This window comes from Taklimakanibacter deserti, assembly GCA_003574785.1.
Map to the genome: position 1 here is coordinate 54,625 of QORU01000011.1, position 56,343 is coordinate 110,967.

53 protein-coding genes, 1 pseudogene and 1 riboswitch (2 of these 55 cut by a window edge) are annotated in these 56,343 nt (G+C 64.3%); of the genes and pseudogenes, 21 read left to right on the forward strand and 33 right to left on the reverse strand.

Annotation, left to right across the window (positions count from 1 at the left end):
* The 4 genes from DS839_RS22640 to DS839_RS22655 all read right to left on the reverse strand — a co-directional run.
* A protein-coding gene (locus DS839_RS22640) for a sensor histidine kinase (RefSeq protein ID WP_119272764.1) crosses the window boundary here: on the reverse strand, window positions 1–720 show its start. It extends 1,470 nt beyond the left edge of the window; 720 of the gene's 2,190 nt are visible here — the first part of the coding sequence; its start codon is at window positions 718–720; its stop codon lies off the left edge, out of view.
* 332 nt (window positions 721–1,052) lie between these two features.
* A complete protein-coding gene (locus DS839_RS22645) occupies window positions 1,053–2,027 on the reverse strand; it encodes an HAD family hydrolase (RefSeq protein ID WP_368911842.1) in 975 nt (324 codons plus the stop codon).
* A 72-nt stretch (window positions 2,028–2,099) separates the two neighbouring features.
* Complete coding sequence (locus DS839_RS22650) at window positions 2,100–3,065, reverse strand: formylglycine-generating enzyme family protein (protein WP_368911843.1); 966 nt, start codon at window positions 3,063–3,065, stop codon at window positions 2,100–2,102.
* Window positions 3,066–3,079: 14 nt separating this feature from the next.
* Window positions 3,080–3,493 carry a response regulator transcription factor gene (locus DS839_RS22655; RefSeq protein ID WP_119272766.1) on the reverse strand — a complete coding sequence of 138 codons (414 nt, stop codon included), beginning with the start codon at window positions 3,491–3,493 and terminating at the stop codon, window positions 3,080–3,082.
* A gap of 153 nt (window positions 3,494–3,646) precedes the next feature.
* Between DS839_RS22655 and DS839_RS22660 the strand changes: the two genes are divergently transcribed.
* A complete protein-coding gene (locus tag DS839_RS22660) occupies window positions 3,647–4,804 on the forward strand; it encodes a hypothetical protein (RefSeq protein WP_368911844.1) in 1,158 nt (385 codons plus the stop codon).
* A 391-nt stretch (window positions 4,805–5,195) separates the two neighbouring features.
* Complete coding sequence (locus tag DS839_RS22665) at window positions 5,196–6,434, forward strand: Rid family hydrolase (protein WP_162918734.1); 1,239 nt, start codon at window positions 5,196–5,198, stop codon at window positions 6,432–6,434.
* A 68-nt stretch (window positions 6,435–6,502) separates the two neighbouring features.
* On the opposite strand, the gene DS839_RS22670 is transcribed toward DS839_RS22665, so the two are convergent.
* Together DS839_RS22670 and DS839_RS22675 are read right to left on the reverse strand one after the other, a co-directional pair.
* Window positions 6,503–12,079 carry a DUF11 domain-containing protein gene (locus tag DS839_RS22670; RefSeq protein WP_119272768.1) on the reverse strand — a complete coding sequence of 1,859 codons (5,577 nt, stop codon included), beginning with the start codon at window positions 12,077–12,079 and terminating at the stop codon, window positions 6,503–6,505.
* Window positions 12,080–12,168: 89 nt separating this feature from the next.
* Window positions 12,169–13,056: a LysR family transcriptional regulator gene (locus tag DS839_RS22675; protein WP_119272769.1), complete on the reverse strand. Its 888-nt coding sequence runs from the start codon at window positions 13,054–13,056 to the stop codon at window positions 12,169–12,171.
* A 103-nt stretch (window positions 13,057–13,159) separates the two neighbouring features.
* On the opposite strand from DS839_RS22675, the gene DS839_RS22680 reads away from it, so the two are divergent.
* A complete protein-coding gene (locus DS839_RS22680; protein ID WP_119272770.1) occupies window positions 13,160–14,659 on the forward strand; it encodes a CoA-acylating methylmalonate-semialdehyde dehydrogenase in 1,500 nt (499 codons plus the stop codon).
* Here DS839_RS22680 and DS839_RS22685 read toward each other — a convergent pair.
* Window positions 14,640–16,862 (reverse strand): penicillin acylase family protein, encoded by a 2,223-nt coding sequence (locus tag DS839_RS22685; protein ID WP_119272771.1) that lies wholly within the window; start codon window positions 16,860–16,862, stop codon window positions 14,640–14,642. The genes DS839_RS22680 and DS839_RS22685 overlap by 20 nt on opposite strands.
* Window positions 16,863–16,926: 64 nt before the next feature.
* Here DS839_RS22685 and DS839_RS22690 point away from each other — a divergent pair, with 64 nt between their 5' ends.
* Window positions 16,927–18,552 (forward strand): N,N-dimethylformamidase beta subunit family domain-containing protein, encoded by a 1,626-nt coding sequence (locus DS839_RS22690; RefSeq protein WP_119272772.1) that lies wholly within the window; start codon window positions 16,927–16,929, stop codon window positions 18,550–18,552.
* Here the strand turns inward: DS839_RS22690 and DS839_RS22695 are convergent.
* Genes DS839_RS22695 through DS839_RS22725 form a run of 7 tightly spaced genes read right to left on the reverse strand, consistent with a single transcriptional unit; the run spans window position 18,549 to window position 25,417 of the window.
* Window positions 18,549–19,619 (reverse strand): ABC transporter ATP-binding protein, encoded by a 1,071-nt coding sequence (locus DS839_RS22695; RefSeq protein ID WP_119272773.1) that lies wholly within the window; start codon window positions 19,617–19,619, stop codon window positions 18,549–18,551. The genes DS839_RS22690 and DS839_RS22695 overlap by 4 nt on opposite strands.
* A 35-nt stretch (window positions 19,620–19,654) precedes the next feature.
* Window positions 19,655–20,491: a BtpA/SgcQ family protein gene (locus DS839_RS22700; protein ID WP_119272774.1), complete on the reverse strand. Its 837-nt coding sequence runs from the start codon at window positions 20,489–20,491 to the stop codon at window positions 19,655–19,657.
* A gap of 33 nt (window positions 20,492–20,524) precedes the next feature.
* The gene (locus DS839_RS22705) at window positions 20,525–21,316 is read right to left on the reverse strand and encodes an amidohydrolase family protein (RefSeq protein WP_119272775.1); all 792 of its coding nucleotides are present in this window, start codon (window positions 21,314–21,316) and stop codon (window positions 20,525–20,527) included.
* Entirely contained in the window at window positions 21,313–22,257 is a 945-nt protein-coding gene (locus DS839_RS22710; RefSeq protein ID WP_162918735.1) for a carbohydrate kinase family protein, read from the reverse strand. Before DS839_RS22710 ends, DS839_RS22705 begins: the two co-directional genes overlap by 4 nt.
* Entirely contained in the window at window positions 22,254–23,120 is an 867-nt protein-coding gene (locus DS839_RS22715) for a carbohydrate ABC transporter permease (protein ID WP_119272777.1), read from the reverse strand. Before DS839_RS22715 ends, DS839_RS22710 begins: the two co-directional genes overlap by 4 nt.
* Window positions 23,110–24,033, reverse strand: coding sequence for a carbohydrate ABC transporter permease (locus tag DS839_RS22720; protein WP_162918736.1), 924 nt, complete (start codon window positions 24,031–24,033; stop codon window positions 23,110–23,112). Before DS839_RS22720 ends, DS839_RS22715 begins: the two co-directional genes overlap by 11 nt.
* 19 nt (window positions 24,034–24,052) lie before the next feature.
* Window positions 24,053–25,417, reverse strand: a complete 1,365-nt coding sequence (locus DS839_RS22725) for an ABC transporter substrate-binding protein (RefSeq protein ID WP_162918737.1) — start codon at window positions 25,415–25,417, stop codon at window positions 24,053–24,055.
* 173 nt (window positions 25,418–25,590) lie between these two features.
* Between DS839_RS22725 and DS839_RS22730 the strand changes: the two genes are divergently transcribed.
* From DS839_RS22730 to nadC, 5 genes are all read left to right on the forward strand, one after another.
* The gene (locus tag DS839_RS22730; RefSeq protein ID WP_119272780.1) at window positions 25,591–26,559 is read left to right on the forward strand and encodes a sugar-binding transcriptional regulator; all 969 of its coding nucleotides are present in this window, start codon (window positions 25,591–25,593) and stop codon (window positions 26,557–26,559) included.
* A gap of 66 nt (window positions 26,560–26,625) precedes the next feature.
* Window positions 26,626–27,561 (forward strand): NUDIX hydrolase, encoded by a 936-nt coding sequence (locus DS839_RS22735; protein WP_119272781.1) that lies wholly within the window; start codon window positions 26,626–26,628, stop codon window positions 27,559–27,561.
* 58 nt (window positions 27,562–27,619) lie between these two features.
* Entirely contained in the window at window positions 27,620–28,600 is a 981-nt protein-coding gene (gene nadA, locus DS839_RS22740; RefSeq protein ID WP_119272782.1) for a quinolinate synthase NadA, read from the forward strand.
* The gene (locus DS839_RS22745) at window positions 28,597–30,147 is read left to right on the forward strand and encodes an L-aspartate oxidase (RefSeq protein WP_119272783.1); all 1,551 of its coding nucleotides are present in this window, start codon (window positions 28,597–28,599) and stop codon (window positions 30,145–30,147) included. Before nadA ends, DS839_RS22745 begins: the two co-directional genes overlap by 4 nt.
* Entirely contained in the window at window positions 30,141–30,989 is an 849-nt protein-coding gene (gene nadC, locus DS839_RS22750) for a carboxylating nicotinate-nucleotide diphosphorylase (protein WP_368911871.1), read from the forward strand. The genes DS839_RS22745 and nadC overlap by 7 nt, the downstream gene beginning before the upstream one ends.
* 15 nt (window positions 30,990–31,004) lie before the next feature.
* Here the strand turns inward: nadC and DS839_RS36620 are convergent, their stop codons facing one another.
* From DS839_RS36620 to nanR, 3 genes are all read right to left on the reverse strand, one after another.
* Entirely contained in the window at window positions 31,005–31,181 is a 177-nt protein-coding gene (locus DS839_RS36620) for a hypothetical protein (protein WP_162918738.1), read from the reverse strand.
* 243 nt (window positions 31,182–31,424) lie between these two features.
* Window positions 31,425–32,522, reverse strand: a complete 1,098-nt coding sequence (locus DS839_RS22755) for an Ldh family oxidoreductase (protein WP_162918739.1) — start codon at window positions 32,520–32,522, stop codon at window positions 31,425–31,427.
* Window positions 32,515–33,261, reverse strand: a complete 747-nt coding sequence (gene nanR, locus DS839_RS22760) for a transcriptional regulator NanR (RefSeq protein WP_119272786.1) — start codon at window positions 33,259–33,261, stop codon at window positions 32,515–32,517. The genes DS839_RS22755 and nanR overlap by 8 nt, the downstream gene beginning before the upstream one ends.
* A 101-nt stretch (window positions 33,262–33,362) precedes the next feature.
* Here nanR and DS839_RS22765 point away from each other — a divergent pair, with 101 nt between their 5' ends.
* The 7 genes from DS839_RS22765 to DS839_RS22795 all read left to right on the forward strand — a co-directional run bounded on the left by DS839_RS22765 (window position 33,363) and on the right by DS839_RS22795 (window position 40,649).
* A complete protein-coding gene (locus tag DS839_RS22765; RefSeq protein WP_119272787.1) occupies window positions 33,363–34,466 on the forward strand; it encodes a substrate-binding domain-containing protein in 1,104 nt (367 codons plus the stop codon).
* Window positions 34,467–34,687: 221 nt separating this feature from the next.
* Complete coding sequence (locus DS839_RS22770; RefSeq protein ID WP_119272967.1) at window positions 34,688–36,199, forward strand: sugar ABC transporter ATP-binding protein; 1,512 nt, start codon at window positions 34,688–34,690, stop codon at window positions 36,197–36,199.
* On the forward strand, window positions 36,196–37,203 hold the full coding sequence (locus DS839_RS22775; protein WP_119272788.1) for an ABC transporter permease: 1,008 nt from the start codon (window positions 36,196–36,198) through the stop codon (window positions 37,201–37,203). The genes DS839_RS22770 and DS839_RS22775 overlap by 4 nt, the downstream gene beginning before the upstream one ends.
* A gap of 1 nt (window position 37,204) precedes the next feature.
* Window positions 37,205–37,933, forward strand: coding sequence for an SDR family NAD(P)-dependent oxidoreductase (locus DS839_RS22780; protein ID WP_119272789.1), 729 nt, complete (start codon window positions 37,205–37,207; stop codon window positions 37,931–37,933).
* 15 nt (window positions 37,934–37,948) lie between these two features.
* Entirely contained in the window at window positions 37,949–38,812 is an 864-nt protein-coding gene (locus DS839_RS22785) for an amidohydrolase family protein (protein WP_119272790.1), read from the forward strand.
* Window positions 38,809–39,963, forward strand: a complete 1,155-nt coding sequence (locus DS839_RS22790) for an alpha-hydroxy acid oxidase (protein WP_119272791.1) — start codon at window positions 38,809–38,811, stop codon at window positions 39,961–39,963. Before DS839_RS22785 ends, DS839_RS22790 begins: the two co-directional genes overlap by 4 nt.
* A complete protein-coding gene (locus DS839_RS22795) occupies window positions 39,960–40,649 on the forward strand; it encodes an RraA family protein (protein ID WP_119272792.1) in 690 nt (229 codons plus the stop codon). Before DS839_RS22790 ends, DS839_RS22795 begins: the two co-directional genes overlap by 4 nt.
* On the opposite strand, the gene DS839_RS22800 is transcribed toward DS839_RS22795, so the two are convergent.
* Entirely contained in the window at window positions 40,646–41,122 is a 477-nt protein-coding gene (locus tag DS839_RS22800) for a nuclear transport factor 2 family protein (protein ID WP_119272793.1), read from the reverse strand. The genes DS839_RS22795 and DS839_RS22800 overlap by 4 nt on opposite strands.
* Before the next feature lie 120 nt (window positions 41,123–41,242).
* On the reverse strand, window positions 41,243–41,590 hold the full coding sequence (locus tag DS839_RS22805; protein ID WP_119272794.1) for a winged helix-turn-helix transcriptional regulator: 348 nt from the start codon (window positions 41,588–41,590) through the stop codon (window positions 41,243–41,245).
* Window positions 41,591–41,708: 118 nt separating this feature from the next.
* On the opposite strand from DS839_RS22805, the gene DS839_RS22810 reads away from it, so the two are divergent.
* Genes DS839_RS22810 through DS839_RS22820 form a run of 3 tightly spaced genes read left to right on the forward strand, consistent with a single transcriptional unit; the run spans window position 41,709 to window position 45,301 of the window.
* Window positions 41,709–42,203, forward strand: coding sequence for a (2Fe-2S)-binding protein (locus tag DS839_RS22810; protein WP_119272795.1), 495 nt, complete (start codon window positions 41,709–41,711; stop codon window positions 42,201–42,203).
* Between the two features lie 3 nt (window positions 42,204–42,206).
* The gene (locus DS839_RS22815) at window positions 42,207–43,181 is read left to right on the forward strand and encodes an FAD binding domain-containing protein (protein WP_119272796.1); all 975 of its coding nucleotides are present in this window, start codon (window positions 42,207–42,209) and stop codon (window positions 43,179–43,181) included.
* Window positions 43,178–45,301, forward strand: coding sequence for a xanthine dehydrogenase family protein molybdopterin-binding subunit (locus DS839_RS22820; RefSeq protein WP_119272797.1), 2,124 nt, complete (start codon window positions 43,178–43,180; stop codon window positions 45,299–45,301). Before DS839_RS22815 ends, DS839_RS22820 begins: the two co-directional genes overlap by 4 nt.
* A gap of 2 nt (window positions 45,302–45,303) precedes the next feature.
* Here DS839_RS22820 and DS839_RS36995 read toward each other — a convergent pair whose 3' ends face one another.
* From DS839_RS36995 to DS839_RS22835, 4 genes and pseudogenes are all read right to left on the reverse strand, one after another.
* Window positions 45,304–45,450 (reverse strand): DUF417 family protein, encoded by a 147-nt coding sequence (locus DS839_RS36995; protein ID WP_368911872.1) that lies wholly within the window; start codon window positions 45,448–45,450, stop codon window positions 45,304–45,306.
* Between the two features lie 73 nt (window positions 45,451–45,523).
* Window positions 45,524–45,802: pseudogene (locus DS839_RS37000) on the reverse strand (DUF417 family protein); the annotation flags it as partial.
* Window positions 45,803–45,876: 74 nt separating this feature from the next.
* Window positions 45,877–46,404, reverse strand: coding sequence for a MarR family winged helix-turn-helix transcriptional regulator (locus DS839_RS22830; protein ID WP_119272798.1), 528 nt, complete (start codon window positions 46,402–46,404; stop codon window positions 45,877–45,879).
* A 44-nt stretch (window positions 46,405–46,448) separates the two neighbouring features.
* A complete protein-coding gene (locus DS839_RS22835) occupies window positions 46,449–47,411 on the reverse strand; it encodes a LysR substrate-binding domain-containing protein (protein ID WP_119272799.1) in 963 nt (320 codons plus the stop codon).
* A gap of 107 nt (window positions 47,412–47,518) precedes the next feature.
* On the opposite strand from DS839_RS22835, the gene DS839_RS22840 reads away from it, so the two are divergent.
* Window positions 47,519–48,163, forward strand: a complete 645-nt coding sequence (locus tag DS839_RS22840; protein ID WP_368911845.1) for a flavodoxin family protein — start codon at window positions 47,519–47,521, stop codon at window positions 48,161–48,163.
* On the opposite strand, the gene DS839_RS22845 is transcribed toward DS839_RS22840, so the two are convergent.
* Window positions 48,123–48,476 (reverse strand): hypothetical protein, encoded by a 354-nt coding sequence (locus DS839_RS22845; protein WP_119272800.1) that lies wholly within the window; start codon window positions 48,474–48,476, stop codon window positions 48,123–48,125. The two genes, DS839_RS22840 and DS839_RS22845, sit on opposite strands and share 41 nt — an antisense overlap.
* A gap of 136 nt (window positions 48,477–48,612) precedes the next feature.
* On the opposite strand from DS839_RS22845, the gene DS839_RS22850 reads away from it, so the two are divergent.
* On the forward strand, window positions 48,613–48,810 hold the full coding sequence (locus DS839_RS22850; RefSeq protein WP_119272801.1) for a hypothetical protein: 198 nt from the start codon (window positions 48,613–48,615) through the stop codon (window positions 48,808–48,810).
* On the opposite strand, the gene DS839_RS22855 is transcribed toward DS839_RS22850, so the two are convergent.
* The 9 genes from DS839_RS22855 to DS839_RS22895 all read right to left on the reverse strand — a co-directional run.
* Window positions 48,807–49,373 carry an alpha-ketoglutarate-dependent dioxygenase AlkB gene (locus DS839_RS22855; protein WP_119272969.1) on the reverse strand — a complete coding sequence of 189 codons (567 nt, stop codon included), beginning with the start codon at window positions 49,371–49,373 and terminating at the stop codon, window positions 48,807–48,809. The two genes, DS839_RS22850 and DS839_RS22855, sit on opposite strands and share 4 nt — an antisense overlap.
* A 66-nt stretch (window positions 49,374–49,439) precedes the next feature.
* Window positions 49,440–49,898, reverse strand: coding sequence for a RidA family protein (locus tag DS839_RS22860; RefSeq protein WP_119272802.1), 459 nt, complete (start codon window positions 49,896–49,898; stop codon window positions 49,440–49,442).
* A 65-nt stretch (window positions 49,899–49,963) separates the two neighbouring features.
* The gene (locus DS839_RS22865) at window positions 49,964–50,698 is read right to left on the reverse strand and encodes an energy-coupling factor transporter transmembrane component T family protein (RefSeq protein ID WP_119272803.1); all 735 of its coding nucleotides are present in this window, start codon (window positions 50,696–50,698) and stop codon (window positions 49,964–49,966) included.
* On the reverse strand, window positions 50,692–52,293 hold the full coding sequence (locus tag DS839_RS22870) for an ABC transporter ATP-binding protein (RefSeq protein ID WP_162918740.1): 1,602 nt from the start codon (window positions 52,291–52,293) through the stop codon (window positions 50,692–50,694). The genes DS839_RS22865 and DS839_RS22870 overlap by 7 nt, the downstream gene beginning before the upstream one ends.
* Before the next feature lie 25 nt (window positions 52,294–52,318).
* Entirely contained in the window at window positions 52,319–52,903 is a 585-nt protein-coding gene (locus DS839_RS22875) for an ECF transporter S component (RefSeq protein ID WP_119272805.1), read from the reverse strand.
* 8 nt (window positions 52,904–52,911) lie between these two features.
* Entirely contained in the window at window positions 52,912–53,523 is a 612-nt protein-coding gene (locus DS839_RS22880) for a YkoF family thiamine/hydroxymethylpyrimidine-binding protein (RefSeq protein ID WP_119272806.1), read from the reverse strand.
* Window positions 53,514–53,625, reverse strand: a riboswitch (TPP riboswitch). It overlaps the preceding gene by 10 nt.
* A gap of 48 nt (window positions 53,626–53,673) precedes the next feature.
* Window positions 53,674–54,810, reverse strand: coding sequence for a Gfo/Idh/MocA family protein (locus DS839_RS22885; protein ID WP_119272807.1), 1,137 nt, complete (start codon window positions 54,808–54,810; stop codon window positions 53,674–53,676).
* Entirely contained in the window at window positions 54,807–55,883 is a 1,077-nt protein-coding gene (locus tag DS839_RS22890) for a Gfo/Idh/MocA family protein (RefSeq protein ID WP_119272808.1), read from the reverse strand. The genes DS839_RS22885 and DS839_RS22890 overlap by 4 nt, the downstream gene beginning before the upstream one ends.
* Window positions 55,884–55,927: 44 nt before the next feature.
* Window positions 55,928–56,343, reverse strand: partial view of a 3-methyl-2-oxobutanoate hydroxymethyltransferase gene (locus DS839_RS22895; RefSeq protein ID WP_119272809.1) — the 3' portion only. It continues 394 nt past the right edge of the window; only the last 416 of its 810 coding nucleotides appear in the window; the start codon falls outside the window, past its right edge — the gene reads right to left on this strand; it ends in the stop codon at window positions 55,928–55,930.

The following is a 56,343-nucleotide window of genomic DNA, read 5'->3' on the forward strand; positions in this document are numbered from 1 at the left end:
GCGTCCGATCAGCGTGTCATAGACGCTGTAGACGGGCGCCTTGGTGACGCCGAAGATCTTGTCCGCGACATCGCGCGGCAGGTAGCGCACACCTTCACCATCCTCGAAAACAGTCAGATACAGGACGGCCGTGTCTTCGGGCAGTGTTGCAATGCGGTTCAAGAGCTCGGCCATCGGCAGGCCGGCGAGATAGGAAAAACGGTATTTGCTGGAAAAGCCGTAGAATTTCGCCCGCGCCGTCATTTCCCACTGCTTGTCGAATGGCGAGGCGCCGGTGACGACCACGACATGCTTGAGAGAGGGCTGAAGTCTCTCCATCAGTTCGAGGGTCTTCACGATGTCGAAGTAGCTGACGACCCCGCTTATGCTGCTGTTGGTGAGGACGCGTTCCTCGCTGATGCCACCAAAGACGACATTGCTCGGCGAAACCAGGTAGGGTTCGCGGTCGATGAGGAAGGAAAGCGCCTCCGGGCCGATCGCGATCGCGGCATGAAAATGCGTCCTGGCGAATTTGGCGCGCAGATGTTGTTCGTCCTGCTGCCGATAGGCCTCGCCCGGAAAGCGCATGGCATCGAGGAATTCATAATAGACACGGACACTCGGATCCGTCCTCAGGACGCTTTCGAGCCCTATGACCAGCGCCTGGCTTGCCGGAAGCTCAGGCTGGGTCGATGAAAGGACGAGGACATTGCGCACATGCTCGGCCGCCTGCCCCGGCACTGATGCCGTTTGCCCATGGGCCAGAAATAAAAAACAGAATATCGCGATTGCGCCCGACAACCGGCGCCTCCACTTGGAACGGTCTGGCGTCAACCCCAACTTTGACCTCGAAACCGCTGTCGGCGTTCCGCGACTTGCCCGCTCTCACCCGTCCCAAGTGATACGAAAAGCGCTGGTCGGCGCCCCCGTAGCGCAGTCAAAACGGCAGTAACATACCGAATTTATTTGCGGTTCGGAGAATAGGCCAAATATTGATGCATGATCAAGTGTACCAATACTGGATAAATTTCAACTAAATCGGAAGTTGCGCAGTCGATACGGGAGCTCATGAATCAGGGTTCGAAAGCGAAAACACGCCCCCAGTCGCGCTTCATATCGACGACCGTCCAGCCCTTGGACTGGGCTTCGTCCAGCGCCTTGTCGAGCTTGCCGATATGGGATTGCCGGTCATAGGCCCATTCCCGCTCGGCATCCGTATGATGGACGAGCCCCATGAAGCGCGGGCCCTCTTCCGCCGCGGTCCATTCGAGCATCTGCTGGTCGCCGTCGGAATTGCCGAAAGCGAAGATCGGACGCCGGCCGATGAAGCGGTTGATTCCGACCGGCTTGCCGGGCCCGTCGTCGATGAATTCGACCTTCGCCTCTTTCATGAGCACGGGCTTGCCGTCAGGTCCCATCTCGAATTTCACCACGCCAGACGAGCCGACCACTTGCTCGGGCGGGATGCCATAGGTTTTCTCGGTCCAAGGCCGCATGAACTCGATGCCGCCGCCCGACACGATGAAGGTCTTGAAGCCCTTGGACCGCAGAAAGCCGAGAAGCTCGAGCATCGGCTTGTAGACGAGGTCCGTATAGGCCTTGTCGAAACGCGGATGCCGGGCCGTCGCGATCCAATCCGTGACCGTCTTGGTGAATTCCTCCGTCGTCATGCCGGTATGCGTTGCCGCCATGATCTCGAGCACCCCTTTTTCGCCCGAGGCCATGACCGCTTTGATATCTCCCTCGATTATACCCTTGAATGGCTGCTTGTCCTTCCATTCGGGATGCCCGGGCGCCAGCGCCTTCACCTGGTCGATGGCGAAGGCGACCTGGAAATAGATCGGCTGCTCCGCCCACAGCGTCCCGTCATTGTCGAAAGTGGCGATGCGCCGATCGGGTGGGACGAAATCCGCTCCTCCCTCCTTGGTGACGCGGTCCACGAAATCGACGATCGATTGCTTGACCGGGCCGGCATTCCAGGAGGGCAACGGCTCCGCCTGGGCGACGGCACCTTGGCTCGCCATGCCGCCGAGCACAGCGGCGCTCATTCCCAAAACGATGCTTCGCCTGGTCAATCCGTATTGCGGGCTCATGGAAAACCTCCGCTCGCGTCACTCATCTCAGTCTCCGCCGTTGGCGCGCAGAATGCAGCGAAAGCCGACATGACAGGTCGATGTATCTGTGGGCTGCGCCATGCGGGCTGCCGGGCGATAGCGGTGGCAATAATTCGGCGCGCAGAGATAGGAGCCGCCCTTCATCACTCGGCGGGGGATCCGGATGGCATCTTCCGCGCTGTGGCTCTCTTCGCGCTCGCCGCCGCGCGGATTGTGCATCGTGCAGCAGGGGCTGTCGATGCGGCCATGCTCCTGATACCAGTCCGAGGTCCATTCCCAAACATTGCCGGCCATGTCATGGAGACCATAGCCATTGGCGGGAAAGGAGCCGACGGGTGCCGTCCATTCATACCCGTCCTCGATCTTGTTCTGGATGGGAAACTCGCCCTGCCAGCTATTGGCCATGAATTGCCCGCCCGGCGCGAAATCGTCGCCCCATGTATATTCGGCGCCGTCGAGCCCGCCACGCGCGGCATATTCCCATTCGGCCTCGCTCGGCAGCGCCTTGCCCACCCAGCGCGCATAGGCCTCGGCGTCCTCATAGGCGACATGGACCACGGGGTGATCCTCGAGGCCCTTGATCGTGCTGGCGGGGCCACGCGGATGGCGCCAATTGGCGCCCCGCACATAAATCCACCAGTTGTAGCGGTTTTTGAGATCGACACGCTGCTTGGGCTTGTGGAACATGACCGAGGACGGCGCCAGGAGCTCAGGCTTGGCGCCGGGATAATCGGCCGGGTTAGCCGGCTTTTCCGCCAGCGTGACATGGCCGGTCTCCGCCACGAAACGGCTGAAGTCACGGTTGGTGACGGCATATTGATCGATCCAGAAACCATCGACGCTGACCTTGTGCGCGGGGGCTTCTTCCGGATAGTGCCGGTCCGAGCCCATCAGGAAGGTGCCGCCCGGAATCCATTTCATGCCTTCGCGTGCCGAAGCCTCATGGGCGGTGCGCTTTGTCCGGTTATCCATCTCATCGACTCCGTTCATCTGACGGCCCGCTCCCGCGCTTTTGCGATGCCCGCCCCCTTCACCTGGGCGATCCTGGCAATCGACGACATCAGCACCTGCTCGTCGACGGGCTTGGTCAGATAGGCGATGGCGCCGGCCGCCAGGCATTCGGCGCGGGCGTGAGGCGCGTCATGGCCGGTGATGATGATGACCGAAACCGACATGCCCTTGCTCGCCAGGTGCTGCTGCGCTTCGAGGCCGCTCATGCCCGGCATATGCAGGTCGACGATGGCGCAATGCGGCCGGAACGCGGGACAATCGGCGACGAACTCGCCGCCCGAGCCGTAGGCTTTCGCCTCGAACCGGGACGCACGCAGCAGCCGATAGAGGGCGCCACGGACGGAGGCGTCGTCATCCACGATTGCGATACGAGTGGGCGTCTTGGCCATCACTTGGCCCTTAACGCAATCACTTGTCCGGCAATAGTTGGACCTAGGACCTAGGCGTGTGGTTTTTCCACTCTTTCCGGACCTCTTCCTTAACGGATCGTCCCCTAAGTCCAATAGCTCGCCCTGAGATCAGGACATACCCTCGACCGCCATATGGACTTCCTGGCATTCCACGGCGGGCCGTTCTTCGAGCTGCAGCGGCGGTTGCGGCTGTTGCAAATCAATGCCTTGAGCGCCGGCAAGCGCGCCGTGATCTTCGTCCTTCTCGCCTGGCTCGTCCCGTGCCTGATTGCGCTCGCCGAGGGCCATGGCTGGGGCCCTGTCGAGCAGCGCCCGTTCCTGCGCGATCCGATGACCTGGGCCCGGTTCTTGATCGCGATCGCCATGTTCATCCTGGCGGAGAGAGCCGTCGAGCGGCAGCTGCGCACGATACTGAAACAGTTCTGGAACGCGCCGCTTCTCCTGCCGTCTTCATCCGACGATGCCGCCAAAGCCGTCACCAAAGCGCTGGCGGCGCGCGACTCTTTCTGGGCCGAGGTCGTGTGCGCGCTTCTGGCCGTCATCGCCGTCATCACCGCTTACACTCTTTTGAAACAAGCCGAAGCGCTCTCCTGGGCGGTCGTCGACGATGGGCAATCGCGCCGGCTGTCGCTCACCGCCTGGTGGTGCCTCTTGGTGAGCACGCCTTTGTTCTGGTTCCTGTTCCTGCGCGGTCTGTGGCGACACAATGTCTGGGCGCAACTGCTCAGGTCGCTGGCGCGGCTCGATCTGCGATTGACCGCGACCCATCCCGATGGCAAGGGCGGGCTTGCTTTCGTCGGCGATTATCCCAATGCCTTCGCCATGTTCGTCTTCGGCGTCAGCTGCGTCATTGGCGCTGTGCTGAGCCATCAGCTATTGCATGAGACGATCAGCATGACGGTCTATGGATCGATCATGACCGCGTGGCTCGTGATCGTGTTCGCGTTTTTCTCCTATCCGCTACTCGCCTTCACGCCGCCCCTCGCCCGGCTCAAGCAATCCGCTTTGCTCCTGGCGGCCACGCAGGCGACGAACTTTCACCGCTCGGCCGAGCACAAACTCCTGGGCCGGAACGTGGTCGCGGATGATCGGAAGGACGACGGCAAGGAGGAGATCCCGGATCCTTCCAAATTCTACGATGCGGCGAAGAAGATGTCCGCCTATTTACTGAACCGCTCGGCGCTCGTTCCCGCGGCGGCTGCGGCCGTGCTGCCGCTGGCGGCGGCCGGCGCCACCACGCTCCCCTACAAGGAGATATTCGCCCTGGTGAAGAAACTGCTGCTCCTCTGACATAATGGCGGGGGAGCGCCGACGCTGCCCGTGCCCTTGGTCCAACTTGGATTGGGTCGGCATTGATCGCAAGCTCCCCAAGGTCCAACTAGACCGTTTCTTCTTATATCCGCACTGTTTGCGCACAGGGGCGCCACCGCCGGTCGTACGGAACTAGCGCCGTGCGCCGCGGTTGTCGGCACGACGCAGGGCAGGCCTTGGCTCATATGTGATCGGCTCGCAGGCCCACTTTGCGAGCGATGGTCTCCCACTCGGATCCCGGAAGGCGTCCGGGTGGGAGCGCCGTTGCTCGGCGCTGGGCACCGCCATGCACTTTGGGATATGACGAAGCTTGCCTTGGCCGCAGGCTCGGGCTTCTTCTCTCACCACCACGTCATGAAAGGATCGCATCTTGGAGAAACAGCATGCTTGGCCGGAGGACCACTGGAGCTGGCCGGTTCACGTCAGCCATAAGCATGGCGTGCGCTGCGGACAGATGATCTGGGTCGGCGGGCAAGTCGACATCACCAGCAAAGGCGAGGTCAACAATCCTGACGACCTCCCCGTCCAGGTCGGAAACAGCATGCGAAACTTCGAGCGGGTCCTGCAGGAGCTCGGCTGCGAGCTGACCGATCTCGTCAAACTGCTGTGCTTCTATGTCAATGACGGCTCGCTCGATGAGCGCGAATTCCTCGCGATGGTGGCGAAGGCCCTGCCCGCCGACGCACGCCCCGCGATCACCGCCGTGCCGATTCCCTATCTCGCCTATCCCGGCATGATCGTCGAGATCGAGGGCTATGCGATGAAGGCAGCCGACGGTGCCAGCCTGCCGCGCGCCTTCGCCGAAGCGCCTGAGCTTTCGCCGCTGCCCGCAACCTTCGCGAAGGCCTTGCGCTGCGGGAAGATGATCTTCGTCAGCGCGCAGACGCCGGTCGGCGACAAGAGTGAGCTTGTCCACAAGGGCGACATCGTCGCCCAGACGAAGCAGGTGATGCGGCAGATCGGCATCGCGCTCAAAGATTTCGGAGCCGATTTCGACGATGTGGTCAAGCTGAACCGCTGGTATGTGGGCTCAGGCACGGTCGAGGATTTCGAGCCCGCGGCCCTGGCCTGTGCGGCTCATTTCAACGAGCCGGGCCCGGCCGCCACCGGCATACCGCTGCCGCGCCATGCGCAGAACGGGCAGCAGATCAAGATCGAGGTCGTCGCCATGCTCGGCGAGGACGGAAGCCGCCTGCCACGCCGCCATGTGTGGCCCGAGAGCCTGTGGGACTGGACCACGCATTTGCCCTACAAGCACGGTCTCAAATGCCACGACATGATCTTCCTCGGCGGCCAGGTGTCGCTCGACAAGCAGGGCAAGGCGGTCGAGCCCGGCAATCTGAAAGCCCAGACGCGCCAGGCGATGGTCCATATCGGCACCATTCTGAAGGAGCTTGGCGCCGATTATGCGGATGTCTGCAAGATCACGACCATGTATGAGGGCAAGAGCTCCTATGACGTGCTGCACGACAACCTGCTCATCCGCTCGTCCTTCTTCGAGGAACCCGGCCCGGCGACGACCGGCATCCCGCTGCCGGCCCTCGCCTATCCGAGCATGGTCATCGAGATCGACGCTTTCGCCATGACCGAGCCGGATCGCACGAGCTGAAGCATGATCCGGAAAATTAAAGCGTGATGGTTGGAACCATCACGCTTAAAGAGAGCACGCCGATCCGGCTACTGGGGAATGGTGCCGGCTCGCACGCAATTGGGCGGCGTGCCGCGGAAGCCCTGGGGACACAGCCGGCGCGGCGCATCGATGATGACCCGCACGCAATTGGGCGGCGTGCCGCGGAAGCCCTTCGGGCACGTCTTGGGCTCGATGACGATGCGCTTGCAATCGGGCGGCGTTCCGCGGAAGCCCTTCGGGCATTTCTTGGGCTCGATGATGATGCGCACGCAATTGGGCGGCGTGCCTCTGAAGCCCTTGGGACATTTCTTGGGCTCGATGACGATGCGCTCGCACTTGCCGGGCACGCCCTTCGTGCCGCGCTTGCAGCGGCAGTTCGGGAAATTGCCGACCGAGTCCGCCGGGCACTTCTTGGGCTCGACGATGCGCTGGCACTTGCCGGGCACACCCGTGGTGCCGCGCTTGCAGCGGCAGTTCGGGAAATTACCGACCGAGTCCGCCGGGCACTTCTTGGGCTCGATGACGATGCGCTCGCATTTGCCGGGCACACCCGTCGTGCCGCGCTTGCAGCGGCAGTTCGGATAGTTGCCGACGGAGTCCGCCGGGCAGACCTTGGGCGTATCGGCGACACAACGCTTGCCGTTCCATTTGAGCGGGTAGCGGCAGCGGCAGGCGCCGTCGATCCACTCCTGGTTGGCCGGGCAGTCGATCTTGCGGCAGTCGGGGAACTTGCCCCTGGTGCCCGGCGGGCAGACGATCGGCCGGCAGTTCGGCGGCGCGCCGGTGAAACCCTTGGCGCAGCGGCAATTCGGATAGGTGCCGACCTCGTTCACATCGCAGGTCTTCTCCGGCCCCGATGACGGTATGCGGCACTTGCCGTCGATGAAGCGCATCCCGCGCGGGCAGCGGCACTCGCCGTCGATCCGCTCCATGCCACCCGTGCATTTCTCGGGCACATCGATCTTGCGGCAATTGGGCGGCGTGCCCGTATAGCCAGACTTGCAGCGGCAATCGGGATAATCGCCGGCGGAATTCACCGGGCACTTCTCTTCGGGCGGCTTCACGTCGCGCTTGCAGCGCTCGCCATCCCAGCCCGAATTGGGCGGGCAGCATTTGCCCGGTATGGGTGTCCGCGACCAGCCTTGCGGACAGGCCTGTGACGCAGGCGGCGTCGTCAGGCCAAGGCCGCAGAATTCCGTGCCGTGCTTTTCGAACGGCTCGAACTTGGCTTCGACGAAGGCGGTGTCGTCGCCGGCATTGGTATTTTGCGGCGTGCCGCCGGCCGGCTCGAGAATCTCGATCTTGTTCTTGTAGCCGCACCTCACCTGCGATCCCGAGGGTGCCACAAAACTGTTCGGCGCTTCGATCTCGAGAGTGAGCACGACGCTCTCGCCCGGATCGAGCTGGACCGCCGGATGGGTGCAGATCCCCTGCTCCGGATGGCCGACCGCGGACTGGCCTTCGCAGACCCAGGGGAACGACCAGCTGCCGTTCGAAGGCTCGACGATCTGGCCGTCGAACAGCGTATCGCGCAGCTCGATCGGGCCGTTATGGACGCCTGGTCCGGCATTGGTAACGGTGATCGTGAACGGACAGTTCTGACCGCTCGCGGTGCCATCGCACGCGCCGACCGTCTTGGTGATGGTGAGGTTCCTGTCGCGGCCAGGGTCGCTCGTGAGGCCCGGCTCGCAGAACTTCTTGCCGTGCAGTTCGAACGGCGCAAATTTGACGTCGGCAAAGGCGACATCATCGCTCGCGTCGTTGTTCTTCGGGCTGCCGGGGGCAGGTCTCAGGATCTCGGCCTTGTTCTTGTAGCCGCATTTCACCTGCGACCCGGAGGGCGCGACAAAACTGTTCGGCGCCTCGATCTCGAGCTCGAGCACGACGCTTTCGCCCGGATCGAGCGCGATCTGCGGATGCTTGCAGATCCCCTGCTCGGGATGGCCGACCGCCGACTGGCCTTCGCAGACCCAAGGCGCCGACCAGCTTCCGTTGGACGGCTCGACGATCTGGCCGTCGAACAGCGTATCGCGGACCTCGATCGGCGCGTTGAACACGCCTGGCCCCTGGTTGGTGACAGTGATGGTGAATGTCGAACTCTGTCCGCTCGCCGTCACCTGGCTTGCAGAAGCCGTCTTGGTGATCGAGAGATTGCTCTCCTTCCCTTCGGGCGAGGTGAGCGGCGGCTCGGACTGGTCCATATTCGCCGCAAGGCAGATGCCCTGGCCTCCGCCCTGCGGGAATACCGGCGCGACTTGGGCTTGAGTCGAATCCGTGTCGTTGGGCTTAAAGAAATTATGCGCGGTCCCGCCCGGCGCCTTGACGATCGTCGCGGTGTTCGTGATCTGGCACTTCGCCTGGGGCGATACAGGAATCCTGACCGTCATCCCAATCTCGGCCTTTTCCTGATGCGCGAGATTGGGATTGTTGCTGCTGCATTGATACAGATTCGGGAATGTCGGTCCTCCGCAATTCCATCCGGCGGGCGGCTGGAACGCGACCGTGGCGCCGGCTTGCAGGCCCGGCAGGAAGTCGAGGAACTGGATCGGGCTCTTATAATCCTTGCCGAAATTTTGCACCGTGATCTTGAACTTGCACTCCCAGTCGTTGCCTTTGGGAGGGCACGGGCCGGCAGGTCCGGTTTTCGTGATCTTGAGGTCGGAAAGGCAGAGACCCTGCGCAACCGCGGCAGCGAGCTGCGCCTTGGCCGAGCTCTTGTCATCGCCGGCGAAGGAGTTGATCAGCGTGCCGCCTGGCGCCTTGATGATCTGCGCGGTGTTGGTGACCTCGCATTTCGGCACGGGCGCCACCGGAATCCTGACGGTCACCGGGATCTCGACCTTTTCCATATCCGCAAGGTCGGGATTATCGCTGTTGCACTGATAGAGATTGGGGAACAGTGCCGGGCCGCCGCAATTCCAGCCGGCGGGCGGCTGGAACGAGAGCGTGGCACCGGGAGGATTGTTCAACGGCACATAGTCAAGGAACTGGATGGGGCTTGTGTAAGGCTTGCCGAAATTCTGGACGGTGATCTTGAACTCGCACATCCAATTGCCGAACACGACGGGGCACTCGCCATTGGGCCCTTTCTTGGAGATCTTGAGGTTGCTCAATGCGGGCAAGCCTGGGCACTCGGCGAGCTCGCCCGGCAGGATCATCGTGGCGTCGGCTTCATCATCGGTCGGATCGGTGTTCTGGTCGGTTCCGCCCGCGGCCGCGACGATTTTCACCTCGTTCTTCGCCTGGCACTGCAAAGGCTGGGCAAGGTTTTTCGGGACCTTGACGACGGCGTTCAGATTCACCGCCTGGTTGGGCAAGAGAACCACCGGCCCTCTCTGGCAGGAATAGGTCGGCCCGGGGCCTGCACAGGCCCATGACGCCGGCGCGAAGGTCGCGGTGGCCCCCGCAGGGATGGTGTCGTCGACCTTGATGAGGCCGTTATAGACGCCGGCCCCGATGTTGCGGACCACGATGTTATACCGGCATTCGAAGTGGCCGATCTTGTCGATGCAGACATCGCCAATCTTGTGTTTCGAGATCTTGAGATTGGTCTTCTCGCCGTCAACCGGCGGGCAGTGAGGAGCCGGGATCGTGGCGACTGCCAGGTCGAAGTCATCCGCAGGATCGGCATCGCCGAAACCCAGCGGCCAGACAAGTCCGGCCTCGTTGTCGAGATGGCAGACGGGTGCCGCGACCGGGAGATCGACCTCGACGTGAAGGTCGATGCTTTCTCCGGGCAGGAGCCCTGCCGGGCCATAGGTGCATTGCTGCTCGGTCGGCGAGATGGCAAAGCAGACCCAGGGCGGAATATTGGCGAGCGTCATGACCGCGCCCGCCGGCGCTGCCGGCAGCTCGTCATTGACGACGATCGGACCAAAATAAGGGTCCGGACCCGTATTGGTGACGCGCACCACGTAATCGCACAGGAAGCCGAGCCCACCCGCCACGCAGGCGCCGGGCAGCGACCGCTTTTCAAGGCGCAGATTGTAGACCCCTTCCGGAAAACCGTCCGGCGGCACATCGCCCGGCGGCACGCCATCCGGCGGCACATCGCCCGGCGGTACATCGCCCGGCGGCACGCCGTCCTCAGGCGTCTCACCTGGCGGGAAATAGTCGGGCGGCACATCGGCGGACGGCACATAGGTGCCGAAGTCGGCCCCCGGCGCGCAAGGCTGCCAGATCTCGACATCGCCCACATGGCCGAGCTCACGCGGATCGCCCGTCACACCATCATAGTCGAGAAAATAGGATTTCGCCGGCGGCTCATTGTCCGGCCGCGTCAGCGCGCGGTCAGTCCCTTGCAAGCCATTCACGACCGGCGACTGCGGAGTGGCGGCCTCCTGCGTGGGCGATGCATTTGAGAGCAACGCATCGCCTGTCGCCCAAATGGTGATATCGCATGCGCCGGGCCGGATCGCTCCCGCCGCATCATAGCCGTAGCCGAGCGCCACGCCGCCCGATGTGTTGCGATAATCGGGCGGGTAGCCGATGGCATATTCATCAGGTATCGGCACCCAGATGCCGGGCGTGTCCGGATCGTCCGGTATCTCCCGGCCGAAGCGGAAGACCACCGACTGTTTCGAATCGGCGAAAACGGAATAGTCGTAGCTGCCCTTGATGCCGCCGCGCTGGGCCACATACATGTAATCTTGGGCATCGAAGGCGATATCCGAGATGGGATGATTGCCGGGCGTTCCCGAAACCTCGATTTCGCGACGGGGATCATTGCCGAAGGTGCCGTCGAGATTGATGGAGACGGACCAGATTTCCGGTCCCGCGGCGCCCACGAAGGGGGCGTAATAAAGGCGCCCGGCGCGCAGGCCGAGCCCCCAGACGCGCCGCTCGGGCTGGGTGAAGCCCCAGCTGCCTGAATCTTCGCTGTCGAAGGCCGGCGACTTGATGTCCATCGCCACGCCGTCATCCGCGACCGCGGGCAGGCCCGCCGCCGGCCGCCCCGTCTGGCCATGATCGAATGAGTCGATGAGCGTTCCGGTCGCGTCCAGGCGATGGATCAGTCCGTTGTCGAAATCGGAAACGAAGAACTGCCTTGTGGCGCTGTCATAGACGATGTCGCCGAGGCCCGGCCCGCTGTTGCCTTGTATGGTCGTGAAGAGCGACACGGCGCCGGTCTTGCCGTCGACCTTGTAGATCGAGCCGGGGCCGCCATTCCGGCCGAACTGCCCCGCCATCCACTGGGCTTGGGCGTCGCCCTTCTTCAGGCGTTCCGGCCGCCCGTCGCCATCTGAGTCGGGCGCCACGATCTGCAGCCCGAAAGCCGAGGTGGCGCCGAGATAAATGTTGGGCGTGTCCTGCGTATCGAGGCCGATGGCGAAAACCTGGCCGGCATCGCGGGCTTTGACCTGGAGAACGGAGGGGGCGGTGATGAGCTGCCCGGCGGGCGGCGCTCCCGGGGCGAGCCGCATGATCCGCGCCGACGCGCCATCGAGGTCGATGAAGGTTTCATCGATCGGATTGCCGCTGGCGGGGGGCGGATCGGCGGGTTTCGTGCCGGAGAAGCCCGTGACCACGGCGTCGCCGCGCGTAAAAACGGCATTGTCTTGGGCGTTCGCCTGGGATGTGGCGAATGCGATAAGCACAAGACCAAGCAAGCCAAGGTACCGCATTCACGATCTCCACGGTTGCAACATCCGCCACTAGATCATTACCCTTAGGTAATGTCGGCTGAACCGGGGATGAACAAAGCCGCGGCGCATCAGGAAATGACGAAGCTCGCCTTGGCCGCGGCGACGCTTTTCGAAACGAAGTCATAGACTTCCGCCACGCGGCGGGTGTGATGCGTGTCGGGATGCGACATCAGCCAATAGGTGCGCGTGAAGCGGGTTTGCGGCAGAACGCGCTTGAGCTCGGGGAATTGGCCGGCCGCATAGTCATGCAGGATGCCGATGCCGTGCCCTGCCCGCACCGCCTCCATCTGGGCGACGACGCTGCCGCATTCATAATGCCGGCTCATCAGCCGCCCGAGCTCGGCGGCGTAATCGAGCGCGCGGCTGTAGACGAAGTCCTCGACATGGGTGATGAACAGATGCCCGGCGAGATCTTCCGGCCGCAGGATACGTCCGGCGCGCACGAGATAGCTCTTCGCGGCATAGACGCTGAGCGTATAGTCGGTGAGCTTCTTGACGATGAGCCGTCCCTGCTTGGGCCGGTCGAGCGTGATGACGATATCGGCCTCGCGCCGGGTGAGCGAAAAGGTCCGCGGCAGCGGCACGAGCTGGATCGTCAATCCCGGATGCTGGGCGGCGAGCGCCCCCAGGGCGCGCGACAGAAAATAATTGCCGAGGCCGTCGGGCGCGCCGACCCGCACCGCGCCGGTGAGCGCCTCGGAGGCGCCGGAGAGCAGCGTTCCCGCCTGCAGCAATTCGGATTCGACCCGCTCGGCCGCCTTGAGCAGCACCTCGCCGGCGGGAGTCAACGTGCAGCCATGGGTCTGGCGCTCGACCAGCCGCGCATCGAGCTCGGTTTCGAGAGCCGTCAGCTGCCGCCCGACCGTGGCATGGTTCAATTTCAATTGCCGCGCCGCGCCCAGGATCTGGCCGGAACGGGCGACGGCGAGGAAAATGCGGATGCGATCCCAGTCCATGAGATGACTATAAAATATGCACAACAAAGCTGCAATTCTGTTTATTGCTGTGCATGATTTAACGCCGCATAACGGCCTCGTGATTTATCGAGGAGTGCCTCACATGGCGAAGACTATCCCGCATCATATCGGTGGCCGTAAGGTCGAGGGCCGCTCGGGCCGCAGTTCCCCGGTTTACAATCCGGCCACCGGCGATGAGACGGGTGCCTTGGCTTTGGCCTCGGTCGAGGAGGTGAACGAAGCCGTCGCCGTCGCGCGGAAGAGCTTTCCCGCCTGGGCGGCGACCACGCCGCTCCGCCGCGCCCGCATCCTCAACAAGTTCCTGCGCATCCTCGAAGAGCGAACCGACGCGCTTGCGGAAGTCATCACCGCCGAGCACGGCAAGGTGCTGTCGGATGCCGTAGGCGAGATCCAGCGCGGCATGGAGGTCGTCGAATTCGCGACCGGCGCACCGCAGCTTCTGAAAGGCGAGATCACCGAGAATGTCGGCACCCGCGTCGACAGCCACTCGCTGCGCCAGCCGCTCGGCGTCGTCGCCGGCATCACGCCCTTCAACTTTCCTGCCATGGTGCCGATGTGGATGTTCCCTGTGGCGCTCGCGGCCGGCAACTGCTTCATCCTGAAGCCCTCCGAGCGCGATCCTTCCGCCGCGCTGCTGCTCGCCCAATGGCTCGAGGAAGCGGGACTTCCCTCAGGCGTCTTCAATGTCGTCCACGGCGACAAGGTCGCGGTGGATGCGCTCCTGCACCATCCCGACATCGCGGCCGTGAGCTTCGTCGGCTCGACCCCGATCGCCCGCTACATCTACGAGACCGCGGCGAAGACCGGCAAGCGCTGCCAGGCGCTGGGCGGCGCCAAGAACCACATGATCGTCATGCCGGATGCCGATCTCGACCAGGCCGTCGATGCCCTCATGGGTGCGGCCTATGGCTCGGCCGGCGAACGCTGCATGGCGATCTCGGTCGCCGTGCCGATCGGCCAGAAGACTGCCGACGCCCTGGTGGCGAAGCTCGAGCCCAGGGTGCGCGGTCTCAAGGTGGGTCCCGGCACCGACAAGGAAGCCGAGATGGGCCCGCTCGTCACCCGCCAGCATTATGAGAAGGTGAAGTCCTATATCGATGCCGGTGTCGCCGAGGGCGCCAAGCTCGTCGTCGATGGCCGCTCCTTCCGCATGCAGGGCTATGAGAACGGCTATTTCCTCGGCGGCACGCTCTTCGACCATGTGACCACCGGCATGAAGATATATAAGGAAGAGATTTTTGGCCCGGTGCTCGCGGTTTCGCGCGCCGATTCCTTCGAGACCGCCGCCCGCATGATCAACGAGCATGAATTCGGCAACGGCACCGCGATCTTCACCCGCGACGGTGACGCGGCCCGCGAATTCGCCCATCAGATCCAGGTGGGCATGGTCGGGATCAATGTCCCCATCCCGGTGCCGATGGCCTTCCATTCCTTCGGCGGCTGGAAGTCCTCGCTCTTCGGCGACCATCACATGCATGGGCCGGAAGGCATTCGCTTTTACACGAAGCTCAAGACCATCACGTCGCGCTGGCCGACCGGAATCAGGGCCGGATCCGAATTCGTCATGCCGACGATGCGCTGACCACGTCGATCTCGATCTCGGCCGCCTTGCGCACCGCGGCGGCCGAGCTCGCAAGCGGGACCACTTGGCCCTTCGCCCATAAAGGCGCCATCGCGTCATAGAATGGCGATGTACTGTCGCCGCTCTGGCCGGGCGCGTTGATCCAAAAGCTCTTGTCGAGATCGGCCAGGTCGATGACGATCCGGAAGGTCGATCCCGTCAGCTTCACAAAAGTGGCGGCATCGAAGCCGCTGTGGAAGACGGTCGACTCGCTGCCGCCCTGGCGAAGTGGCCCGACGACCGGGAACCGCTCGCTCTGGCCGGACAAGGGATGCGCAAAGAGCGCGTGATGCAGATCGCCCCAGCGGGCCTCTTTACCAAGGCGCCTGTCATGGTGGGCGAGCTCGTCGAGCGCCGCGCCGAGCGTCGTCTCGATCAGCGGCGTCGCCTTGTCGCTGCCCAGGCTTTCAAGGAAATCGCAGGACACTTCATTGTCGATGCGGGGCATGGAGAACGGCCGGCCTGCGGCGTGCGCGACGAGTACCGGCTTGAGATGCCGGACATGCCAGATTTCGAAGAGGGCGGCTTCGCGGCTCTCCGGATCGAGGACTGCATCCCAGGCGGAAAGGCGCTTGATCGCGCCTTCCACCCTCTCATCGGCAAAAGCGAGCTTCGCGGCGAAGGCCAAGACGCGCTCGGCGATCAGCGATGTCTTGTCGAGCTGCAAGGCCAGTGAATCCGCGATCGTGACCGTCTCATTCCCGCCGAGGCGCGCTTTGATCCGCCGCGCCCGCGAGGATTCCGACCATTCGAAGCCGAGCATCTTTTCGCGCGCCGATTTGTCCGGCAGGTTGAACTCATTCGCGGTATGGACGTAGCCGCTCGCCGGATTGGCCACTTTGGTCTCCTCGGCGATGGAGAACACGCCGTCCCATCGGGCATCGTCCGGGAGGCGGCGCGGCACGAGGCCGTTCTGCCGGCGCTTCGGCATGAAGCCCGTCGACAGCCGCGCTATGTCGCCCGCCTCATCGGCATAGATGAGATTGACCGCCGGACATCCCCAGTGCGCCGCCGCCGCGCTGAACTCGGCAAGCGAGCGCGCCTTGCGGTAGCGCAGGCTCTGCAAATAGGGAAAGGCGCCCGGCTCGAACCACACCGATTGCAGCGCCACCGCGCTCTTCTCATGCGAGGCGAGGATAGGACCGACCGGCGTCAGGTTGATTGTGGTCATCACCGGCTCGGATCGCCCGCGCACCTCGATCGGCTCGCGCACAGTGGTGACCGCAACGCCGTCGCCCTCGATGAGGACGAAGTCTTCCTGATCGGCCGGGAAGATCGTCAGGCCGAAAGCCGCCGTGCCATTGTGGCCGATCGAGACGCCGGGCTGCATGGGCTCGCCGCCGCCGATGAGGTCGAGGCCCGGCGCATGCAGGCCGACGAGATAACGCAAGGAAGGCATGGTCAAGGCACGATGCGGATCGCTGGCAAGGATCGGCTTGCCACTCGGCGTCCGCGCGCCTGCGATCGCCCAGGCATTCGATCCGCCGGGATCGCTCGCCCCGCTCTTTGCCGTCGATCCGAAGCTGATCGGATCGACGCCATGGCGATAGACCGCAAGCGCCGCTTCGAGAAGATCGGCTTCGGCGCGGGTGAAAGTCGAGGCGTCGTCGATTGACGGTTGCAAGCGGCCGAGGAAGCGCTCGCACGCTTTATTCCCGTCGGCGCGCAAGCGCGCCCGGGCGACCTCCTCCTCGACATTCTGCATGAGCCCATGGAAGCGGATGGTGATGGCTTCATCCGCCGTCCAGAAATCGGGCTCAGTCCTTGTATGCGCGAACTCGGCCGGCAAAGGCTGGTCGCCGGAGCGGGTCAAGGCGATGAAGGCATTCACCCCATCGACGAAAGCACCGAAGATCGCCTTCGCATCGGGGCCGTAGGCCGCCCATTCCTTGTCGAGATCGCCGCGATAGAGGAGCTTTCGCGCCGCGATGTCATGGACGAGAAAGGCCTCGCCGAAATTCTTGGCGAGGCGGCCGAGGCCGCGCTTGTACCAGAGATCGATCTGCCACAAGCGGTCGCGCGCCGCATTGAAGCCCTGAAGGAAGAACAGGTCTTGCTCGTTCTCCGCATAAAGATGCGGCACGCCATAAGCGTCGATGAGGATACGGCAGGGCTTGCCGGGTGCGGGCCGCCCTTTGGGAAGGCTGATGCGTTCATGCTTCATGAGGGGAATTGAAAAACACAATCGCACGCTTTTGAACAGAGCGGATATTTGCTAGGCGCTATGCATGATTGCCGATACCCCTCCGCCCTCTCCCGAATGGCTGAAGCAAGCCGTGCTCGGCAACTATGCCGAGCGGCCCCGCGCCGATGCCCTCGATCGCCTTCGCGTCTGGTCCTATACGGATGCGCAATCCTATGCGCCGGGCGACAAGGTGAGGCTCCATAGCTGCACCAATGCCCGAAGCTATGATCTTCTCGTCATGCGTGACGGCCTGGCGCAAGAGACGGTTCTGGAGCGCAGAGGATTGCCCGGCAAGCTCCATCCCATTCCGGAAGATTGCTCGATCGCGGGCTGCTTCTGGCCGGTGGCGCTCGAATTCGAGATCGGCGCCGATTGGCGCTCCGGCGCCTATATCATCCGCACGCAGTGCCGCCATGAAGGCAAGGTCGCCGACACGCATGATCATCTGCTGATCGTCCGCCCGGCATCTGATACTGACAAAACGGGCCGCCTTCTCCTGATCGCCGCGACCTCGACCTGGACCGCTTACAACGACTGGGGCGGATCGAACCACTATCAGGGCTTCACCGGTCCCAATAAGGACCTCTTCTCGGCCGTACTCAGCACTCATCGCCCTTTCGCCAAGGGCTTCGTCACTTTGCCTGAATGTGCGCCGCGGCCGACGCTTCTCGAGCCGCCGGCGATGATGGCGGAGCCCCGCTATCCGCATATGGAATGGGCCCATGCCCATGGCTACAGCAAGAAATATGCATCCGCCGGCTGGGCGAGCTATGAGCGGCATTTCCTGCGCTGGGCGGAAGCCTCAGGCTATGTGATCGACGTCATCGCGCAGACCGATCTGCATTTTCACCCCGAGATCCTCATCGCCTATCGCTGCCTAGTGATGGTCGGCCATGACGAATATTGGTCATGGGAGATGCGCGACGCCATCGATGCCTATGTCGATCAGGGCGGCCGCATCGCGCGTTTCGCCGGCAATTTCATGTGGCAGATCCGGCTCGAGCAGGAAGGCCGCACCCAGGTCTGCCACAAATATCTGGCGACCCGGAACGATCCCTTGATGACCACGGGGCCGCGTCATCTGGTGACCGAATCCTGGGAGGCGAAGGAGATCGGCCGGCCGGGCGCCACGACTTTCGGCCTCAACGCGACGCGCGGCCTCTATGCTGGCTGGTCCGGCTGTTCGCCGCGCGGCGCCAGGGGCTTTCCCGTCTATCGCCCGGAGCATTGGGCCTTCGAAGGCACCGGACTTTATTATGGCGATGTGCTGGGCGCGGGCTCGGTCATCTTCGGCTATGAGGTGGATGGGCTCGATTACGAGATCCGCGGCGGCCTGCCCCATGTCGCGGCAAGTGAGGTGGCGCCCGAAGGCCTGCAGATCCTGGCGCTCGGCCTCTCCTCGACCATCGAGGAAGGTCCGACGATCCTCCCTGGCAAGACCTTCCTCGGCTCAGAGGATGCCGAATATGTGGCGAGCGTGCTTGCAGGCAGCACGGATGCCGCGGCGGTCGAAGCGACCAAGCGCGGCTGCGGCATGATCGTCAATTTTCGCCGCGGCAAAGGCGAGGTCTTCCATGCCGGGACCTGCGAATGGGTGGCTGGCCTCCTGCGTCAGGACGAAATGGTCATGAAGGTGACCCGCAACGTGCTCGATCGCTTCTTGGGTTAGTGAGCAATCCTCTTTCCCGAATCCGGGTCGAAGAGATGCGCCGAACCCGGCAGGATGGACATGGCGACCGTCTCGCCCGGCGCGACGGGAAGGCGCTCGCGGAAGACGGCCGTGACCTCCTGCCCTCCCAGATCCAGGACGGCATGCGTCTCGGCACCGGTAGGCTCGATGACGAGGGCCTGTGCCGGCGTTCCGCGCGCATCCTTGGTGACGGCGAGATGCTCCGGCCGCACGCCCAGCATGACGGGCTTTCCGGCAAGCGCCTGCAGCGGCTCCGGCAGCCCGAGCCTTGCGCGTGTTGCCATCTCGAAGCCGGCACCGTCGGCGGAGATGCGGCCGGACAGCAGATTCATGGCCGGCGAGCCGATGAAGCCGGCGACGAAGGCATTTGCCGGACGATCATAGAGCTCCAGCGGCCGTCCGGCCTGTTCGATGATGCCGCCTTGCAGCACGACGACGCGGTCGGCCAGCGTCATGGCCTCCATCTGATCGTGCGTGACATAGACCGTCGTGACCTTCAGCGTCTGGTGCAGCTTCTTGATCTCGGCCCGCATCTGGACGCGGAGCTTGGCATCGAGATTGGACAGAGGTTCGTCGAACAGGAACACTTGCGGATTCCTGACCAAGGCGCGGCCCATCGCGACACGCTGGCGTTGGCCGCCGGAGAGTTGCCGCGGCAATCGCTGCAGCAGATCGGAAAGCCCGAGCATGTGGGCGGCACGTCCCACTTGCGCCGTGACGGTCTCGGCCGGCGTCTTCTTGAGACGGAGCGCGAAACTCAGATTTTCTGCCACCGTCATATGCGGATAGAGTGCATAGGACTGGAACACCATGGCCACGTCGCGGTCCTTGGGCTCGATGTCGTTGACGACCCGGTCGCCGATGCGGATCTCGCCGTCCGAGACGTCCTCGAGGCCGGCGATCATGCGCAGCAGCGTCGACTTTCCGCAGCCGGAAGGTCCCACCAGGGCGACGAACTCGCCTTCGCCGATATCGAGCGACAGCCCCTTGATGACCTCGACCTGCCCGAAGAGCTTGCGAACGTTCCTGATCGTGACCGATGCCATGGGTCCCTCGTCTCTGCTGCCGTATGAAGCGCGCGCTATCTGAAGCGCTGCACCTTCTCCATGAGGCGGGACACTTTGTCCGGCACCACGTCGCCCCACATGTCGTTGCTGTCCTTGAACCAGCTGCCGACGATGGCGCCATCGGCCGCGGTGAGCAGGCTTTCGGCCGTGTCGGGGGTGATGCCGCTGCCGACCAGGATCGGCCGCGTCGCCCCCTTGCGGATGCCTTCGATCTCCTCGACCTCGGCGGCATGGCCGGTGCGGTTGCCCGTCGCGATCAGCACATCGGCGCCGAAGAACTCGACATCGCGCGTCTGCTCGGAAAGATCGCGGTCGGCGACGATGGCGTGGCTGCCGTGTTTGACATGCACATCGGCGAAAACGAGGATGTCGTCGCCGCCGATGGCGCTGCGATAGCGTAAAGCGCGCGCTGCGGCGCCCTCGATGATGCCTTCATTGGCGACATAGGCATTGGCCCACTGATTGACGCGGACGAAATCGGCATTTGAGCTCCTGGCGCAGGCGAGCGAGGCGCGCGCGGCATTGGCGACGATGTTGAAGCCGAGCGGAACGCGCGTCGCCTTGCGGATGCGGTCGCCGACGACCGACATCGCGCCCACCGTCTCGTAGCCGATGTCCTCGGGCTTGAGGAAGGGAATGTCGCCGGCATTCTCGAGCAGCAATCCGTCGACTCCGCCGCCGACGAGGCGGAGCGCCTCCTCCACCGCGGCGTCATAGACCGCTTCGAGATCGACCGACTTGGCGCGCGGCGATCCGGGCAGCGGCTTGACATGCACCATGCCGATGATCGGCTTGTTCACGGAGAACAGCTTGCGCAAGGGATTGGCGGCTGCGGGTGGTTGATCGAGCATGGTTGTCGTCCTGATATGCGGGTTCATGGTTGATTATTGGGTCCGGTCGATGCCCCAGATGCGGGCGGCGTTGCGCCAGAAGACCTTTTCGAGATCGGCCTCGGAAAGACCGATTTCCCTGAGCTTCAATTGCTCGATCTTCGTGGATTGATAGGGCACGTCGGAGCCATATTGCAGCCGGTCGGCCGACACGTTCTTGATGAAGGTCATGATGTCGAAGGCGAAGGCCTGGGACATGTCGACGCTGATATTGGGATATTCCTGGCAGGCGAGGATGCACTCCCACAGGAAGGCATGCATGCCGATATGGGCAAGGACGAACTGCACCTTGGGATAGGCCTTGGCCGCCTGCGCCTGCAGGTAAGGCAGATCGCGCGGCGCGTCGCCGGAATGGAACAGGACGGTCAGGCCATGTTCCTCGGCCTTGTCGAGCAGCGGTCCCATCACCTTCATGTCGTTCGGCCGGTAGAAGTCGTAGCCGGCGACGAGTTTCAAGCCGCGGCAGTTCCATTCCCCGACATAGCGGTCGATGAGCGCTGCCGTATGCTCCGCCCCGAAAGTGGGATCGATGCGGGCGACACCGACGATGCGGTCGGGATATTTCCGCGCCGCCTCGCCGACCAGCCCATTGGCCTTGTCATAGTCGGCATCCCAGGGCGGGCTCATCCGCCGGTCATGCGGGAAGAGCACGCCATGCGACGCATTCTGCTCGTCGAGAAGCCGGATGACGCTGTCGGGCTCACCGTTCACCAGATAGGGCACGCATGTATGCGCGGCCACATTGGCATCGGTGCCGTAATGCATATGGGCGTCGATGACCTTCATGGGATCAGATTCTCCTTGAAGTAGTTGCGGTAGCGCAGGGCCACCCTGTCCATGTCGGGAAGATTGGTCTGGCAGCCCCAGGCTTCGACCACAAAGCTCGCCACGGTCGCGGCGAACTTACCGGTCTGCTCGATCGGCCAGCCGCGGATGAGACCGCACATGACCGAAGCCGCGAAACTGTCGCCTGCCCCTGTCGAGTCGACGAAACTCTCGGTCCGCACGGCGGGCAAGCGGGTCTCTCCTTCGCACCGATGCCAGCGGCTGCCATCGCTGCCTTCCGTTATAACGACCAGACGCGGCCCGAGATCCAAGAGATCGCCGGCGGCGTCGAGCGCGAGGCGCTTGACGAGATCGGCGGCCTCGCCGCGGCTCAGGATCAGGATGTCGGCAGCGGCGAGGAAGCGTGAAGCGGATTGTCCCGCGCTCGCCACCATGCCGTTGATAGCCGTCAGCCGGCCGGCGCGGCGCGCGGCTTCGATGGCGCCGAGCGTATAGGGGCCGAACATCTCGCTCACCACCAGCGCCCTGGCTTGGACGATGGCGGCTTCGGGTATCCGCCAGTCGTCCTGCTTCTCGGCGACACCGAGATGCGACACGCAGAAGCTGCGGTTCTCGGCATCGAAGAAGTTGAAGCTGTGGCCCGATCTGGCGCCGGGCCGGATCTCGACGCCCGAGAGGTCGACTCCGAGAGCCTGCAGATGGGCCCCGTAACCCGAGGTCTCGAAATCATCTCCCACCACCATGCCGAGGCCGGTGCGGAGGCCGAGACGCGCCGCCACGGCGGCGATATTGGCGCTGCAATCGCCGAAATGCAGGCGCTCCATCTCCTCGATCGGCATGTCGAGCGGCACCGTCTCGCCTTCGGCGGGCAGGCGCTTCATCCGCAGCAGGTGATCGAAGATCGACCACGATCCGATGGAAAAAAGCTCGAGCCCGCTCATTTGACCGCTCCGAGTGTCAGGCCGCTGGTGATCTGGCGCTGGAACAGGAGCGAAGCGATCATGCCCGGCACGGCCGAGACCATGGCCGCCGCCGCCATCAGCCCCCATTTGATCTGGTCGAAGGTCATGGCCTGCAGGATGCCCATGGTGATCGGGCGCGTCTCGCCGCCCGCCAGCACCAGGCCGAAGATCAGGTTGTTCCAGCTGAAGATGAAGGCGATGATCATGGCGCTGGCGAGGCCCGGCCGCGCGATCGGCACGATGATGCTGAGCAGGATGGTGAGCGGGCCGGCCCCGTCGATGCGTGCCGCCTCCTCGATCTCGAGCGGAATGTCGCGGATGAAGCTCATGAGGATCAGGATGATCAGCGGCAAGGTGATCAGCTGGTGCACGAGGATCATGCCCAGGAAGCTGTCATAGAGGCCGGTCATCGTATAGAAGGCATAGAGCGGCAGGATGATCGCCAGCTCCGGCGCGAAGCGGAAGGAGAGGATGGTGAAGCGTGCGCGATTGGCGCGGCGCGGCTCGCCGCGGGCCAAGGCATAGGCGGCCGGCAGGCCGAGGATGACCGACAGAAGGACGGCGCCTGAGGAAATGATCACCGAATTGCGCAGGAAGCGCAGGAGGTCCGGCATCACGCCGCCGGCCTGATCGGCTGCCGTCCCGAACAGCACCTCGACATAGTTGGAGAGCGTCGGAGCGAAGGTGAAGCGCGGCGCATAGGCGATGATGTCGCCGAATTCCTTGAGCGACATGGTGAAGATCCAGTAGATCGGAAACAGCACGAAGCCGCCGAGGAGCGCATAGCCCAAGATGAGCAGGATCCCATTGAGGAGATGGCGCGGCGTGCTTCTAGCGGCCATGGAACCTCACTTCCTCCTTTCGCCAGAGCGACAGCAGGATCGTGCTGAACACATAGGACAAGACCCACAGGATGAAGACGATGGCCATGGCCCGCCCCAGGCTCGACCAGCGATAGGCCTCTTCATAGGCCATGACATGCAAGGTCCTGGTCGCATTGAGGGGGCCGCCTCGCGTCGTGGCATAGATGATCTCGAGCGACTTTAGCGCATCCGGTATGCGGAACAGGGCAACCAGCACGATATAGGGCTTGAGCGCCTGCAGCTTGATATGGCGGACCGTCTGCCAGGCATTGGCACCGTCGATGCGCGCCGCTTCCAGCACCTCGCCCGAGATCGACTGCAGCCCGGCCAAGAGGATGATGGCCGCCAGCGGCATGAAAAGCCAGGTGTCGATCAGAATGATCGAGAGGAGCGCGGTCGCTGGATCGCTGAGCCAGGCGAAGGGCGGCAGCCCGATCTGCGCCAGAAGCCAGTTGAGGATGCCGCTTTGCGGCTGCATCATCGTCTTCCACATGAGGCCGGCGACGACGGGCGGTATGAGGAGCGGCAGCGCAATGGTGCTGCGGAAGAACCATTGCACCTTGCTCGGCACGTCGAGCAGGAGCGCCACGGCAAGGCCGAGCGGTATCTGGATCAGGGTCGCGAGGCCGGCATAGATCAGCGTGTTGGCGAGCGCCACCCAGAATGTCGAATTCTGCGCAAGCTTCAGGTAGTTGGCGAAGCCGATGAAGCGGGTCGCACCGGCATAGAGCTTCTCATTGGTGAGGCTCGTATAGACGCCGTCGAGGAACGGGACGACGGTCACGAACAGCAGGCAGAGGGCCGGGGCGAGCATGGCGATGTAAACCGCCCGCCCGCCCGCAAGGGCCCCTCGTCCGTTCGCACTGCGCTGCATCACGTCAGACCGTTGCATCCGTCGGTTGGCGCCTGTCCTATTCGGACAGCATCTGCTCGACGTCTGCCTGCGCGGCGCAGAGATTTTCCCGCACATTGCCATTGTCGAAATAGGACTGCTGGATGGCGCCGGCCCAGCGGTCGAGCATGCGGGTCAGCTCCGGATGCGGCGGGAAGCGCACTGCCGCGACTTCGCTCTCTTCCTCGGTCACCTTGCGATACTGGCCCGGCACTTCGCCCCAGCTCTCGACCTTTTTCGCAAGCTCGGCATCCGCCCAAGCCGAGTGGCGGACGGGATTCATGTTGCCGGCAAGATGCATCTTCACCATGACGTCCTTGGAAGTGACCCATTCGAGGAACAGCCAGGCCGCATCCTTGTGGCTGGAAGCCGAATTCATCGACATCGACCACACCCAGGCGGCGGCCGCGCGCTTGCCGTCGGGCCCGAGCGGCGTCAGCGCATAGCCGACATCATCGGCGATCTTCGATTGCTTCGGATCCTCATAGACGGAAGCGAAGAGATTGGCCTCGTTGAGCGACATCACATATTGCCCGGAGGCGAAGCCCTGCATGGCCTGGTCCCAGGTGAAGGCCCCTGCCCCCTCGGGCGATGCGGTGCGGATCAGCTTGACGAAATCCTCGGTCGCCTTGACGCTGGCATCGGAACAGATCTGCAGCTTGCCCGAGGCATCGACCATCTCGACGCCATAGGACTGCAGCATCGTGCCGAAGGTGAGATAGGGCAGATCCCAATATTTATCGAAACGCGTGATCAGCCCATGGATCGGTCCATCGGGACCTTCGCTCTTGAGCTTCGGCGCCATCGCCAGCAAATCGGCATAGGTCTTGGGCACTTCGAGGCCAAGCTTCTTCATGAGGTTCGGCCGGTAGGCGAGCTGATAGCTTTCGGCATTGATCGGCACCGCCCAGAGCTTGCCTTCGCCCAGGCCCTTCATCGGCTCGAGCGTCCAGCGGCCGGAAGCGAGGATGCCGGGGATGAAATCCTTCACATCATATTCCGCCGCATCGGTGAGCTTGTCATTGGCGATGTAGTCGTCGAGCGGCTCGAGCCAGCCGGCCGAGGCATATTGCCAGTTGTTCAAGGGCGAGGTCATGAAGACATCATAGGCGCCGGTCTTGGACGACAGGTCCGCCAGCAGCTTTTCGAAGCCCGGCTGCTCGGCCAGCTCCTCGAAGGTGACCTTGATGCCGGTCTTGGCCGTGAATTCCGCCAGCATCGGCTTCAGCGCATCGACGAAGGGATGCGAAATCAGAAGGAGGTTGAGGGTGGCCCCCTCGGCCTGCTTCCAGTTTGTCTCGGCTGAGCCTGGCGTCGGCAATGCCGTGAGACCCGCCACGGAACACATGAGACCGAATGCCAATGCCCGCACTGAACGCTCCATAGTCCCTCTCCGCCACAAGTCGAACATGTCTGTTTCCTCCAGGCCGTTTTCCGGCGCGTTGTCGATATCCGGTGAAAGAGATTGCACTTTTGTGCACAATCTGCACATTTAGCGTAACAAGGCCCAGATTGACGGTCAACACAAAAGTGCACACAGTGCAGGAAAGTGACGCCATGGACCAAAGCATCGATCAGGAACGGCAACTCCTCGTCCGTCTGGCCTGGCTTTATTATGTGGGCGGCCACAGCCAGGAGGAGATTTCCGAGCAGACCGGGCTGTCGCGCTTCAAGATCCTGAGGCTCCTCTCCAAGGCGCGCGACGCCAAGATCGTGAAGATCTCGATCGACCATCAGTCGGTCGAGACGCACAGGCTCGCCGACGCCCTCTGCCGCCGCTTCGGCCTGGTCGAATGCATCGTCTCGCCGCCCATGGGCGCCACCGCGGATCCCCAGGCGGACGAGGCCCGTGCGCGCCACGCCGTCGGCATATGCTCAGCCGCCTTTCTGGCGCGCCGGCTGCAGGGCGCCACATCGCCCATCATCGGACTGGCCTGGGGCCGGACCATCGCGGCGATGGTCGATGAGATGCCGAAGATCAACCGCCCCGACGCGCGTTTCGTGTCGCTCATGGGCTCGCTCAGCCGCACCGCGCGCACCAACCCGTTCGAGGTGGTGCAGAAGCTCGCCGAGACCTGCGGTGGCGAGGCCTATATTCTGCCCGCCCCCTTCATCACCGACAGCGAGGAGGACTATCAGATCATCATGGCGCAGAGCCTGGTGCGCCAGACCCTCGCTCTGGCGCAGAAGGCCGACTTCTATATTGCGAGCTTCGGCGACTGCTCGATGAACTCCTTCATCCATCAGCACGGCCTGCTGCGCTCCGAAGAAATCGAGGACGTCCTCGCATCGGGCGCGGTCGCCGACATGCTGGGGAAATTCTTCAACCGCGACGGCAAGCCCGTTCCCAGCAAGCTGAACTACCGCACGCCCGGTATTTCGATCGACGACATGGCGAGACATGAGATCGTCCTCCTGGCCGCGGGCCTCGCCAAGGCCGAGGCGGCGGAAGCCCTTCTGCGCTCGGGCCTGATCAATCGGCTGATTGTCGACGGCGATCTCGCCACGCGGTTGATCAGCGAGTGACGGTCCATCCCGTCCCGTGCGGGCATTGAAAGACTCAAGCTGACCGGGCAACTATGGGCATTGCCCATGACCAACACCGCAAAACCCGCAAAATCCCAGCCTCAGGCGATCGCGGCCGACCTGATCGCCGTCCTCGTCGCGGTCATTGCCGGCGAGCCACATATCCTCACCATCCGCGATGCCCGCGCTTTGCCCTCCGGTCCCTTCGTGACCGGCCACCGCTCGCTGCAATCGGGTTTGCGCGCCTGGGTCGAGGCGCAGACCGGCCATCCGATCGGCTATATGGAGCAGCTCTATACTTTCGCCGACCGTGACCGGACGGAGGAAGGACGGCGCGCCATCTCCATCAGCTATCTGGGACTGACGCGCGCCGACAGCAGCGGCTTCACGCATGATGTGGCATGGCGCAACTGGTACGGCTATTTTCCCTGGGAGGATCACCGCAACGGCGAGCCCGAGATCTTCACGGCCCTGCTCATGCCGCGCTTGCGCAAATGGGCGCAAGCCGCAGACAGTCGCCCGGCCCGCGAAGAGCGCTGGCAGCGCGCCGCCATCACCTTCGGCTTCGACGACGAAGCGTGGAACGAAGAGCTGGTCCTGCAGCGCTATGAGCTTCTCTATGAAGCGGGGCTGGTGCCCGAGGCTGTGTCTGACGCGAACGCGGCGGTGCCGGGCCTCGCGATGCAGGCCGACCATCGCCGCATCCTCGCCACCGGCATTGCCCGCTTGCGCGCCAAGATCAAATACCGCCCGGTCGTCTTCGAGCTGATGCCCGAGGCCTTCAGCCTCCTGCAGCTGCAGAAGAGCGTCGAGGCGCTCGCCGGGCGCCTCCTCCACAAGCAGAATTTCCGCCGGCTGATCGAGCAGCAGGAACTGGTCGAGGAAACCGGCAAGACGAGCTTCGAGACCGGCGGCAGGCCCGCCAAGCTCTTCCGCTTCCGCCAGGCAGTGCTCGCCGAGCGGGCGGCGGCGGGGACCAAGCTGCCTCTGCTCCGGCCTTGACATCCACTTATACTCAGTTTAAGTATATCTCATAAATGCTCAACCTGAGTATAATATCATGACCCTCATCGAAAGCGTTGCGCGCACCCAATCCCTTCATGCCAAGGTCGCCCATGTCATCCCGGACGTCGAATGGCCGGTCTTCGCCGAAGATGCCGATGCCATCCTCGCCCTCAAGCGCGAGCGCGATGCCGTCATCCTGGCGCATAATTACCAGACGCCGGAAATCTATCACTGCGTCGCCGACCTGGTCGGCGACAGCCTGGCGCTCGCCCGCATGGCGATGACGACGGACGCCAAGGTGATCGTGCTCGCCGGCGTCCATTTCATGGCCGAGACGGCGAAGCTCCTCAATCCGGAGAAGACGGTCCTCATTCCCGATCTCAAGGCCGGCTGCTCGCTCGCCGAATCCATCACGGCTGAGGATGTGCGCCGCCTCCGCCGGCAATATCCCGGCGTCCCGATCGTCACCTATGTCAACACCTCGGCGGCGGTGAAGGCCGAATCCGACATCTGCTGCACCTCCGGCAATGCCCGCAAGGTGGTTGAATCGCTCGGCGTCCCGCGCGTGATCATGCTGCCGGACGAATATCTCGCCCGCAACATCGCCGCCGAGACGGATGTCGAGATCATCACCTGGAACGGCCATTGCGAGGTGCATGAGCGCTTCACGCCGCATGAGGTGCGCGAACTGCGCGAGGCCTATCCCGGCATCACCGTGCTGGCGCATCCCGAATGCCCGCCCGAGGTCGTGGCGGCGGCCGACTTCTCGGGCTCGACGGCGGTGATGGCGGATTATGTCAGCCGGCGGCAGCCGAAGCGCGTGGCGATGCTGACCGAATGCTCGATGAGCGACAATGTCGCCGTGCAGAATCCGCAAGTGGACTTCATCCGCCCCTGCAATCTTTGCCCGCATATGAAGCGCATCACGCTCAAGAACATCAGGCGGGCGCTCGAGGAAAACCGGCACCAGGTGACGATCGACCCCGAGGTCGCCGCGGGCGCGCGCCGCGCCGTCGAACGGATGCTGGCAATATGACCGCGGATCTCATTCACCTCGACGGGCGTCCCGTCATCATCGGCGGCGGCCTCGCCGGGCTGATGACGGCGCTCTCGCTGGCACCCGAGCCCGTCATCCTGATCACCAAGGCTCCTCTGGGAGAGCAGGCATCGAGCAGCTGGGCGCAAGGCGGCCTTGCGGCCGCTTTGGGTAATGACGATGATCCCGCTCTTCATCTCGCCGACACGCTCGCTGCGGGCGACGGCCTGTGCGATGAGGCCGCGGCCCGCGCCATTGTCGAGGCCGCGCCGGAGGCCATCGCCGCGCTGGACCGGAGAGGTGTACGCTTCGATCGCTCGGGCGATGGCCGCTTTGAGCTCGGCCGCGAGGCCGCCCACAGCCGGCGCCGCATCATCCATGCCGAGGGCGACGGCACCGGCCGCGAGCTGATGCGGGCGCTGATCGCGGCGGTGCGCCGCTCGCCCTCCATCACCATCATCGAAGGCCTGGAAGCGCGCCGCTTGCTCGTCGAGGACGGCGCCATTGCCGGCGTCCTGGCCCAGTCCAATGCGGGCATTGCGCATTTCAGCACCGGTCGCGTCGTGCTCGCCACGGGCGGTCTCGGCGGATTGTTCTTCGAGACCACGAACCCCATGGGCAATTTCGGCCAGGGGCTGGCCTTGGCGGCACGCGCCGGTGCCGCGCTTGCCGATCTCGAATTCATCCAGTTCCATCCGACGGCGCTCGACGGGCCGTCGCGGCCGATGCAGCTCATCAGCGAAGCGGTGCGTGGCGAAGGGGCCACGCTGGTGGATGAGACCGGGCACCGCTTTATGAGCGATGTGCCGGGAGCGGAGCTCGCTCCGCGCGATGTCGTCGCCCGCGCCATCTGGCGGCACCTCGCCGACGGCCACAAGGTCTTCCTCGATGCGCGCCACAGCCTTGGCCCGCGTTTCGCGGCACGCTTTCCGTCGATCACGGCCTTCTGCCAGGCCTCCGGCCTCGATCCGGCGGCCGAGCCTTTGCCGGTCAAGCCGGCAGTGCATTATCACATGGGCGGCATTGCCGTGGATGCCGCGGGACGAAGCTCCGTGCCGGGTCTCTGGGCCTTGGGCGAGGTCGCGTCCACGGGCTTGCATGGCGCCAACCGTCTTGCCAGCAACTCACTCACCGAAGCCGTCGTTTGTGCGAAGCAGGTCGCGGAAAGCCTCTCGGGATCACCGCGGACAAAAATACGGCGAGCGAAGATCGCAGACCTCCCACCCCTGCCCGATGCATCGGCGGTGCGGCCGATCGTGTCGCAAAGCCTCGGGCTCATGCGTGACGGACCGGCGCTTCGTCAGGCCATCACCGAATTGTTGCCGCTCGCTCATAGTAACTCGGCGGCAGCCGATCCGGCTCTGGTCGGCCTGATGATCGCCGTCGCGGCGCTCAGGCGCGAGGAAAGCCGCGGCGGCCATTACCGCACCGATTTTCCGCTCCCCGCCGCCACGGCCCGGCGCGCCACAGTGCGGCTCGACGAAGCCTTCGCCCAGGCGCGGGAGCTCACCGAAACGCCACGACCTGTCAGGAAAGCCCAATCATGATCCCGGCCCTGCCACACATCATCTTCGAGGATCTGGTGCGCCGGACTCTCCTCGAGGATCTGGGCCGCGCCGGCGACATCACCAGCGATGCCATCATACCGGAAGGCCGGCAGACGATGATGGCCTTCATCGCCCGTGAGCCCGGCATCGTCGCCGGCCTCGACGTGGCGGCGCTCGCCTTTCGCCTGGTCGATCCCGCGATCGTCATGGACAGGGAATGCGCCGACGCTAGCGAAGTATCGGCCGGCGAGACCCTGGCCCGCATCCGGGGCAGCGCCCGCGCTCTGTTGACCGCCGAACGCACCGCGCTGAACTTCCTGTGCCATATGAGCGGCATCGCCAGCGCCACGGCGATGCTCTGCAAGGCGGTGAAAGGCCACAAGGCGCGCATCGTCTGCACGCGCAAGACGACGCCGGGCCTGCGCGCGCTCGAGAAATATGCGGTGCGCGCCGGCGGCGGCGCCAATCACCGTTTCGGCCTCGACGATGCGATATTGATCAAGGATAACCACATCGCCATTGCCGGCGGCATTCGCCCGGCCGTCGAACGTGCGAGGGCGCATGCCGGTCATCTGGTCAAGATCGAAGTGGAAGTCGACACGCTGGCCCAGCTCGAGGAGCTTCTTCCCCTGGGCGCCGATGCGGTGCTGCTCGACAATATGCCGGTCGAGACTTTGCGTCAGGCGGTGACCATGATCGATGGCCGCCTGATCAGCGAAGCCTCGGGCGGTATCACCGCCGCGACGGCCGCCGCTGTCGCCGCGACAGGTGTCGACCTGATCTCCTGCGGCTGGCTCACCCACAGCACGCGCGCTCTCGATATCGGTCTCGATTGCACGTGACGGATCGGCCGCTTCCTATTCGTCAGGCTCCAGGCAGTGGAGGTCCCATGTCGAGGCAGGGTTGCTCGCCTGCAACTCGCTGAGGGCCGCCTGGCATTGCTCGCCGGTTTGAAAGGGTGTCGGCATCATCGCGAGGCCCCCTTGCGGCTCGAAAGCCACCAGATACCAGAGAAGAGCGGCGGTGACAGGCATTGCAGATATCCTCGCTAGCGTTGAAAGGTGGAGACGCCTCCGGGGTTGGTCGAAAGTTGGAGGCGCCTCCATGTGGGCGCCGAAGGGGATCAGCGCTGCACGCTTGTGATGCAGAGTGGAGACAGGGTGCACACATGCGTCGTGGCACGATTCTATCGGAAGAGGTTTTCCGGAATTTTTCCAGAACGTAACAGGATGTTTCCAATCGGGCGGAATTTTGGAAACAGAACCCGCGAGCGAGAGTCAGCTCGTTTGTGCGGCCTCATTCAGCCATGCCGCCTCACGCGCTATGCCGAACCGATCCGCTGCGTGACGGATTCCCGCGATGGTTTCCGCATTGAGCGGGATTCCTTCGCTCGCATAGCGGCGCTCGAACTCGGCCTCGAGCAGGCCCGGCGGATAGAGGCGCTCGACCCCGGCGCGACGCCGGCTCGATTGGATCTGCCGGCTGATCCCGTCGGCGCGCTCTTTGACGCGATCGAGCGGCTGGAAGGCGGCGACATCGATCGCCATGAACACATGCCCGTCCTTGCCGGCCTTGGGTCCCTCGATCATGTTGCCGAGCTCGCTGCCATAGGCGGCACCGGAAAGCAGCGTCGACAGCATGCCCATGACGATGCCGAGCCCGACGCCCTTGTGACCGCCGATCGGCTGGATGAGGCCCGCCATCGCCTGGGCCGCGTCGATCGTCGGCCTTCCTTCCGCATCGTATGCCCAGCCCTCCGGGATCGGATGGCCTTTCTGGTGATAGACCCGGATCTTGCCATGCGCCGTCGCGCCGAAGGCGATGTCGAGGATGGTCGCGGGCTCATCTCCGCCCGGTATGGCGACGGCCAGCGGATTGATGCCGACGATCTTGTCGATCCCGCCCCAGGGCGCCATGGTCGGCAAGGCATTGGTCGCGGCGATCCCGATCATGCCGTGCGAGAGCGCCATCGCCGCCCAATGATCCATGGCGCCGCAATGATTGCTGTTGCCGACCGCGGCGATGGCGACATGCGTCGCGCGCGCCGTTTCGATCGCTGCCGACATCGCGAAATGCGCCGCGATCTGTCCCATGGCGTTCTTCGCATCGATGACGAGGGCAGCGCCGTTGCGCGAGGCGATCGCCGGGCGCCCGCGCGGATCGACGCCGCCCTTGGTGAGCTTGGCGACATAGTCGGGCACGCGCAGCGTGCCATGCGAGTGGATGCCGCGCTGGTCGGCGGCCACAAGGGCCCCGGCGAGAAGGGCGGCATCGGCCTCATCCATCTTGCAGGCCTGGAAGATGGCGGCGACGACGCCTGCGAGCTCGCCCGGCATGACGCGCGTCTCGGTCTCGCTGCCCGGATATTCAGCCATCGGGCCGTTGATCCTTGACCTGCCAATAGAGCTTGGCGACCTGGTCGAGATGGTCCTGCATCGCCGCCTCCGCCGCGACGGGATCGTGGGCGGCGATGGCCTTGAATATCCGCTCATGCGCCGCATAAGCGAGCTCGGGCGACATCGGCGCCTTGCCGGAAATCTCGCGCTGCTCGGTCAGCCATTCGACGACGGCATTGTAGAGCGCGGTGAAGATCGTGTTCCGCGGGATGACGGCGATGGCATAGTGAAAGGCGACGTCGGTGCGCACGAAGCCGACCGGATCGCCGATGGCGCGGAAATTGGCGTCGAGCGTATCCTTGAGCCGATGCAGATCTTCCTCGCTGGCGCATTGCGCCGCGGCGCGCGCCAGCCCGATCTCGAACAGCGCGCGCGCTTCCTGGAAGCGCTGCACGCCGCCCGGCTGCGCGAGCAGCAGGCGCGCGGCGCCCGACAATTCATTGACCAGCACTTGCGCCGTCGGTTCCGTCACCCGCGCCCGCTCGCCGCTCTTGACCGAGGTCAGGCCCATCTTCTGCAGCGACAGCATTGCTTCGCGCACCGTCGAGCGGCCGACGCCCAGCTCCTCCATGATCTCCTTCTCGGAGGGAAGCTGGTCGCCGGGCGCGTAGCGGCCGGTGTGGATCATCTCCTCGATCCGTTGCGCCACTTCTTCATAGAGCTTGCGGCGGCGGATCGGGCTCCGGGCGGGAGCGGGGAAAAGTGGGGCGTCGCTCAATCTTGACCTATCTGACTGTCTGACAGTAAGATACCTTCCTCAAGACAATCGTCAATAGGCGCGAGCGCAAACCGCGCCAGTGGAGAAACGGGAGGAAGATCATGAAGATAGTGCGTTGGATTTTGCCCGCCGCCTTCGCGATTGGCACCGCGCTCGCGGCATTGCCGGCCGCGGCCGACGAATTCATGGACAAGGTCAAGGCCGAGGTTCAGGTCTTTGCCGGACCGCAATCGGATTGGCGCGGACCTACCGCTTCGCCCAAGCTCGCTACCGCCAAGAAGGTCGCCTATCTCTCCAGCAACCAGCAGAACGACGCGTCCCGCGAATGGGGCACGCATATCGCCAATATCGGCAAGAAGATCGGCTGGGAGGTCGTCATCATCGACGGCCGCGGCAGCCCGGTCGGCTGGCAGGAAGGCGTCAACCAGGCCATCGCGCTCAAAGTGGACGGCATCGTGATGGATGCGGATGCGGCAAGCCTGCAGCCCCAGATCAAGGATGCGATATCCAAAGGGATCGTCGTTGTCGGCATCCACGCTTCGGGCTTTCCGGGACCGCAGCCCGAGCTCGGCCTCTTCGTCAATATCCAGCAGGATCCGCGCGACATCGGCCGCGCCCAGGCCGACTGGATCATTATGCATTCGGGCGGCAAGGCGAGGGCCGTGGTGACGAGCCATTGCGAATATGCGATCGCCTGCGCCAAGGCGCATGCCACCGAAGAGCGGATCAAGGAATGCAAGGGCTGCGAGGTGCTCGAATTCTCCAACTCGCCGATCGCCGAAGTGGCGCAGCGCCAGCCGGCGCTGGTAACGGCCTGGGTGCAGAAATACGGCACGCCGCTCTACATCACATCGGTCGCCGACTACACCGCCGATTTCCAGATCCCCGCCTTGCGGGCTGGCGGCGTCGATCCCAAGGACGTCATCCTCGTCTCCGCCGACGGCAACAAGTCGGCCTATGAGCGCATCCGCGCCGGTGGCCAGTATCAGCTCGTCACCGCATCCGAGCCCTACGGCATGCAGGCCTATCAGGCGATCGACGAATTGAACCGCGCTTTCAACAAGGAGCCGCCGAGCGGCTTCGTCCAGACGCCCTATCTCGTCACGCCCGAGAACATCAATGCCGAAGGCGGCGACAAGAACACCTTCATTCCCAGCAACGATTACGAGAAGCATTATCTCGACCTGTGGGGCGTGAAGGGCTGAGCGGTTATATGCCCTCTCCGACCCTCCCCCTCTCCCGTTGCGAAGCAATGGGAGAGGGTGCCCGAAGGGCGGGTGAGGGCTTTTTGTCTGCAAAACAAATGCTCTTGAAAAACCTCACTCGCTTCACGAAAGAGCCCTCATCCGGCCTTCGGCCACCTTCTCCCACGCGTACCGCGCGGGAGAAGGGAAAATTACTGAGGCGCTGAGGCCTCGATGTGATCATGACGGAATCTCCTCCGCTGCTTGCGATCGCCCGCCTTACCAAGCGCTTCACCGGCACGCTGGCGCTCGATGAGGTCGATCTCGAGGTCCGCGCCGGTGAGGTTCATGCACTGCTCGGCGAGAACGGCGCCGGCAAGTCGACCCTGATCAAGGTCCTTGCCGGCGTGCATCGCGCCGATAACGGCGAGATCCGCCTCGACGGCCGGCCTGTCGATCCTGAGGCCGAGAAGCTGCCCATCACCTTCATCCATCAGGATCTGGGCCTCGTCGACACGATGACCGTCGCCGAGAATGTCGCCTTGATCGCGGGCTATCCGCGCCGCAACGGGCTCATCTCCTGGGCCGCGGCGCGGACCGTCGCGGTGAATGCGCTGGAGCGCATGGGCGGCGGCGTCGATCCCGATGCGCGGGTCGGCGATCTCCCCGCCGCCGACAAGTCGATCGTCGCCATCGCGCGCGCCATGGCGGTCAGATGCGATCTTCTCGTCCTCGACGAGCCCACCGCCGCCTTGCCGGAAGCCGACGTCACCCGCCTTCTCGATGTCCTCAAGCGCCTGCGCGCCAATGGCGTCGGCATCGTCTATGTCACGCATCGGCTCGATGAGGTCTTCCGCATTGCCGACCGGGTCACGGTCCTGCGCGATGGGCGTCGCGTGCGCTCATGCGCCATCGCCGATACCACACCGTCGGCTCTCGTCCATGATATCGTCGGCCGCTCGCTGGCCGAGCTCTTCATCAAGCCGTCGGCCAAGACATCCGCCAAGGTCTTGGACGTGGACGGTCTCATCGCCGATGGCGTGGGCCCTGTCTCCTTCTCGATCGCGCAAGGCGAGATTTTAAGCCTTGTAGGCCTGCGCGGCGCCGGGCACCGCGCCATCGGACGGGCGATCTTCGGCGATAGCGCGATAACCGCGGGCACGCTGTCGCTCGCGGGCGAGAAGCTGAAACCTGCCTCGCCCGAGGAGGCCATCCGCCGGCAGATCGGCTTCGTGTCGAGCAAGCGCCGCGAGGAGAGCCTGGCGCCGAGCATGACGGTGAGGGAGAACCTGTTCGTCAATCCGGTGACCAACGGCATGCGATTGCTGCAGCCGATCCGGCCGGCCCATGAGCAGGAGCGCTGCCTCAACTCCCTCATCCGCTTCTCGGTGCGCCCGCGCGATCCCGAACGGATCATTGCGACGCTGTCGGGCGGCAACCAGCAGAAGGTCATCGTCGCGCGCTGGATGGAAGCGGGTTGCCGCCTCCTGGTGCTCGAGGAACCGACCTTCGGCGTCGATGTTGGCTCCAAGGCCGAGATCTATCAGCTTCTGGAAGAGGCGCTCGATCAGGGGCTTGCCGTGCTCCTGATCTCGTCCGATTTCGAGGAGGTCGCCGGCATCTGCCATCGCGCCCTTATTTTCGACCGCGGCCGGGTGACGGCCGAATTGCCGCGCAGCGAGCTCTCGCTGGCGCGGCTCACGGCATTGGCATCGGGCGCCGAAGAAGGCAAGATCAGAGCGAGACTGGCATGAGCGTCATGATCACCGGCAGAGCAGATTTCCGTAGCACCGCCACCCGGTTCTTCGCCGTGTGGAATCTCGCCATCCTCCTGGTGATCCTGATCGGCGTCTTCTCGCTCCTCAAGGGCGACACCTTCCTCACCGCCTTCACCTTCCAGTCGATGGTGAACAGCCGCTCGATCAACGCCATGGTGGCGCTGGCGGTGATGATCCCGCTCGCTTCCAACAATTATGATCTGTCTGTCGCCTCGATCCTCGGCATCGCGCAAGTGCTGGCCAACGGGCTCATCACCCAGCAAGGCCTTCCCTGGCAGGCGGCGGCGGTCCTGTGCATAGCGCTGGGCAGCGTCGTCGGGCTGATCAACGGCATCCTCGTCACCCGCGCCAAGATCAATTCCTTCATCGCGACGCTCGGCACCGGCACGCTGCTGCTCGGGCTCAATCAATGGTATACGGGCGGCATGCAGGTGGTGGGCCTGCTCCCTGCCGATTTCGTCGCCTTGTCCGGCAAGCTCGCCGGCATTCCGCTTCCCGTCATCTATGTGCTGATCATCGCGCTCGTGCTGTGGGTGGTTTTCGACTACCTGCCGCTCGGGCGCTATCTCTACATCATCGGCGACAGCCCGCGCGCCGCCGAGCTCACCGGCATCTCGGCCACGACCTATGTGACCCTGGCCTTCATCGCGTCGGGCACATTGGCGGCCTTTGCCGGCGTCATCCTCCAGGCCCAGCTCCAGGTCGGCCAGAGCACCGTCGGCCAGGAGCTGATGCTGCCCGCTTTCACCGGCGCCTTGCTCGGCGCCACCGCCATCCGCCCGGGACGTCCCAATGTATGGGGAACGGTGCTGGCGGTCGCGGTCCTCGCTGTCGCCGTGGCGGGCCTCACCCAGCTCGGCGCCCCCTTCTTTGTCGAGAACCTCTTCAACGGCGCCATGCTCGTCCTTGCCGTCGGCCTCGCCGGCTATACCTATCGCCGCCGCGAGCAGCGCAATGTCGCAACAGCAGGCAAGCCCTAGGATGAACAACGCCTATTCTCTGTCCGGCCGGCGCATCCTGATCACCGGCGCTGCCGAAGGCATCGGCGCCGCGACGGCGTTGATTTGTGCATCGCTGGGCGCCGAGATCGTGCTTGTCGACATCAAGGACAGCTCATCTCTTGCCGAAACGATCCGCGGCACCGGCGGCAAGGCGGAGAGCTTCACGGCCGATGCAAGCTCGCGCGGCGATATCGAGCGGATCGCCGCCCAAACCGGCGCCGTCGACGCCCTTGTGCTCAATGCCGCGCTCTGTCCCTGGGACGAGGACTGGCTGGCGCCCGGATGGGACGAGAGCTTTGAGCGCGTCATGGCGGTCAATGTGCTCGGGCCCTTGCATGCGGTGCGCGCCTTCCTGCCGGGCATGATCGCGCGCCGCTCGGGGCGCATCGTCTTCATCGGCTCGCTCGCCGGCCGCATGGGCGGCCTCATCGCTGGGCCGCATTATGTCGCCTCGAAGGGCGGCGTGCATGCCTTGGTGAAATGGCTGGCGCGCCAGGTCGCGCCACAGGGCATCCTGGTCAATGGCGTGGCGCCCGCCTCGGTTGCAACGCCCATGATGCGCGACCGGCCGGTCGATCTCGAGCGCATTCCGCTCGGCCGGAAAGCCGAAGCGCATGAGATCGCCTGGCCGATTGCCTTCCTGTGCTCCGATGCGGCAAGCTATGTCTGCGGCACGGTGCTCGATGTGAATGGCGGCGTCTATATGTAGGGGAGGAAAAAGCCGGTGCCTGATTTTCCGATCGTCGACAGCCATGTGCATCTGTGCGACCCGAGTCGCTTCGGCTATGACTGGACGAAGAACGCGCCGTCGCTGAAACGAACGGTGCTGCCTGCCGACTTCACCAAGGCCGCGGGCAAGGTCGAGGTCGACCGCTTCGTCTTCGTCGAGGTCGATGTCAATTTCCCGCAGCATCTCGAAGAAGCCGAATGGGTCCAGGGTCTGGCCCTGACCGACAAGCGGCTGGCCGGCATGGTGGCGGCGCTCCCACTCGAGCGCGGCAAGGCGATCGAGGCCGAGCTCGACCAGCTCCGCCGGAACAAGGTGCTGCGCGCGGTGCGCCGGCTGATCCAGACCCACGCCGACCCTGATTTCTGCATCCGGCCCGACTTCATCGCCGGCCTCAAGCTCCTGGCGCGGCATGATCTCGCTTTCGACATCTGCATCCTGCACCACCAGATGCCCAATGTGATCAAGATGGTGCGCCAGTGCCCTGAGGTGCGCTTCGTGCTCGACCACATCGGCAAGCCCGGGATCAAGGCCGGAATCTTCGATCCCTGGCGCCAGCATCTCAAGGAGCTGGCCGGCCTGCCGAATGTCCATTGCAAGATCTCGGGCGTTTCGACCGAGGCCGACCACAAGAACTGGACGCGCGAGCAGCTCAAGCCCTATATCGCCTATACGATCGACACTTTCGGCTTCGACCGCGTGATGTATGGCGGCGACTGGCATGTCCTCGAGCTCGCCGGCACCTATCCCGAATGGGTCGACATCGTCGACTGGGTCGTCGAAGGTGCAAGCGACGAAGAGAAGCGCAAGCTCTTCCACGACAACGCCATAGACTTCTACCGCCTCGACAGTGCTGAATGACACCGGACTGGCAGCGCCGCGCCTACAGCATCGATGCGATGCGCCTTTTGGCGCGCCGGGCCTTGCCGCGGCCGGTCTTCGATTTCGCCGATGGCGGTGCTGAGGACGAGCATACGCTCCGGCGTAACGAGGCCGCGTTTCAGGAAGTCGAGTTGCTGCCGCGTCCGCTTTCGGGCTCGGCCGCGCGCGACCTGTCGCTCACTCTGTTCGGCAAGCGCCTCAGCCTGCCGGTCGTCATCGGGCCGACAGGTCTTGCCGGCCTCTTCTGGCCGGACGGCGAACGCTGCGTTGCGCGCGCGGCTGAGACCGCGGGCACCGCCTATTGCCTGAGCCATGGCTCGGTCGCGACGCTCGAGGACGTTGCCGCCGCGGGTAATGCGCCCAAATGGATGCAGGTCTTCATCTACAAGGATCGCGGCTTCACCCGCGAACTGGCCGAGCGCGCGGCGAAATCGGGCTATGACGCCCTCGTCCTCACCGTCGACAACCAGCTGCTCGGCAATCGCGAGCGCGACATCCGCAACGGCTTTGCCATACCGCCGCGCTTCGGTCTTTCAGGTCTCGCCGGCATGGCGCTCAAGGCCGAATGGCTGTGGCGCATGCGCCGCGAGATCAAGCGCGTCACCTTCGGCAATTATGTCAGGCCGGGCGAAGCGGCCGATATCAAGACGCTCGCCGGCCGCATGGCCTCGCTTCTCGATCCCTCCATGTCATGGACGGACGTGGACGAGCTGCGCAAGACATGGACCGGCCCTCTCATCCTCAAAGGCATCCTTCATCCCGATGAGGCGGCGGCTTCGGTCGAACGAGGCATCGACGGGCTGATCGTGTCGAACCATGGCGGCCGCCAGCTCGACGGCGCGCCCGCGACCATCGATGCCTTGCCGGCCATCGTCGATGCGGTGGATGAGCGTATTCCGGTCCTCATCGATGGCGGCGTCAGGCGTGGCGGCGACGTCGTCAAGGCTCTGGCGCTCGGCGCCAAGGCCTGTCTCGTCGGCCGGCCGCAACTCTGGGGCCTCGCCGTTGCCGGCGAAGCCGGCGTCGTGCACATGCTCGACATCTATCGCCGCGAGATCGACCGCGTGATGGGCCTCTGCGGCATCTCGGCGGTCGCCGACATCAACCAGGACATCGTATTCAAGCCATGATCAAGGATCCTCCGCTTCTCACCATAAGACGCAATTTCCCGCGGCCCAGCCCCGCGGAGCTTGCGGCCTTCGCCCAGGTCATGACCGGCCATGTCGTCGATGCGATGGAAGGGCGTGGCGCGCTCGATCATTGCATCAAGCCCCTGGCGCCCGTGTCACAGGTCCTGGTCGGCACGGCCATCACCTGCCATTGCGGTCCGGCGGACAATCTCGCCCTCTTCGCCGCACTTGCCGCCGCACAGCCGGGCGACATTCTGGTGGCCGCGACCGACGGCTTCACCGGCACTTCCATAACCGGCGATCTGCTCATGGGCATGGCACGCAACCGCGGTCTCTCAGGTCTCGTAACCGACGGCCTGGCGCGCGACCTCACCGGTATTCTGGGCGTCGGCCTGCCGGTCTATTGCGCAGGCCTTACGCCCAACTCACCGGCCCGCAATGGCCCGGGAACGGTCGGCCTGCCGGTCGTCTTGGGCGGTGTCGCGATTGCATCGGGCGATATCGTCGTGGCCGACAATGACGGCCCCGTCATCATCCCCCGCCAGCAAGCGAGCGCCGTCATCGCCCGGCTGCCGCAAATACGCGCGGCGGAATCGGCTCTCGAGGCCAAGGTGAAAGCCGGCCTCGAAATTCCCGACTTCATCCAATCGGTCTTGACGTCCGATCGGATTGTGGAGATCGGCTAACCGGGAAGCTCGCCGAAATATTCACGCATCTCCACGATCTGCCCTGCCGCGCCGGCGCGCATGAAGATCGCATGCAGTCCGGTATAAGGCTGGCCTTCGATCACTCCGTTGCCCCGGTCGCAAATGACTGCCCAGTCGGCGTCGAACAGCCGCAAGCTGACCGCGCTCTCGGTAATGCGATTGCCCGCTTGCGCATGCGCTCTGCACCAGGCCGTGATCGAAGCCTTGCCTTCGGTGCCCGTGCGACGCCCACGTTGCGGCCCGACCGGGAACTGGAAGGTGAAGTCGTCCGCGCAACGCGCCAGGAAGGGAGACCAGTCGCCGGATCGCCATCCGTCGAAGAACGCATCAATGGCCGCCTCGAGGGCTGGCCGGAAATCGGGTGCAGCCCACGCGTCAGTTGGTTTGCCCACGAGAGCAGCTGTCGTCGAAAGCAGAAGAAGAGCATTGCGTCGGGAGAAATCGTGCGGCATGCGTCTATCGCTCCAGGATGGGTTGGTCGGACAGACGCCTCCTTATCCTTCCCAGCTCTGACGCTTCGTGCCAGAAATGCCCAGCGCCATACTTTGATACAAGAACACTAAGTCGTGATCTCAAGCCCGCACCAGTTTGCGGGCGGTGCGCTCACGCTCGCGCTCCAACTGCTCGCCCCAGTCGGCGAGCGGACCCAGCGCCTTGTTGAGCGAGCTGCCGCGCGGCGTCACCGAATATTCGACGCGCGGCGGCACTTCGCGGAAGATCTTGCGGCGGACCAGGCCGTCGCCCTCCATCTCGCGCAATTGCTGGATGAGCATCTTCTCGCTGATGCCCGACACCAGCCGCTTCAATTCGCCGAAGCGCCGCGGCTTCTCGCTCACCTCCCACAGGATGAGCGCCTTCCACTTGCCGCCGATGACCTCGAAAGCGGGACCGAGCCCGCAGCTATAAGGCTGCTCTTTCATCTGCAGAACCCCAATTCTTACTGAAAGGTATGTATTGCACTTTATAGTAGGTACTTGATGAAAGACAAGCGCGACTTATTTTGCCTCTCATGATGTCTTTGCGAGAGAGGAAGTGGCGATGAAGGATGGACCTGATGAAGCGGCCGCACGGACAACGATCCTCACTGTCAACGGCGCCGTGCATGAGCTCGCTCTCGACAGCCGCGTGACCCTGCTCGATGCGTTGCGTGAGCATCTGGGCCTCACCGGCAGCAAGAAAGGCTGCGATCGCGGCGAATGCGGCGCCTGCACGGTGCATGTCGATGGCCGGCGTGCGCTCTCCTGCCTGATCCTGGCACACGCCGCGACGGCCAAGGAGATCACGACCATCGAAGGCCTGGCCGAGGGTGAGGTCCTTCACCCCGTGCAGGCCGCCTTTATCGGGCATGATGCCTTCCAATGCGGCTTCTGCACATCGGGCCAGATCATGTCCGCGGTGGCGCTGATCCGCGAGGGCCATGCCGGCTCCGATGATGAGATTCGCGAATTCATGAGCGGCAATCTCTGCCGCTGCTCGGCCTATCCGCAGATCGTGACGGCGGTGCGCGCGGCCGCGAGCCAGGAAGGAAACTGAGCCATGCAGGATTTCGCCTATGAACGTGCCTTGACCTTACCCAAGGCGATCGCCGCTCTGGCGCACAAGGGCGCCGTGCCGCTCGCCGGCGGCACCGAGCTCGTCAACTGGCTGAAGGAAGGCATCGCAGCCCCTCGCCGCCTTGTCGATATCGGCGGCCTTGCCGGCCTCGACCGCATTGCAGCCGATGCCAAGGGCCTCACGCTCGGCGCCCTCGCCCGCATGAGCGATGCCGCCGGCCACGCCGCGGTGAGGCGCGATTATCCGGCGATCGCCGAAGCTCTCGTCAAGAGCGCCTCGCCCCAACTCCGCAACATGGCGACTCTTGGCGGCAATCTGATGCAGCGCAACCGCTGCCCCTATTTTCGCGCCGAGGTCGAGCTCCCCTGCAACAAGCGCAAGGCCGGTAGCGGCTGCGCGGCGCTCGCCGGACAAGACCGCTTCGCCGCGATCTTCGGCTGGACCGAAGACTGTGTGGCACCCCACGCCTCCGACCTCGCCGTAGCGCTCGCCGCTCTCGACGCCACGATCCATGTCGAGGGGTTGCAGGGGACGCGCAGCATCGCTTTTGCCGATTTCTACGGGACCACGGGCGAGACGGCGCTGCGTCACGGAGAGTTGATCACCGCCATTCATGTGCCGGCCTCGGAAACGGCGCGACATTCGCATTATCTCAAAATCCGGGAACGCCGATCCTATGAATTCGCGCTCGTTTCGGTCGCCGCCGGCCTCGTCGTCGAGAATGGCCATATCCGTGAGGTGCGCCTGGCGCTGGGCGGCGTCGCGCCAAAACCCTGGCGCCTTCGCCGGGCGGAGAAGGCTTTGGCAGGTGTCGCGCTTACCGACGACGAGGCCTTGCGGCGGGCTTTGGCCGGCGATTTCGCCGCTGCCCGGCCCGGCCGCCACAATGGCTTCAAGACGGAACTTGCTCTCAGGGCGGCCATCAAGGCGATCAGGATCGCGGGAGAGAAATCATGAAAGGCGCAATCGGAGAAGCTCTGAGCCGGCGTGACGGTCCGGCCAAGGTGACGGGCCGCGCGCTCTACGCCGCCGACACGCCCGTGGCCGGTGTCGCGCATGCGGTGATCGTCGGATCGACGCGTCCCAAGGCCCGCATCATCGCCATCGATACGCGCAGCGCTGCCGCGGCACCGGGCGTGATCCATATCTTCACCCATGAGAACGCGCCCAAACTCGCCCCCGTCAATGTCGTCCTGGCCGATGCCAATTTGCCGCCATTGCAGGACGATCGCGTCCTCTATGAAGGCCAGCCGGTGGCGCTGGTGGTCGCCGAGACACTGGAACAGGCGACGGAAGCGGCGAGGCTTGTCCATGTCGCCTATCGCGACGAGCCCTTCGATACCGACTTCCAGGCCGGTGCGGAGCTTGCCGAGCCGGTGACGCAGTTCTTCGGCCTGCCGCTCGATACGGCCTGGGGCGATGTCGGGGCGGCCTGGGACAAGGCCGACGCCAAAATCGAAAGCACCTACGTAACTTCCGACCGCCATCACAATGCGATCGAGCCCGTGGCGACTATGGCGGACTGGCGCGACGGTGAGCTCGTTCTCCATGATGCCGTTCAGGGCGTGTCGGAGCAGCGCCAGGTGCTGGCGCAAGCCTTTGGCATGGCGCCCGAGAAGATCCGCGTCCGGCAGGGTTTCGTCGGCGGCGGCTTTGGCGGCAAGATCTGGGGCGCGCCGCACACGCTTCTCGCCGCCATGGCGGCGCGCGCGCTCGAACGGCCGGTGAAGCTGGTGCTGACAAGGGCGCAATCCTACACCGCCCATGGCTATCAGCCGGCGACGCGCCAGACCGTGGCGCTCTCCGCCACGGCCGACGGCACGCTCACCAGCCTTCGCCATGACACGATCGCGGCCGGTGCTCATATCGGCGAATATATCGAGGCCGCCGGCTGGGACACTTACGCGCTTTATGCGACGCCTAATTTCAAGATCAGTCATCGCCGGCGCAAGCTCGACCGCCTGAGCCCCGCGGCCATGCGCTCGCCCTTTGGCGGCGTCGGTTTCGTCGCCGTCGAGATCGCCATGGACGAGCTTGCCTATGAGCTGGGCCAGGATCCGCTTGACCTGCGGCTCAGGAATTATGCCAAGGCCGATCCGGCCGATGGCCGGCCCTTTTCCTCGAACAAGCTCCGCGAATGCTATGAGGAAGGCGCAAGGCGTTTCGGCTGGGCAAAGCGCAGCATGGCACCGAAGTCCATGCGCGATGGAAGCGAGCTCGTGGGCTATGGCATGGCGAGTGCCGCCTTGCGCGCCTTCCGCTTTCCGTCCAACGCGCGGGTGAGTATCGATCGCCAGGGTCATGTGCTGGTCGAGACCGCTGCCCATGATGTCGGTCAGGGCCTCAGCACCATCCTGCCCCAGATCGCGGCGAGCGTGCTCGATGTGCCCGTCGCATCCGTCAGCCTGGCGATCGGCGATACCGCGTTGCCCGCCGCTTCGTTCAATGGCGCATCCTCGAACACCATGAGCGTGGGCTCGGCGGTCGAGGACGCGGCGGAGAAGCTGAAGACCCTTCTCACGCAAGCCGGCGCCAATGGGCCCGACGGCTATGCGGGCGCGCTGGCCGCCTTGGGTGGGGAGCGCTTGAGCGCCGACGGCGCCTGGGTGCCGGAAGCGGATCCTGCAGCGCCCACCGTCTTCAGCTTCGGCGCGATCTTCGCCGAAGTGCGTATCGATCCCGATATCCCGATACCGCGCGTCACCCGGGCGCTCGGCGTCTATAATGCCGGACGCATCCTCAATCCGAGGACCGCCAGGAGCCAGATGACCGGCGGCATCATCTGGGGCATCGGCCAGGCGCTGCTCGAGCGCTCGGAGATGGACACGCGCCTCGGGCGCTTCCTGTCGAAGAATCTCTCAGGCTACCTCGTGCCGGTGAATGCCGATGTAAGCGGGATCGATGCGCATTTCGTCGATGATTTCGATCCCCATGCGAGCCCCTTGGGGGCGCGCGGCATTGGCGAGCTCGGCGCCATTGGCATCGGCGCCGCCATCGCCAATGCCGTCTTCCATGCGACCGGCGTGCGCGTGCGCGAGATGCCGATCAGGCCGGAGCATCTGATGGACAAGATGTGATATCAGGGGGCGCTGTGGCCCTTGAGGCTTTCACCGAGAATTCCCAGGGCGATGCCGAGCAGCGCCACGTCCTTGATCAGGAATTGCCCCATCGGATTGAGCCAGGGAAATCCGCCCGTGCCCGCTTCCCAGATCGGGACCGCCAGCATCACGGTCGAGGTCACAAAGAAATGTGAGGCTCGCCAGCGCGCCGCCGACGATGCCGGCGCGCCGCGACCAGGGTGAAAGGGCAAGCAAAGCCGCGGTCGCAAGCTCGACGACGCCAAGCAGATAGGAGGCGCCGGCTTCGCCCAGCACCGGATACATCCAGGCGAGCCACGGCGTTCCGCCGATGATTGGCTTCAAACCGTCGATCTCGATTTGCGTGAACTTCAGTCCCCCGATCAGCAAGAGCACCAGTATGACGCCGATGAGCGCAATCCATCGGCCGCCATCGATCAGCCAGTCCGCAGTGAGGCGAGAAGCATCGCGGCTGGTGCGTGAGTCCGCAGATCGTGTCATGGGAATTCTCCTATCAACTGCACAAACAATGAAACCGTCCGCTCAGGGCGGCGCGGCGTTCCTTGCGACCGCTGTCAGGCTCTTTCCGCCCGCAGAGCCGCAAGCTCGACCGGGCAATTGTCCTGCGGACAGCGGCTGACGTCGCACAGCCGGCAAATGCGATCGCAGGTCTGCCGGTCGGGCGTCAGCGCCGCCAGCATCACATTGAGCATCCGTGCCAGTTCGCCGCGTTCCCGCTTGGAGAGCGGCGCCAAGGCGCGCGCCAGCACGGCACGCCGAGCCGCAAGGACCGCTTTGGCTTGCTTGCGTCCGGCATCGGTCAGCACGACCGCGCGCGACCGCCCGTCCTCCAATTCGGCGCGACGCTCCACGAGCTTGTCCGCCTGCAAGCCATCGACCAGCCGGGTCGCCCCCGCCGCCGAGAGTCCCAGGGTGCGGCGCAAGGCATCGACCGACTCGCCCGGATAGGCCAAGGCCGTGGCCAATGCCGCACAGGCACTGATACCGCGCCCTGAGGCTGTTTCGAGATCGACGCGCAGGGCATCGCCGAGGGCGATCACCAGCGCGCCGACCAGGTTGCCGGTCCGTCCGTCGTCGCTCATTCCATATTATTGCTTGAGTCAATCAATTAATCAACCCTCATGAGCTATGTTCTGCCCGCCTCCTGCCTGATCCATTTGACGAAGGCCTGGATCCGGCTGTCCTTGAACCGGTCGGCACGGCACAGGAGCCAGAAGCTGTTGGGATCGGCGAGCCTGGTCGAGGACAGACGCACCAGGCGGCCGGAGGCGATATCGGCTTCGACGAGGACATGCGGAGCGAGTGCCACGCCGCGGCCGGCGACCGCCGCTTCGACGGCAAGCTGGGTGGTGTTGAAGACGGGACCGTCGAGCGCCTTGCGCCTGTCGGCATCGAGCGCGATCCCTGCGGCGCTGAGCCAGTCCGTCCAGTCCGGTACATGCGGCAACCGGCCCGTCGGCGATCGTGCCCGCGGCGGCGCGGTGCGCAGGAGCGACTGCCGCTTAAGACGATCGGGCAAGCCTGGCGCGATGTCCTTGGCGATATCGGGCCGGCAGACCGCGATGATCTCGACCTTGGGCCACAGCCGCTCGGCATATAGGCCTTTCGCCGCCGTGCCGGGGCCATAACGAAGCGCGATGTCGACCGCGCGGTCGCGCTTGAAATCGACCAGCACCTCGTCGGAAACAATCCTGAGGCCGATCTGCGGATGCCGGCTCTGGAAGCCATGGAGGCGCGGCGCCAGCCATTTCGAAGCGAGCGAGGGGACGACGCTCACGCTGAGCGCCCGCGCTTCCTTCGCCCGTCCCTCGCGCATGAGCCGTTCGAGACTGTTTTCGAGGCCGGCGAAGAGCTTCTGCACGTCGCGCGCCAGAACTTTTCCCGTGGGCGTGAGGCGCAAGCCGCGATGCAGACGCTCGAACAGGCTGGCGCCGAGATGGGTTTCGAGCCGCCGGATCTGATGGCTGATCGCAGTCGGCGTGAGGGTGAGTTCCTGCGCCGCCGCCTTGAAGCTGCCGAGCCGCGAGGCGGCCTCGAAGGCCCGGAGCGCCGTCCAGGGAAGGCCTGCGATATGCTTTTGCCCGACCATGCTCTTTCAGATGAATTATATTCATCCGAAGATCAAGAGATGTCATTTGTCCGCCGCCGGGCCGCCGGTTAAGTGAGGATGACTACCTCCAACCGCAGGAGAGACCCTTGGCCCAGGACGCCGTCATCCCCGCCGCCAAACGGCACTTCACTTTCCTCAGCGCCAGCGCCCGGCGCGACGGCAACAGCGAGTGGCTCGCCCGCAAGGCGGCCGAATATCTAAGTCCCGGCACCGCGCAGCAATGGCTGCATCTGGCGGATCTGCCGCTGGCGCCCTTCGAGGACATCCGTCATTCGATCGGTGTCTATCCCGAGCCCCAGGGCAATGAGCGGACCCTCTTCGAGGCGACGCTTGCCGCGACCGATCTCGTCTTCATTGTCCCGCTCTATTGGTACAGCGTGCCCGCCAGCGCCAAGCTCTATCTCGACTACTGGAGCGGCTGGCTGCGCGTGCCGGGTGCCGACTTCAAGGCGCGCATGGCGGGCAGGACACTGTGGGGCGTCTCCGCCATATCCGATGAGGATCAGTCGCGCGCCGACCCGCTCGTCGGCACGCTCGCCATCACCGCCGACTATATGAAGATGAATTTCGGCGGCGTCCTCCTGGGCTATGGCAATCGCCCTGGCGATGTCACGGCCGACAAGGCGGCGATCGAGAAGGCGCGCACATTCTTCATCGGCCCTCGGACTGCTTCAGGCGGACGTGACGGTCTCACGGCTCCTGCCGGTGCTGAGGGCCCGACGCCTCTTTGATCGGACCGTTTTCGGTAAAAACCATGCCCGCCGGATAGGAGCTGGCCTTGGCCCCCGGCACCACCTCTTCGCATGTGGTGAAGCTGCTGCTCGACCAGGGCGAAAAGAAAGGCAGCTTGGTCTGCGACTGCGATTGGCGGGTGCGCGTCTCGACCTCCACCATGGTGCGCGCCTCCTGCGCGCTCGTCGCCCAGACGAAGCAGGTCTCCTTGACCGTGCTCGCCGCCCATTCGTCGCGGTCGCGCATCGGGCCTGAGGGCTCCAGCCGGTAGAGATGAAGCTCGGTCTTTCGCGGATTCGTCGTCTTCGGCATGGCATTGGCTTTCTTGGTTGCCTGCCTGGAATCAAGAGCGGCTTGCGGCGAAAGTTCCCATCAAGTTCCATGCCCTTGGATGGAACCGAATGAACAGTTGCGCGTTGGAAGTCCGCCCTTATGGGAGAGGGCGTTCATGCAAACGATAACCAAAAGTGACCTGCTGACGATCATCGAGGATGTTGGCTTCGGTAGCGCTGTCGTTGGGGGAGCCGACCGGAACGGCATCATTGTCGATGGCTATCTCAATCTCACCTCCATCGCCGAGCGCCTGGACAAGCTCGTCGAAAAGCGCTTGCGCCAGGAGATCCTACGCAATGAGCAAGCGCATTAGCGCATGGTGCGAAAGGTGATGGAATAACGCTGGGCCTCGACGGCGGGGATACTATGCTCCCATTGGCTCCGGGCCTCGCCCGTCATCATATAGAGCGACCTTGGCTCGGCCGTAAGCGTAAAGCGCTCCCATGAGCTTCCCGCTTGGCGGCGGAAGCGGAACTTGCATTCCGACTTGAGCGACAGGCCGAAGACCTCGTCGAAATGCGGCTTGTCGCGATGCCAGCCGATCCCCACCCCTTCATCATATTCGGTGGCGAGGACTTGCCGGATGGGGCCGCTCGCCGGACCGGCGAAGGCTTCGACCCTGGCGATGAAAGGCGCAAGCCATTCCGGAATATCTTCGGCCTTGTGCAGCTTGCGCTCGCCATAGTCATAGCGCCAGCCGAAGGAGGCGACCCGGCGCTTGCCCTCATAGGCGCCGAACTGGAAGGGCACGAGCGGCAGCTCGCGGACATGTGCGATGAGCCCCTCCTCTTCGGCGGAGGAGATGAAGTCCGGCTGATAACGCAACCCTGACGGGCCACCGAGCGTCGGTGGAAAGAGGCTTAAGGTTTCAGTCATTGTGTCGAAGCACCAGGCCCTTATGTGGGAAGCCATGAGCCCGGATGAAAGATGTGAGTCGCCTTCTCAGTCCGGCAAAGCGGCGATGGCAACGAGCTCGATTACGAGATCCGGCTGCGCCAGGGCAGCGACGCCGATCACCTCTGACGGGGGCGGATTGTTGTAGCTGCAGTGCTTCGGGCAATGTTCCGCGAAAAATTCATCCATCACATCGAGACGGAAATTGGGTGAGCTGAGAACGCCGCCATCGGGAAACGGCCCTTTGACATAGAATGTCAGCTTGATCAGATGCTCGAGCGAGCTGCCGACTTCCTCCAGATCCGCCTTGATGTTCGCAAGTATCGCGCGCCATTGCATGACCGGGTCGCCGACAGCGCCGCCGCGCCGGGTCGAGGGATCGTAATCCTCCGTGGTGGCCGTATTGCCGGAAAGGAAGACATATCCTTTGGCACCGCTGACCACCGTGGCTTTGCCCCATGGCATCAAGCGATCGCCTTTGAACTTCCTGTATGTCGTGAGGATCATCTTTGTCTCCAGGGCAAGGGGAAATTTCACCATGCGTCACGAAAACGGTTCGCGACGCCTTTGGTTCATATGAGCGTGATCGCCAAAGCAACAATGAGGAGGCCGAGGGCGATGCCGGCAAACACGGCATCCCGCCGGCCGAGGCGAGGTGCGGCAAGAATGGTCCGCGCCTGCCCTGCGCCCAGTCCGCGCGCTTCCATGGCGATCGCCGCACGCCCGGCGCGGCGGATCGCATAGGCGAGGAGCGGAATGAACAAGGTGACGAGCTCTTGAGGATAGATGAAGGCGGAGGGCGGCTTGCCGCGTTTCATGGCGCGGGCGATGCGGATCTGCCTGAGCTCGCTTGCGAGGTCGGGCACGAGCTGCAAGGCCGAGAACAGCGAATAGCCGATGCGTGGCGACAGCTTCCAGTCCGCCATCAGCGCCTTGATGAAATGGCCGGGATCGGTGGTGAGCACGAAGACCGCCGATATCATGCCGCAGGCGATCGCGCGTAGAAATAGTACGATCCCCGCCGAGAAGGCCTGCGAGGCGAACGGCGATTGCTCCGCCGCATGGAGGGCAAAATCGCTATCCACCCGGAACAGCACGCTCGTCGTCAGGAAGCCGAAGCCGAACAGCGCGAAGGGCACCATCAAGCCTAGAACCAGGAGCGGTGGCTTTCCTTCGAGCACGATGAGCGCCGCGACGCAGAGCAGGATGGCGGCGAGCTGGAACCAGGCATCGAACATCAGGATGGCCATCACGATCCACAGAAGGCAGATCACGAGCTTGGGCAAGGGATGGAGTGTGCTCAGCATGGCGCATGCTGCCTGAGCCAGTGGAGCGCCGGCGCGATCGCGGGCGGGGCGAGTCCGGCCTGCGCCAGGAGATCCGGATCGCTCAGGTGATCGGCGGTTGTGCCATCGGCGATGATGCGGCCATGAGCGAGGATGACCGAGCGCGGGCAGAGTCTCAAGGCCAAATCCATGTCATGGGTGATGATGGCAACCGCATGGCCCGCTTGCGCCAGCCGCTCGATCAGCCTGACGACCATTTTGGCGCCCTTGGCATCGAGGCCCGCCGTCGGCTCATCGAGGACGAAGAGCGGCCATTGGCCCGCCGCGGTCAATGACGCGAGCGACAGGCGCCGCTTCTGGCCTTGCGACAATTCGAAGGGATGCTGATGCCGCAAAGAGGCGAGGTCGAACTCATGGAGAAGCTGGTCCACGCGCTGCTCCGTCCGGTCGAGGCCGCGCGGCAAAGCCGCCGCGATCTCGTCGCCGACCGACCCTGAGATGAACTGGTTCTCCGGATTCTGGAAGGCGATGCCCGCAGGCCTGCCCTCGCGCCTGCCGGCCTTGAGCTTCAACAGGCCGGCGAGGCTCGCGCCCAGCGTCGATTTTCCCGCGCCATTGGCGCCCAATATGCCGAGGATTTCGCCAGCCTGGATGGCGAGCGAGATATCATCGAGCACAGTCGGTCCGTAAAGCGGCGCGCAATCGGCATGGACCAGCCGTGCCACCCTTTCACCCGCCGGTGCCAATGCGTTTCGCGCCACATGCTGCGCGACGAAGGTCTTGACCACCGGCATGGCCTTCTCGGCATCGACGCCGTCGAGCGCCGCCTTCAAGGTGAGCGGCGGGGCCTTTGGCGCAAGTCCGGCCTTCTCCAGCTCGCCGTCGAGGGCTACGGCCAGCGGCAACCAGACGCCAAGCTCCTCGAGCCGCGTGCGATGCGTCCGGAACACCGAAGCCGGTGGACCTTGGGCCAGGATCCGGCCCGATGCATCCAATATGACGACACGGTCGAGCGAGGTGATGAGCCCGTCGAGCCGGTGATCGACCAGGAATACGCTGCGCTCCTCGTGCCGGTCCATCAGGAGGCGATGCAGGCGCGCCGCCACAGCCGGCGCCAGATGCGCCGTTGGCTCGTCCGCCACGAAGATCGGCGCTTCCTGCGCGAAGCAGGCGGCGAGCGCCACCAGTTGCTTCTCGCCGCCCGATAGAGTCGCCGAGCGGCGCCCCAGCCAATGCTCCGGCAGGTCGACGAGCCGCAAGGCTGCCCTCACGCGCGTGGCGATCTCATTCTCCGGAACCCCGCGATTTTCGAGCGCGAAGGCGATCTCGTCCTCGACGCGCATGCCGCACAAGGTCTCTTCCGCATTCTGGAAGAACCGCGCGATCTCCGACGCCCAACCGGCCGGCGCGCGCGTCGCGACATCCTCGTCACCGAGCCGGATATCTCCCTGGCGTTCGGCCGGGATCGTCTGCGGCACGAGTCCATTGAGCGTGTTGAGCAGCGTCGACTTGCCGGAGCCTGAGCTGCCGAGGAGCAGAAGTCGCTCGCCGCGCTTCAGATCGAAACTGACGGGACCGACGGCATCGCGTTGCGCGTAAGGATACCGAACAACCACGTTTCGCCACGACGCGGCGACCTCGTTAGGCGCGCTGCAGCCTTCGGTCATGGTCGATCGTGAGGCCGTTGAGGACACCGGTGCGATAGAGCGCCTCGACGATCACATGGCCGAGGAGCCCGCCGAGAAGCGCGCCGCTCAGGCAGCGCAAGGCGAACATGGCGATGAGGAGTCCGGGCGCCAGCGCGCCGTAGTTGAAGAGGACCCAGGTATAGACGAAGGAGAAGATCGCCGCCCCGATACCCGCCGCCATCAGCACCGGCAGGCGGTAGTTGCGCCAGCCTGTCGCTGCGAAGACGACCTCGGCGCCGGCCCCCTGGATGAAGCCCGAGAGCAGCAGCATGAGGCCGGCCGGGCTGCCGAGCAGGATCTCGGTCGCCGCCGCCAGCATTTCTGAGATGATGGCGACGCCGGGCTTCCTGATGATGGCGGCGGCGATGATCGAGACGATGAACCAGAAGCCCATCACCACATCCATGGTGACGGCGCCGAAGATCGCCTGGGCGATGAGCCAGACCTGCACCCAGCCGAGATAGAGCACGCCGAAGACCGCGCCGAGCACGGCGACGATCAGGATTTCACGCAAGGACCAATGGAAGCGGCTGTTCATGGCATACCTCACACTTTAGCGCTGGGGCTGTTGGCGGAGACGGTGAGATCGAGCGTCACATGGCCTTCTGGCGCCCCGAAGCGCAGGAACGCCTCGGCAAGCGTGGCGAAGACGGGACCGGCATCGCCCTTGAGCCTGGTGCAGAAATTCTTCGGCCGGTCGAACACGCCCGAGTTTTTCAGGAAATCGATGCAGCCATAGATCTCGTCCATATGGTGGCCGACACCGAGCGGATAAAGCGAGAACTGGGCCGCGATCGCCTGGCCCGTCCACGGCGCCGCGGCAACGGCTTCGCGCGCCGCATCGATGCGGTCTGAGAGCGGCAAGGCCGAGCTCATATCGTTTTGCGGCGTGCAGATCGGATCGTCGGGCTCGCCCGGACAGCCGCGCGACACGGTCGCCGACAGCACGCAATGCGCGCCGGTTTGCGCCGCGGCGACGAAGAGGTCGCGCATCGCCGGAAAGAGCTGTTCCGGCGGACCTACGATCAGTGTGGAGACATCGTCGGTCTCGATGCGGAAATGCGGCCGATAGGGGTCGAGCGCCTTGATGGCGCCGAGGATGATGCCGATGAAATCATCGGACATGGGATAGAGGGAAATCTGTGCGCCGGAAAACATCGTCACCTCGCTCCGCTGGTATTATCCAGATCAGCTTGAGGGTCCGCGAACATGTCGTCCGCATCTCAGCCCCGGCGTTACGGAGCACCCCTGTGGAATGACGCCTTTTAGTCCCGATCGCTTCTCTTACGCAAGCCGGAAATGCATGAGCTATGCGATATGCTGGAGTGCGCCGGCCGCATCGAGACGCCTGATGTCGCCCGGCCTGACCGGAACACCCCTATGCGCCGAGGCGATGGCGGCGAAGGCCAGAGCGAGGCTCGCGAGATTGCCACGCCCCCCGTTCAGCGGCTCGCGTCCGTCCTCGATGGCGCAAATGAGCTCAGCCATCGCGCCATGGAAGCCGTCATTGAACCAGCTCCCCGTGAGGCTGGGCGCGGCGACCCCGGCTTCGGTGTAGAGCTCGACCTTCTGCTCGCCGAGATTGGGCCCGACGCTCAGAAGGCTGCCCTTCGTGCCGGCGACATAGGTGCGGTCCTGCGGCCCGTAAGGTGTTGCGCCATCGAAGATGAGCGAGGCCTGGCCCTTGTCGAACTGGACCAGAGCCGAGGCCAGGAGCGGCGGCTTGACCTCTTGCCCCGCCGCCTGTCCGCGCAAGGCGAAGACCGAGCGCGCGCCATCGCCGATCAGGCTCGCGAGGAAGTCGAACCAGTGGATGGCGAAATCATAGAAGACGAGATCGTCGATCGCCTCGAAGGGCGTTCCCTTGATCCAGCCATGGTTCCAGTGGATGGCCACATGGCAGGAGATGAGATCGCCGATGAGGCCGGCGCGCACGGCTTCCCGCATATAGGAGAGATGCGGCGCCCAGCGGCCATTCTGGTTGACGGCGAGCTTGACGCCCTCATCGTCGGCGAGCCGGACCAGGCGCCAGCCCTGGTCGAGATCGAGCACGAAAGGCTTCTGCGACAGCACATGCTTTCCCGCACCGAGCGCTGATTCGATCATGCCATAGCGCTCGCGCGGATGGGTGGTGATGTCGACGATGTCGATATCGGGCCGCCTGAGGATTTGGGCGAAATCGCTCGTCGCCTCGGCTTCGGGAAAATACTGATCGCGCCGCGCCTCGGCCTTGCTGAGCGTGCGGTTGCAGATGACGCGGACATCGAGTCCCGCTTTGCGATAGGCATCGAGATGGGCGAAGGAGATGCCGCCGGCCCCGATGAGCGCAATCCCCGGCCTGTAGCTCCTCGCGCGCGGCGGCCGATAGGGAAGCTCCGGCGCCGCGACGATTTTCACGGGCGCGGTTGCCAGCGCATAGGCGTCTTCGCTGGGGGTTTCGCTCATGGCAGGAGCGCCACGGTGCGTTTCTCGCGCGCCGAGAGCACGGCGCTGTCGGTGATCTGCTGGCCGATGCGGGACAAAGCCGGCGACAAAGGTCCGGTGACTTCCCTGTCATTGGCGATGCAGTCGAGCATATATTCGATCGGCGCCCGCCGGCCCGCCGGCAGCACGTCCGCCGCGACCGCCCGATGCGCCGGCTGCTCGCGCGTCTGGATGGTGACGATGGGCTCGTAGTCATAGCTCGACAGCGTGCCGTTGGTCCCCATCACGACGAAGCCGCATTTGGGCTGCGGCTGCTGCGTCCAGGGATCGGAGAAGGTGCCCCAGCGCGTCTCGAATTTCGACAGGCCGCGCACATAGCGGCAGACGGTGACCGAATGCTGGTCGACCTCGATGCCGGGCGTCTCGTCGACGACGCTGGTGACCTCGATCGGCTGGTCGCCATCGAGGAACCAGGTGCCGAGCGTCACGCCATAGCCCAGATAATCGAGCAGGCTGCCGCCGCCCGAGGCGCGCTTGTACCACCACGACTCTGGCTTCGCCGCCTCCACCTCTTCGGCCGTCACCTCGACCTTGTCGGCGAGGTGATAGAGCGGCCCGCGATTGCCGTCATAGTAATGCACCTCGACGACACTGCCGATGGCGCCCTCATCGATCAGCCGCTTGGTGGTGACATGGCACGGATACCAGGCGAGCGGCCAGTTGATGGCAAGCTTCCGTCCGGCCGCTTTCATCGCCTGGATCATGCGGTCGGCTTCCGCGATCGAGGCCGCGAAGGGCTTCTCCACCAGCACATGGACCTTGTGCTTCGCCACCCTTTCGACGTGATCGGCATGCGCCGCGGTCGCAGCACAGATGACGGCGAGATCGGGATTGCTCTTCTCGAGACACTCGTCGAGATCGGTGAACACCCGGTCGTCGGGGATGTTGAAATTGGCGATCGCCGATGCCATGCGCCCGGGCGTCGGGTCATAGATGCCGGCGATCTCCGCATCGGGATGGTTGAACACTTCTCTCAACAGGTCGCCCATATGCATATGGTCGAAATTGATTCCCGCCACGCGCCATCTGGTCATATCGTCCTCCCTTCCCCTCATTCTGCACGCCAGACGGCGCAGACTCAAATCTCCGGAATCTTCCCAAGCTCCTCCATGAAGCGGCTGAATTCTCCGGAATTCATGGCAACCAGATGCTTCTCCGCCGGGAAGGCGCCGCTTCCGACGTCATGCGCATATTCGCGGAAAGCCGATACCCGCTCTTGCTGCAGGCGCCGGTTCTCGCCGAGGAAGTCGCGATAGACCTTGGAATGACGCGGATAATGTCCGTCATGGCTGCCGAGCACATCCATGGCGAAGAGATATTGCGCGTCGCATTTCCCGCCGGCGCCCATCGATATCATGAGCAGCCGGGTGCGCCGCGAGATCGCTTCCGCCACGTCGGGCGGCACCACCTCGATCTCGGCGGCGAAGGCACCCGCTTCTTCGAGCGCCTTGGTCTGCCGCCACACTTCCAAGGCCTGTTCACAGCTCTTGCCCA

What these genes read in the sequence shown, in the direction of transcription:
- DS839_RS22645 (WP_368911842.1), bottom strand. Translation starts at nt 2,027, where the DNA reads ATGAGCGCCGCTGTGCTCGGCGGCATGGCGAGCCAAGGTGCCGTCGCC.
- DS839_RS22650 (WP_368911843.1), bottom strand. Translation starts at nt 3,065, where the DNA reads ATGGATAACCGGACAAAGCGCACCGCCCATGAGGCTTCGGCACGCGAA.
- DS839_RS22655 (WP_119272766.1), bottom strand. Translation starts at nt 3,493, where the DNA reads ATGGCCAAGACGCCCACTCGTATCGCAATCGTGGATGACGACGCCTCC.
- DS839_RS22660 (WP_368911844.1), top strand. Translation starts at nt 3,647, where the DNA reads ATGGACTTCCTGGCATTCCACGGCGGGCCGTTCTTCGAGCTGCAGCGG.
- DS839_RS22670 (WP_119272768.1), bottom strand. Translation starts at nt 12,079, where the DNA reads ATGCGGTACCTTGGCTTGCTTGGTCTTGTGCTTATCGCATTCGCCACA.
- DS839_RS22675 (WP_119272769.1), bottom strand. Translation starts at nt 13,056, where the DNA reads ATGGACTGGGATCGCATCCGCATTTTCCTCGCCGTCGCCCGTTCCGGC.
- DS839_RS22680 (WP_119272770.1), top strand. Translation starts at nt 13,160, where the DNA reads ATGGCGAAGACTATCCCGCATCATATCGGTGGCCGTAAGGTCGAGGGC.
- DS839_RS22685 (WP_119272771.1), bottom strand. Translation starts at nt 16,862, where the DNA reads ATGAAGCATGAACGCATCAGCCTTCCCAAAGGGCGGCCCGCACCCGGC.
- DS839_RS22690 (WP_119272772.1), top strand. Translation starts at nt 16,927, where the DNA reads ATGATTGCCGATACCCCTCCGCCCTCTCCCGAATGGCTGAAGCAAGCC.
- DS839_RS22695 (WP_119272773.1), bottom strand. Translation starts at nt 19,619, where the DNA reads ATGGCATCGGTCACGATCAGGAACGTTCGCAAGCTCTTCGGGCAGGTC.
- DS839_RS22700 (WP_119272774.1), bottom strand. Translation starts at nt 20,491, where the DNA reads ATGCTCGATCAACCACCCGCAGCCGCCAATCCCTTGCGCAAGCTGTTC.
- DS839_RS22705 (WP_119272775.1), bottom strand. Translation starts at nt 21,316, where the DNA reads ATGAAGGTCATCGACGCCCATATGCATTACGGCACCGATGCCAATGTG.
- DS839_RS22710 (WP_162918735.1), bottom strand. Translation starts at nt 22,257, where the DNA reads ATGAGCGGGCTCGAGCTTTTTTCCATCGGATCGTGGTCGATCTTCGAT.
- DS839_RS22715 (WP_119272777.1), bottom strand. Translation starts at nt 23,120, where the DNA reads ATGGCCGCTAGAAGCACGCCGCGCCATCTCCTCAATGGGATCCTGCTC.
- DS839_RS22720 (WP_162918736.1), bottom strand. Translation starts at nt 24,033, where the DNA reads ATGCAACGGTCTGACGTGATGCAGCGCAGTGCGAACGGACGAGGGGCC.
- DS839_RS22725 (WP_162918737.1), bottom strand. Translation starts at nt 25,417, where the DNA reads ATGGAGCGTTCAGTGCGGGCATTGGCATTCGGTCTCATGTGTTCCGTG.
- DS839_RS22730 (WP_119272780.1), top strand. Translation starts at nt 25,591, where the DNA reads ATGGACCAAAGCATCGATCAGGAACGGCAACTCCTCGTCCGTCTGGCC.
- DS839_RS22735 (WP_119272781.1), top strand. Translation starts at nt 26,626, where the DNA reads ATGACCAACACCGCAAAACCCGCAAAATCCCAGCCTCAGGCGATCGCG.
- nadA (WP_119272782.1), top strand. Translation starts at nt 27,620, where the DNA reads ATGACCCTCATCGAAAGCGTTGCGCGCACCCAATCCCTTCATGCCAAG.
- DS839_RS22745 (WP_119272783.1), top strand. Translation starts at nt 28,597, where the DNA reads ATGACCGCGGATCTCATTCACCTCGACGGGCGTCCCGTCATCATCGGC.
- DS839_RS36620 (WP_162918738.1), bottom strand. Translation starts at nt 31,181, where the DNA reads ATGCCTGTCACCGCCGCTCTTCTCTGGTATCTGGTGGCTTTCGAGCCG.
- DS839_RS22755 (WP_162918739.1), bottom strand. Translation starts at nt 32,522, where the DNA reads ATGGCTGAATATCCGGGCAGCGAGACCGAGACGCGCGTCATGCCGGGC.
- DS839_RS22765 (WP_119272787.1), top strand. Translation starts at nt 33,363, where the DNA reads ATGAAGATAGTGCGTTGGATTTTGCCCGCCGCCTTCGCGATTGGCACC.
- DS839_RS22770 (WP_119272967.1), top strand. Translation starts at nt 34,688, where the DNA reads ATGACGGAATCTCCTCCGCTGCTTGCGATCGCCCGCCTTACCAAGCGC.
- DS839_RS22775 (WP_119272788.1), top strand. Translation starts at nt 36,196, where the DNA reads ATGAGCGTCATGATCACCGGCAGAGCAGATTTCCGTAGCACCGCCACC.
- DS839_RS22780 (WP_119272789.1), top strand. Translation starts at nt 37,205, where the DNA reads ATGAACAACGCCTATTCTCTGTCCGGCCGGCGCATCCTGATCACCGGC.
- DS839_RS22790 (WP_119272791.1), top strand. Translation starts at nt 38,809, where the DNA reads ATGACACCGGACTGGCAGCGCCGCGCCTACAGCATCGATGCGATGCGC.
- DS839_RS22795 (WP_119272792.1), top strand. Translation starts at nt 39,960, where the DNA reads ATGATCAAGGATCCTCCGCTTCTCACCATAAGACGCAATTTCCCGCGG.
- DS839_RS22800 (WP_119272793.1), bottom strand. Translation starts at nt 41,122, where the DNA reads ATGCCGCACGATTTCTCCCGACGCAATGCTCTTCTTCTGCTTTCGACG.
- DS839_RS22805 (WP_119272794.1), bottom strand. Translation starts at nt 41,590, where the DNA reads ATGAAAGAGCAGCCTTATAGCTGCGGGCTCGGTCCCGCTTTCGAGGTC.
- DS839_RS22810 (WP_119272795.1), top strand. Translation starts at nt 41,709, where the DNA reads ATGAAGGATGGACCTGATGAAGCGGCCGCACGGACAACGATCCTCACT.
- DS839_RS22815 (WP_119272796.1), top strand. Translation starts at nt 42,207, where the DNA reads ATGCAGGATTTCGCCTATGAACGTGCCTTGACCTTACCCAAGGCGATC.
- DS839_RS22820 (WP_119272797.1), top strand. Translation starts at nt 43,178, where the DNA reads ATGAAAGGCGCAATCGGAGAAGCTCTGAGCCGGCGTGACGGTCCGGCC.
- DS839_RS36995 (WP_368911872.1), bottom strand. Translation starts at nt 45,450, where the DNA reads ATGCTGGCGGTCCCGATCTGGGAAGCGGGCACGGGCGGATTTCCCTGG.
- DS839_RS22830 (WP_119272798.1), bottom strand. Translation starts at nt 46,404, where the DNA reads ATGAGCGACGACGGACGGACCGGCAACCTGGTCGGCGCGCTGGTGATC.
- DS839_RS22835 (WP_119272799.1), bottom strand. Translation starts at nt 47,411, where the DNA reads ATGGTCGGGCAAAAGCATATCGCAGGCCTTCCCTGGACGGCGCTCCGG.
- DS839_RS22845 (WP_119272800.1), bottom strand. Translation starts at nt 48,476, where the DNA reads ATGCCGAAGACGACGAATCCGCGAAAGACCGAGCTTCATCTCTACCGG.
- DS839_RS22850 (WP_119272801.1), top strand. Translation starts at nt 48,613, where the DNA reads ATGCAAACGATAACCAAAAGTGACCTGCTGACGATCATCGAGGATGTT.
- DS839_RS22855 (WP_119272969.1), bottom strand. Translation starts at nt 49,373, where the DNA reads ATGACTGAAACCTTAAGCCTCTTTCCACCGACGCTCGGTGGCCCGTCA.
- DS839_RS22860 (WP_119272802.1), bottom strand. Translation starts at nt 49,898, where the DNA reads ATGATCCTCACGACATACAGGAAGTTCAAAGGCGATCGCTTGATGCCA.
- DS839_RS22865 (WP_119272803.1), bottom strand. Translation starts at nt 50,698, where the DNA reads ATGCTGAGCACACTCCATCCCTTGCCCAAGCTCGTGATCTGCCTTCTG.
- DS839_RS22875 (WP_119272805.1), bottom strand. Translation starts at nt 52,903, where the DNA reads ATGAACAGCCGCTTCCATTGGTCCTTGCGTGAAATCCTGATCGTCGCC.
- DS839_RS22880 (WP_119272806.1), bottom strand. Translation starts at nt 53,523, where the DNA reads ATGTTTTCCGGCGCACAGATTTCCCTCTATCCCATGTCCGATGATTTC.
- DS839_RS22885 (WP_119272807.1), bottom strand. Translation starts at nt 54,810, where the DNA reads ATGAGCGAAACCCCCAGCGAAGACGCCTATGCGCTGGCAACCGCGCCC.
- DS839_RS22890 (WP_119272808.1), bottom strand. Translation starts at nt 55,883, where the DNA reads ATGACCAGATGGCGCGTGGCGGGAATCAATTTCGACCATATGCATATG.